50 protein-coding genes, 1 tRNA gene and 1 riboswitch (1 of these 52 running past the window's edge) are annotated in these 56,042 nt (G+C 63.0%); of the genes, 18 read left to right on the forward strand and 33 right to left on the reverse strand.

Annotated elements, in window-relative coordinates:
• Positions 1-145 precede the first annotated feature (145 nt).
• The 6 genes from cobF to cbiE are packed head-to-tail and all read right to left on the reverse strand — an operon-like array spanning position 146 to position 5,242.
• Positions 146-880, reverse strand: a complete 735-nt coding sequence (gene cobF / locus V7Q10_RS02415) for a precorrin-6A synthase (deacetylating) (protein ID WP_333867445.1) — start codon at positions 878-880, stop codon at positions 146-148.
• Positions 873-1,607, reverse strand: a complete 735-nt coding sequence (cobA, locus tag V7Q10_RS02420) for a uroporphyrinogen-III C-methyltransferase (protein ID WP_333867446.1) — start codon at positions 1,605-1,607, stop codon at positions 873-875. Before cobA ends, cobF begins: the two co-directional genes overlap by 8 nt.
• On the reverse strand, positions 1,604-2,926 hold the full coding sequence (locus V7Q10_RS02425; RefSeq protein WP_333867447.1) for a cobyrinate a,c-diamide synthase: 1,323 nt from the start codon (positions 2,924-2,926) through the stop codon (positions 1,604-1,606). The genes cobA and V7Q10_RS02425 overlap by 4 nt, the downstream gene beginning before the upstream one ends.
• Complete coding sequence (cobM, locus tag V7Q10_RS02430) at positions 2,923-3,705, reverse strand: precorrin-4 C(11)-methyltransferase (protein ID WP_333867448.1); 783 nt, start codon at positions 3,703-3,705, stop codon at positions 2,923-2,925. The genes V7Q10_RS02425 and cobM overlap by 4 nt, the downstream gene beginning before the upstream one ends.
• The gene (locus tag V7Q10_RS02435; RefSeq protein ID WP_333867449.1) at positions 3,702-4,067 is read right to left on the reverse strand and encodes a cobalamin biosynthesis protein; all 366 of its coding nucleotides are present in this window, start codon (positions 4,065-4,067) and stop codon (positions 3,702-3,704) included. The genes cobM and V7Q10_RS02435 overlap by 4 nt, the downstream gene beginning before the upstream one ends.
• On the reverse strand, positions 4,064-5,242 hold the full coding sequence (gene cbiE / locus V7Q10_RS02440; protein WP_333867450.1) for a precorrin-6y C5,15-methyltransferase (decarboxylating) subunit CbiE: 1,179 nt from the start codon (positions 5,240-5,242) through the stop codon (positions 4,064-4,066). The genes V7Q10_RS02435 and cbiE overlap by 4 nt, the downstream gene beginning before the upstream one ends.
• Here cbiE and V7Q10_RS02445 point away from each other — a divergent pair.
• The gene (locus V7Q10_RS02445) at positions 5,241-5,984 is read left to right on the forward strand and encodes a cobalt-precorrin-6A reductase (protein WP_333867451.1); all 744 of its coding nucleotides are present in this window, start codon (positions 5,241-5,243) and stop codon (positions 5,982-5,984) included. The genes cbiE and V7Q10_RS02445 overlap by 2 nt on opposite strands.
• On the opposite strand, the gene cobJ is transcribed toward V7Q10_RS02445, so the two are convergent.
• Genes cobJ through V7Q10_RS02480 form a run of 7 tightly spaced genes read right to left on the reverse strand, consistent with a single transcriptional unit; the run spans position 5,960 to position 13,833 of the window.
• Entirely contained in the window at positions 5,960-6,694 is a 735-nt protein-coding gene (gene cobJ / locus V7Q10_RS02450; protein ID WP_333867452.1) for a precorrin-3B C(17)-methyltransferase, read from the reverse strand. The two genes, V7Q10_RS02445 and cobJ, sit on opposite strands and share 25 nt — an antisense overlap.
• On the reverse strand, positions 6,691-7,428 hold the full coding sequence (locus V7Q10_RS02455) for a precorrin-2 C(20)-methyltransferase (RefSeq protein ID WP_333867543.1): 738 nt from the start codon (positions 7,426-7,428) through the stop codon (positions 6,691-6,693). Before V7Q10_RS02455 ends, cobJ begins: the two co-directional genes overlap by 4 nt.
• Positions 7,428-8,057 carry a precorrin-8X methylmutase gene (locus tag V7Q10_RS02460; protein ID WP_333867453.1) on the reverse strand — a complete coding sequence of 210 codons (630 nt, stop codon included), beginning with the start codon at positions 8,055-8,057 and terminating at the stop codon, positions 7,428-7,430. The genes V7Q10_RS02455 and V7Q10_RS02460 overlap by 1 nt, the downstream gene beginning before the upstream one ends.
• The gene (gene cobG / locus V7Q10_RS02465; RefSeq protein WP_333867454.1) at positions 8,057-9,205 is read right to left on the reverse strand and encodes a precorrin-3B synthase; all 1,149 of its coding nucleotides are present in this window, start codon (positions 9,203-9,205) and stop codon (positions 8,057-8,059) included. Before cobG ends, V7Q10_RS02460 begins: the two co-directional genes overlap by 1 nt.
• Positions 9,198-12,434 (reverse strand): cobaltochelatase subunit CobN, encoded by a 3,237-nt coding sequence (cobN, locus tag V7Q10_RS02470; RefSeq protein ID WP_333867455.1) that lies wholly within the window; start codon positions 12,432-12,434, stop codon positions 9,198-9,200. The genes cobG and cobN overlap by 8 nt, the downstream gene beginning before the upstream one ends.
• Before the next feature lie 6 nt (positions 12,435-12,440).
• Complete coding sequence (cobW, locus tag V7Q10_RS02475; protein ID WP_333867456.1) at positions 12,441-13,475, reverse strand: cobalamin biosynthesis protein CobW; 1,035 nt, start codon at positions 13,473-13,475, stop codon at positions 12,441-12,443.
• Position 13,476: 1 nt separating this feature from the next.
• Entirely contained in the window at positions 13,477-13,833 is a 357-nt protein-coding gene (locus V7Q10_RS02480; RefSeq protein ID WP_333867457.1) for a DUF1636 domain-containing protein, read from the reverse strand.
• A 91-nt stretch (positions 13,834-13,924) separates the two neighbouring features.
• Positions 13,925-14,137: riboswitch (cobalamin riboswitch) on the reverse strand.
• A 38-nt stretch (positions 14,138-14,175) separates the two neighbouring features.
• Between V7Q10_RS02480 and cobO the strand changes: the two genes are divergently transcribed.
• Positions 14,176-14,835 carry a cob(I)yrinic acid a,c-diamide adenosyltransferase gene (cobO, locus tag V7Q10_RS02485; protein WP_333867458.1) on the forward strand — a complete coding sequence of 220 codons (660 nt, stop codon included), beginning with the start codon at positions 14,176-14,178 and terminating at the stop codon, positions 14,833-14,835.
• 260 nt (positions 14,836-15,095) lie between these two features.
• Positions 15,096-16,541, forward strand: coding sequence for a cobyric acid synthase (locus tag V7Q10_RS02490; RefSeq protein WP_333867460.1), 1,446 nt, complete (start codon positions 15,096-15,098; stop codon positions 16,539-16,541).
• Here V7Q10_RS02490 and bluB read toward each other — a convergent pair.
• The 5 genes from bluB to V7Q10_RS02515 are packed head-to-tail and all read right to left on the reverse strand — an operon-like array spanning position 16,538 to position 20,457.
• The gene (gene bluB, locus V7Q10_RS02495) at positions 16,538-17,161 is read right to left on the reverse strand and encodes a 5,6-dimethylbenzimidazole synthase (protein WP_333867544.1); all 624 of its coding nucleotides are present in this window, start codon (positions 17,159-17,161) and stop codon (positions 16,538-16,540) included. The genes V7Q10_RS02490 and bluB overlap by 4 nt on opposite strands.
• Entirely contained in the window at positions 17,161-18,120 is a 960-nt protein-coding gene (gene cobD / locus V7Q10_RS02500) for a threonine-phosphate decarboxylase CobD (RefSeq protein WP_333867461.1), read from the reverse strand. The genes bluB and cobD overlap by 1 nt, the downstream gene beginning before the upstream one ends.
• Positions 18,117-19,070 carry an adenosylcobinamide-phosphate synthase CbiB gene (gene cbiB, locus V7Q10_RS02505; RefSeq protein ID WP_333867462.1) on the reverse strand — a complete coding sequence of 318 codons (954 nt, stop codon included), beginning with the start codon at positions 19,068-19,070 and terminating at the stop codon, positions 18,117-18,119. Before cbiB ends, cobD begins: the two co-directional genes overlap by 4 nt.
• Complete coding sequence (locus tag V7Q10_RS02510; RefSeq protein WP_333867463.1) at positions 19,067-19,879, reverse strand: propanediol utilization protein; 813 nt, start codon at positions 19,877-19,879, stop codon at positions 19,067-19,069. Before V7Q10_RS02510 ends, cbiB begins: the two co-directional genes overlap by 4 nt.
• Positions 19,876-20,457 carry a histidine phosphatase family protein gene (locus V7Q10_RS02515; protein ID WP_333867464.1) on the reverse strand — a complete coding sequence of 194 codons (582 nt, stop codon included), beginning with the start codon at positions 20,455-20,457 and terminating at the stop codon, positions 19,876-19,878. The genes V7Q10_RS02510 and V7Q10_RS02515 overlap by 4 nt, the downstream gene beginning before the upstream one ends.
• Positions 20,458-20,524: 67 nt before the next feature.
• Between V7Q10_RS02515 and cobU the strand changes: the two genes are divergently transcribed.
• Genes cobU through V7Q10_RS02530 form a run of 3 tightly spaced genes read left to right on the forward strand, consistent with a single transcriptional unit; the run spans position 20,525 to position 22,783 of the window.
• Positions 20,525-21,031 (forward strand): bifunctional adenosylcobinamide kinase/adenosylcobinamide-phosphate guanylyltransferase, encoded by a 507-nt coding sequence (gene cobU, locus V7Q10_RS02520; protein ID WP_333867465.1) that lies wholly within the window; start codon positions 20,525-20,527, stop codon positions 21,029-21,031.
• Position 21,032: 1 nt separating this feature from the next.
• On the forward strand, positions 21,033-22,037 hold the full coding sequence (gene cobT / locus V7Q10_RS02525; RefSeq protein WP_333867466.1) for a nicotinate-nucleotide--dimethylbenzimidazole phosphoribosyltransferase: 1,005 nt from the start codon (positions 21,033-21,035) through the stop codon (positions 22,035-22,037).
• Positions 22,034-22,783 (forward strand): adenosylcobinamide-GDP ribazoletransferase, encoded by a 750-nt coding sequence (locus V7Q10_RS02530; RefSeq protein ID WP_333867467.1) that lies wholly within the window; start codon positions 22,034-22,036, stop codon positions 22,781-22,783. The genes cobT and V7Q10_RS02530 overlap by 4 nt, the downstream gene beginning before the upstream one ends.
• A 64-nt stretch (positions 22,784-22,847) precedes the next feature.
• On the opposite strand, the gene gltX is transcribed toward V7Q10_RS02530, so the two are convergent.
• Positions 22,848-24,182 carry a glutamate--tRNA ligase gene (gene gltX, locus V7Q10_RS02535; protein WP_333867468.1) on the reverse strand — a complete coding sequence of 445 codons (1,335 nt, stop codon included), beginning with the start codon at positions 24,180-24,182 and terminating at the stop codon, positions 22,848-22,850.
• 105 nt (positions 24,183-24,287) lie between these two features.
• Between gltX and V7Q10_RS02540 the strand changes: the two genes are divergently transcribed.
• Positions 24,288-24,923: a hypothetical protein gene (locus V7Q10_RS02540; RefSeq protein ID WP_333867469.1), complete on the forward strand. Its 636-nt coding sequence runs from the start codon at positions 24,288-24,290 to the stop codon at positions 24,921-24,923.
• A 75-nt stretch (positions 24,924-24,998) separates the two neighbouring features.
• On the opposite strand, the gene V7Q10_RS02545 is transcribed toward V7Q10_RS02540, so the two are convergent.
• Complete coding sequence (locus V7Q10_RS02545) at positions 24,999-26,657, reverse strand: NAD+ synthase (protein WP_333867470.1); 1,659 nt, start codon at positions 26,655-26,657, stop codon at positions 24,999-25,001.
• A 162-nt stretch (positions 26,658-26,819) separates the two neighbouring features.
• Here V7Q10_RS02545 and V7Q10_RS02550 point away from each other — a divergent pair, with 162 nt between their 5' ends.
• On the forward strand, positions 26,820-28,397 hold the full coding sequence (locus tag V7Q10_RS02550) for a 2-isopropylmalate synthase (RefSeq protein ID WP_333867471.1): 1,578 nt from the start codon (positions 26,820-26,822) through the stop codon (positions 28,395-28,397).
• Between the two features lie 7 nt (positions 28,398-28,404).
• Here V7Q10_RS02550 and V7Q10_RS02555 read toward each other — a convergent pair whose 3' ends face one another.
• Positions 28,405-29,058: an SDR family NAD(P)-dependent oxidoreductase gene (locus V7Q10_RS02555; protein ID WP_333867473.1), complete on the reverse strand. Its 654-nt coding sequence runs from the start codon at positions 29,056-29,058 to the stop codon at positions 28,405-28,407.
• Positions 29,059-29,413: 355 nt separating this feature from the next.
• On the opposite strand from V7Q10_RS02555, the gene V7Q10_RS02560 reads away from it, so the two are divergent.
• Entirely contained in the window at positions 29,414-30,985 is a 1,572-nt protein-coding gene (locus tag V7Q10_RS02560) for a 2-isopropylmalate synthase (protein ID WP_333867474.1), read from the forward strand.
• A gap of 254 nt (positions 30,986-31,239) precedes the next feature.
• On the opposite strand, the gene V7Q10_RS02565 is transcribed toward V7Q10_RS02560, so the two are convergent.
• Positions 31,240-33,516 (reverse strand): adenosylcobalamin-dependent ribonucleoside-diphosphate reductase, encoded by a 2,277-nt coding sequence (locus V7Q10_RS02565; protein WP_333867475.1) that lies wholly within the window; start codon positions 33,514-33,516, stop codon positions 31,240-31,242.
• A gap of 156 nt (positions 33,517-33,672) precedes the next feature.
• On the opposite strand from V7Q10_RS02565, the gene V7Q10_RS02570 reads away from it, so the two are divergent.
• On the forward strand, positions 33,673-34,101 hold the full coding sequence (locus V7Q10_RS02570; RefSeq protein WP_333867476.1) for a DUF1489 family protein: 429 nt from the start codon (positions 33,673-33,675) through the stop codon (positions 34,099-34,101).
• Positions 34,102-34,163: 62 nt separating this feature from the next.
• Complete coding sequence (locus V7Q10_RS02575; protein WP_333867477.1) at positions 34,164-35,051, forward strand: DMT family transporter; 888 nt, start codon at positions 34,164-34,166, stop codon at positions 35,049-35,051.
• Here V7Q10_RS02575 and hisG read toward each other — a convergent pair.
• The 3 genes from hisG to hisS are packed head-to-tail and all read right to left on the reverse strand — an operon-like array spanning position 35,032 to position 38,311.
• Positions 35,032-35,736, reverse strand: coding sequence for an ATP phosphoribosyltransferase (gene hisG, locus V7Q10_RS02580; RefSeq protein ID WP_333867478.1), 705 nt, complete (start codon positions 35,734-35,736; stop codon positions 35,032-35,034). The two genes, V7Q10_RS02575 and hisG, sit on opposite strands and share 20 nt — an antisense overlap.
• On the reverse strand, positions 35,733-36,827 hold the full coding sequence (locus tag V7Q10_RS02585) for an ATP phosphoribosyltransferase regulatory subunit (protein ID WP_333867479.1): 1,095 nt from the start codon (positions 36,825-36,827) through the stop codon (positions 35,733-35,735). Before V7Q10_RS02585 ends, hisG begins: the two co-directional genes overlap by 4 nt.
• On the reverse strand, positions 36,824-38,311 hold the full coding sequence (hisS, locus tag V7Q10_RS02590) for a histidine--tRNA ligase (protein WP_333867480.1): 1,488 nt from the start codon (positions 38,309-38,311) through the stop codon (positions 36,824-36,826). Before hisS ends, V7Q10_RS02585 begins: the two co-directional genes overlap by 4 nt.
• A gap of 93 nt (positions 38,312-38,404) precedes the next feature.
• Here hisS and V7Q10_RS02595 point away from each other — a divergent pair, with 93 nt between their 5' ends.
• On the forward strand, positions 38,405-38,602 hold the full coding sequence (locus V7Q10_RS02595; RefSeq protein ID WP_333867481.1) for a SlyX family protein: 198 nt from the start codon (positions 38,405-38,407) through the stop codon (positions 38,600-38,602).
• Positions 38,603-38,704: 102 nt separating this feature from the next.
• Here V7Q10_RS02595 and dnaE read toward each other — a convergent pair whose 3' ends face one another.
• Both dnaE and V7Q10_RS02605 read right to left on the reverse strand, forming a co-directional pair.
• Positions 38,705-42,133, reverse strand: coding sequence for a DNA polymerase III subunit alpha (gene dnaE, locus V7Q10_RS02600; RefSeq protein ID WP_333867482.1), 3,429 nt, complete (start codon positions 42,131-42,133; stop codon positions 38,705-38,707).
• Positions 42,130-42,306 carry a hypothetical protein gene (locus tag V7Q10_RS02605; RefSeq protein ID WP_333867483.1) on the reverse strand — a complete coding sequence of 59 codons (177 nt, stop codon included), beginning with the start codon at positions 42,304-42,306 and terminating at the stop codon, positions 42,130-42,132. The genes dnaE and V7Q10_RS02605 overlap by 4 nt, the downstream gene beginning before the upstream one ends.
• On the opposite strand from V7Q10_RS02605, the gene xdhA reads away from it, so the two are divergent.
• From xdhA to V7Q10_RS02635, 6 genes are all read left to right on the forward strand, one after another.
• On the forward strand, positions 42,305-43,720 hold the full coding sequence (gene xdhA, locus V7Q10_RS02610; protein WP_333867484.1) for a xanthine dehydrogenase small subunit: 1,416 nt from the start codon (positions 42,305-42,307) through the stop codon (positions 43,718-43,720). The two genes, V7Q10_RS02605 and xdhA, sit on opposite strands and share 2 nt — an antisense overlap.
• Positions 43,717-46,044 carry a xanthine dehydrogenase molybdopterin binding subunit gene (xdhB, locus tag V7Q10_RS02615; RefSeq protein WP_333867485.1) on the forward strand — a complete coding sequence of 776 codons (2,328 nt, stop codon included), beginning with the start codon at positions 43,717-43,719 and terminating at the stop codon, positions 46,042-46,044. Before xdhA ends, xdhB begins: the two co-directional genes overlap by 4 nt.
• Positions 46,037-46,963, forward strand: coding sequence for a xanthine dehydrogenase accessory protein XdhC (gene xdhC / locus V7Q10_RS02620; protein WP_333867486.1), 927 nt, complete (start codon positions 46,037-46,039; stop codon positions 46,961-46,963). Before xdhB ends, xdhC begins: the two co-directional genes overlap by 8 nt.
• Complete coding sequence (locus tag V7Q10_RS02625; protein WP_333867487.1) at positions 46,951-48,237, forward strand: amidohydrolase family protein; 1,287 nt, start codon at positions 46,951-46,953, stop codon at positions 48,235-48,237. The genes xdhC and V7Q10_RS02625 overlap by 13 nt, the downstream gene beginning before the upstream one ends.
• A 445-nt stretch (positions 48,238-48,682) precedes the next feature.
• Complete coding sequence (locus tag V7Q10_RS02630; RefSeq protein ID WP_333867488.1) at positions 48,683-50,461, forward strand: ABC transporter ATP-binding protein; 1,779 nt, start codon at positions 48,683-48,685, stop codon at positions 50,459-50,461.
• A 312-nt stretch (positions 50,462-50,773) separates the two neighbouring features.
• Positions 50,774-51,115, forward strand: a complete 342-nt coding sequence (locus V7Q10_RS02635; protein WP_333867489.1) for an Hpt domain-containing protein — start codon at positions 50,774-50,776, stop codon at positions 51,113-51,115.
• Here the strand turns inward: V7Q10_RS02635 and tdh are convergent.
• The 6 genes from tdh to V7Q10_RS02665 all read right to left on the reverse strand — a co-directional run.
• A complete protein-coding gene (gene tdh / locus V7Q10_RS02640) occupies positions 51,112-52,137 on the reverse strand; it encodes an L-threonine 3-dehydrogenase (RefSeq protein WP_333867490.1) in 1,026 nt (341 codons plus the stop codon). The genes V7Q10_RS02635 and tdh overlap by 4 nt on opposite strands.
• Positions 52,134-53,327, reverse strand: a complete 1,194-nt coding sequence (locus V7Q10_RS02645; protein WP_333867491.1) for a glycine C-acetyltransferase — start codon at positions 53,325-53,327, stop codon at positions 52,134-52,136. The genes tdh and V7Q10_RS02645 overlap by 4 nt, the downstream gene beginning before the upstream one ends.
• A 136-nt stretch (positions 53,328-53,463) precedes the next feature.
• Positions 53,464-54,024 (reverse strand): helix-turn-helix domain-containing protein, encoded by a 561-nt coding sequence (locus tag V7Q10_RS02650; protein ID WP_333867492.1) that lies wholly within the window; start codon positions 54,022-54,024, stop codon positions 53,464-53,466.
• A 42-nt stretch (positions 54,025-54,066) separates the two neighbouring features.
• Positions 54,067-55,479, reverse strand: a complete 1,413-nt coding sequence (locus tag V7Q10_RS02655; RefSeq protein WP_333867545.1) for a protein adenylyltransferase SelO — start codon at positions 55,477-55,479, stop codon at positions 54,067-54,069.
• Between the two features lie 71 nt (positions 55,480-55,550).
• Positions 55,551-55,627: transfer RNA gene (locus V7Q10_RS02660), tRNA-Pro, on the reverse strand.
• A gap of 42 nt (positions 55,628-55,669) precedes the next feature.
• Positions 55,670-56,042, reverse strand: the 3' portion of a protein-coding gene (locus tag V7Q10_RS02665; protein ID WP_333867493.1) for a DUF192 domain-containing protein. The gene runs 110 nt beyond the window's last position; 373 of the gene's 483 nt are visible here — the last part of the coding sequence; its start codon lies beyond the right edge, outside the window; it ends in the stop codon at positions 55,670-55,672.

The raw sequence follows: 56,042 nt of genomic DNA on the forward strand, positions 1-56,042 counted from the left end.
CACCACTGCGTAGGGTGGGGTTCCACCCCACCACCCAAACCGCCCCCGTGTCACCGACCCAATCGCTAAAATAGGGCAATCCCGCGCAGCTAACCCCTTGATTTCACACAGACCAAAAAAGTCTCACAGTGCGACATTCAAAAAACTACCCCCGCCGCAGCAGGTAAATATCCATAATCCAGCCATGCGCTGCCCGCGCCGATGCCCGCATCTGCACAATCTGCGGCCCTACCTCGGCCAAGTCGCCCCCAAGGATAATCTGCTCGGCCATCCCCACATAGCCGCCCCACCAGATCGACACCCCCGCCGGATCAAGCGCCTGAAACGAACATTCGCCGTCCAGCATCACAACGGCCGTATCAACGCCCAAGGGAAAGCCCTCATCGCGCAGCCGTCGCCCGGTGGTCACCACAAAGGGCGCGCCGATCTCGTTCAGCGCGATGCCATGCGCCGCCGTCAGCGCCTGAACCGAGGTGATGCCGGCAATGACCTGCACCCGCTCTGGCGGCACCAGCCGTGCCGCAATCCGCAAGGTGCTGTCGTAAAGCGACGGATCGCCCCAGACCAGCAGCGCCACCTTGCCCGCCGCACCAATCGCCTTGGCCCAAACCGCGGCAATGCGGTCGTGCCAATCCTCGACCCGCGCCAGATAATCGGCAATCGCCTCGTCGCGCACAGGCAAGTCAAATTCGACGACTTTGGTGGCAGGATTGGTCAGAACCTCGGCCAAGATCGCGCGGCGCAGCTCTGCCAGATCGGCCTTGCCAGCCCCTTTGCGGGGAATCAGGATCACTTCGGCCGCATTGATCGCCTTGATCGCTTGCAAGGTCAGATGGTCGGGATTGCCGGTGCCAATGCCGATCAGGGTCAGATCAAACATCTGTGCCGCCAAACTCTGCCAAGGGGCCATAGAAGATCAGCGCCGGATGCGGGCTGCTGGCGGTTTGCAAAAGCTCGGCCAGACTGGCGACGCTGTGGCGGCTGATCTTTTGATGCGGGGTCGAGACCGCCTCGGCCAAAAGCGCAGGCGTCTCAGGCGGCAGGCCGTGCGCGATCAGCCGCGCCGCCAAATCGGCAAAGGTGCGTCGCCCCATATAGACCACGGTCGTCGCCATCGGGTCGGCAAGGGCTGGCATATTCACCGCCTCGGGCAGACCACCGGTGACATCGGCGCCGGTGATAAACTGCACCCGCCGTGCGGAAAGCCGGCGCGTCAGCGGAATACCCGCCGCCGCCGCCGCCGCCGAAGCCGAGGTCACACCCGGCACGATCTCATAGCCGATCCCCGCCGCTTGCAGCGCCACGATCTCTTCTTCCAAGCGGCCAAACATGCCGCAATCGCCCGATTTCAGCCGCACCACCCGCAGCCCTGTCGCCGCATGATCCACCAACAATTGGCTAACGTGATCTTGTTTGGGCGAGGGTCTGCCCGCGCGTTTGCCAACCGCAATCAGATCGGCCCCCTTGTCCGCAAGCGCCAAAATCGGGCCCGCAGACAGATCGTCAAACAGCACCACTTCGGCATTGGCCAAGCGCTGCACCGCCTTGACCGTCAACAGATCAGGGTCACCCGGCCCCGACGACACGAAAGAGACAAAACCGGTCATTGCGCCTCTGCGATCAAATGGAAAAAGGTTCCGGTGGCCAGCGCGCCGCTTGGCTGGCGGCGGTAGGATCCGGTCTCGGCCACCTCGGCCCCCGTGGCATCGGTGACACGCGCAAGCGCTGCGTCGGGTTGCGACAGGATGGTGGCATAGTGAAATTCATGGCCGCGCAGCGCAGCTTGCCCGCCGCCGCAATAGTCAACCAAGGGCGCTGCATGGCGGTAACCCAAATGCATCCGCCGCTTGGCAAACGAGGTTTCAAGCCCCAAAAGCCCCAACATCTGATGCCGCAGACCGCCCGCATCCACCAGCCCCGCGCCCATTGCCATATAGCCGCCGCATTCGCCATGCACCGGCTTTGTCGCGGCAAAGGCGCGCGTGCCCGCCAGAAACTGGCTGTTGGCCGCAAGTTTGCCCGCGTGCAACTCGGGGTAGCCACCGGGCAGCCAGCAGCAATCGGCACTGGGGTCGGGGGCCTCGTCTGCAAGCGGTGAAAACGGCAAGATCGTCGCCCCAGCCGCGCGCCAGCCTTGGATAAGATGCGGATATACAAAGGAAAACGCCTGATCGCGCGCCAAAGCAATGCGGTCTGCTGGCGGGCGCAAACCCAAGGGTTCCGCCGCAGGCAGCGCCCCACCCGCGGCGGCCGCCATCAGCGTGTCAAGATCCATATGCTGGGCAATAAAGCGCCCGGCTTCGGCCAAAAGTGCGGCTAGTTCAGGCTGCTCTTCGGCCTGCACCAAGCCCAGATGGCGTTCAGGCATCGCAATCGCGGGGTTGCGCGGCAGCGCCGCCAGCACCGGAATGCCCACCGCCGCCATGCCAACCCGCACCAAAGCCTCGTGACGCGGCGAGGCGACACGGTTCAGCACCACTCCGGCGATTTTCACATCGGGCCGCATCGTGGCAAAGCCAAGCGCCACCGCCGCCGCCGATTGCGCCTGCCCCGAGACATCAATCACCAGAACCACCGGCCAGCCCATCATCGCCGCGACATCGGCACTGGCCCCGGTGCCGGTCTCGCCTGCCAAGGCCACGCCATCAAACAGCCCCATCGAGCCTTCGGCCAAGATCAGATCGGCGCCCTCGGCTGCCGCGACCAGCCCGCGAAGGCGCTCAGGCCCCATCGCCCAGCTGTCCAGATTGACCGAGGCCCGCCCCGAGGCCGCCGCGTGAAAGGCGGGGTCGATGTAATCGGGCCCCGATTTGAACGGCTGCACCACCACGCCGCGCGCGCGCAGCGCCGCAAGCAGGCCCAGCATCAGCGTGGTCTTGCCAGTGCCCGAGGCCGGGGCCGAGATCAACAAGCCGCGGGGGGTCATTCTGCCTCCGGAAAGCGCGGCTCGGTGCCGACGGGGCGAAAGCGGCGGTCATAGTCGCCGGCGTAAAGCCGGCTTTCCTCAAAACCTTCGGCGGCCAAAGCAGGCCCCACAAGGATCAGCGCCGTGCGCTCCATCTCGGCGCCAATCGCGGTTTGCAAGGTCGACAGCGTGGCGCGCACGATACGCTCGTCAGGCCAAGTCACCCGCCAGACCACGGCCACAGGGCAATCGGGCCCATAATGCGGCAACAGATCGACCACGACCTTTTCCAGCACATGTACCGAAAGATGCAGCGCCAGTGTCGCCCCCGTGGCTGCAAAGGCGGCAAGGTTTTCGCGCGCAGGCATCGCTGTCGCCCGCCCCGAGGTGCGGGTCAAAACCACCGATTGCGTCAGACCGGGCAGCGTCAACTCGGCCCCCAAAGCGGCGGCAGCGGCGGCAAAAGATGGCACCCCCGGGGTGACATCATAGGCAATCCCCAGCGCACGCAGGCGGCGCAACTGCTCGCCCATCGCCGACCAGACCGACAGATCACCCGAATGCAGCCGCGCCACATCCTGCCCTGCGGCATCGGCGGCGGCAATTTCGTCCATGATCTCATCCAGCGACAAAGGCGCTGTGTTGACGACACGCGCCCCCGCTGGGCAATGCGCAAGCAGGGCTTGCGGCACCAAAGACCCCGCATAAAGGCAAACCGGACTTTCCGCGATAAGCCTCTGACCGCGCAGCGTAATCAGATCAGCAGCCCCCGGCCCTGCACCAATAAAGTGAACCGTCATCGCACGCTCCTTTCGGCAAGGGCCGCTGTGGCCATGCCGTCTTGTGATTGCACCCGAGCGCGCAAAAGCCGCGCGCCTGACCCCGCGGCGGCAAGCGCCGCAGCCTCTGCCAGCGATCCGGTGCCGTAAAGGGCTGCCACCCGCGCCGATTGGGTCGGTGTCGCCTGTGCGGCCAGATCGGTTGCGCTAATCGCATGGACCGGCAGGCCGCAAAGCGCTGCAAATTGCACGAAAACCGCCGCCTGCGCCTTATCTTCGGCAGTGGCAAGCGCCACGGCCCGCGCACCGCCTGCCGCCAGAAAGGCCGCCTGCAAGGCCGCCAGATCCGCGCCTTTGCGAAAGCCCATGCCTGCCACGATCATCGCAGAACGCTCCATTGCACCACAGGGCGCGAGGCCGCCCAGCCGCGCATCCGGCCCAAGGGTGCCGCCTGCGCCAGATCAATCCGCAGCAAATCACCGCCGCGCAGGGCCTGTTGCTGGGCAAGCAGGCTCTCGGTTTCCAAGGTCACCCCATTGGCCACCAGCCGCGTGCCCTGCGGCAGCATCGCCCACAGCTGATCAAACAGCGCAGCCGATCCGCCCCCCCCGACAAATACCGCATCGGGCAGCGGCTGATCGGCCAAGGCCGCCGCCGCAGGGCCTGTCACCACCGCCATGCGCTGCGCCATGCCAAAGCGCGCGGCATTGTCACCGATGTTGACCGCACGGTCTTCGCGCAGCTCAAAGCAGATCGCGCGCCCACCGGCCAAACACCACTCGACCGAAACCGAGCCCGAGCCCGAGCCAATATCCCAAAGCAGCTCGCCCCTGCGCGGGGCCAGCGCCGACAGCGTCAGCGCCCGCACCGGGCGTTTGGTGATCTGCCCGTCCGAGGCAAACAGGCTGTCCTCTAGCCCAGCGGCGCGCGACAGCCCCTTGCCCGCCGTCACCTCGATGGCCATCGCGACCAAGGGCGTGATGTCTTGCAGATCAAAGCCCGCAGCAGTGGTTTTGCGCAGGCGTTCCGAGGGTCCGCCCAAAGCCTCAAGCAGGGTCAGATCGGCGGCAAAGCCCTGCTGGGTCAGCCATGCAGCCAAGGCCGCAGGGGCCTCGGCGTCGCGCAGCAGACAAATCGCGCGCGCGCCTTTGCTCAGCACCGCGCGCAGCTGCGCGAAGGGGGCCGCGTGCAAGCCGTGGCAGGTGATCTCTTCGATCCGCCAGCCCAGCCGTGCAGCCGCCAGCGAAAAGGTCGAAGCGGCAGGATAGGCCACCCACTCGGCAGGCGCGAGATGCAGCGCAAGACTGCCCCCCGCGCCGTGCCAGAACGGATCGCCCGAGGCCAAAATCGCCACCTTTTGCCCGCGACACGCCAGCACAGGCGCCAGTGAAAACGGCACAGGCCAATCGCGCCCCCGCGCCCCCGCCGCCACAAGCGCCAAATGCCTTGGCCCGCCAAAGACGATTTCGGCGGCACCAAGCGCCTTGCGGCTTGCATCTGTCAGCCCCGCCAGTCCATCTTCGCCCAGACCGATGATTGCAACCCAAGGATCAGACATGACACGCAGCCTTATCCTTGGCGGCACCACCGAGGCCAGTACCTTGGCCCGCGCTTTGGCTGCCGCTGGTGCGGATGCGGTGTTTTCCTATGCCGGGCGCACCGAAGCCCCCGCAGCCCAGCCGCTGCCCACCCGCATTGGCGGCTTTGGCGGCGTTGACGGGCTGATATCCTATCTGCGCGCCGAAAAGATTGACGCGGTGGTCGATGCCACCCACCCCTTTGCCGCCCAAATGAGCCGCAACGCGATCGAGGCCTGCGCCCGCGCCGGCGTGCCGCTGATCGGGTTGCAGCGCCCAGCTTGGCGCGCGGGTGAAGGTGATCTGTGGACCCATGTCGACGATATAGACAGCGCCATCGCCGCCCTGCCCGATCAGCCCGCACGGGTGTTCTTGGCGATTGGCAAGCAAAACCTTGCAGGCTTTGCCGCCCGCCCGCATCACTATCTGCTGCGCTTGGTCGATGCGCCCAGCGCGCCGCCGCTGCCCGATTGCACGGTTGTGCTGGCGCGTGGCCCCTTTGACGCGGCCCAAGACCTTGCCCTGCTGCAAGCCCACCGCATCAGCCATATCGTTGCCAAAAACGCAGGCGGCGCGGGGGCCGAGGCCAAGCTGATCGCCGCGCGCAGCCTTGGCCTGCCGGTCATTCTGATCGACCGGCCAAAACTGCCCGCGCGGCGCGTGCTGGCAGAGGTGGCTGACGTGATGGCCTGGCTTGATCATCCCGCAGACCTTGGCGTGTAAACAAAGCGCCCAACACGGCGGGTGGCAGAATTGCCGACCAAAACAACGGTGCGCATATCGGCCATCTCGGGCGTGGCTTCGGCCAGGGTTACGGTGCTGATCCGCTCGTCAGGGGTCGAGACCGCGCGGGCAAAGATGATCAACCGATCCGGCCCGCATTCTTGGCGCAAAATCTCCAGCACGCGGGCAAATTGATGCGGGCGGCTGGCCGAGCGTGGGTTGTAAAACCCCATGGCGAAATCGGCCTGTGCCGCCAGCCGCAGCCGATGTTCCACCAGATCCCAAGGTTTCAGATTGTCGCTAAGGTTGATGGCGCAAAAATCATGGCCCAAGGGCGCACCAGCACTTGCCGCCGCCGCCAGCATCGCGGTGATGCCGGGCAGAATGCGTATATCAAGCCCGTGATGCGCGGGCTGCGCCTCTAGCGCTTCGAACAGCGCCGAAGCCATGGCAAAGACCCCCGGATCGCCAGATGAGACAATAACCACCCGCGCGCCCTGCGAGGCCAGCCGCAAAGCATGATCGGCGCGGTCAATCTCGACCCGATTGTCCGAACCGTGCAGCGTCAAGCCTTGCCGTGGTGCGACCCGCGCGACATAGGGGAAATAGCCGATCACATCCGTCGCCTCGGCCAGCACCGCGCGCACCTGCGGCGTCACCATATCCTCTTGCCCCGGCCCAAGGCCTACGACCGCCAGCCAGCCTGTCATTCGATGCCCCCCAATTCAGGACGCCGGCCCTGACCATGCACCAGCACGATCGCGAAATAGGGGCAGTCTTCGGGGTTCACATCGGCCAGCTTGGCGATGCGCTGGGTCGGCATGGTGCCGCGTTCGACCAGCCAAGCATCCTGCAACCGGCCAACCGCTTGCAAAGCCCGCCGCACCTTGGGCAGGTTGCGACCGGTTTTCATCACCACCATGGCGTCAGAGCGGCTCATATGCGCCACCAGATCGGCCTCGGGCAGCGTTGCCATCAGCACACACAGCACATCATCGCCCCAAGTAAAGGGCGCGCCAATCGCGTTCCAGCAGCCGGTCATGCCGGTGATGCCCGCAATCACCTCGACCTCGGCGCGGCCCTGCAGGCGGGTGTGCAGATGCATGAACGAGCCATAAAACAGCGGATCGCCCTCGCACAGCACGATCACCTCGACGCTTTGTGACAACAGTGCAAGCCGGTCAGCCCAGTCATCATAGAACTGCGCAAGCGCTTGATTATAGGCGGGGCTGTCAAAGGGCAGCTCGGTCGTGACCGGATATTCCATCGCATATTCGGTGACATCGGCGGCCAGCATGCCTTCGACGATGCGACGGGCTTGGCCTGCGCGACCTGCCTTGCGGAAATAGGCGACATGGCGCGCGCTGCGGATCAGACGATCTGATTTCACCGAAATCAGATCAGGGTCGCCGGGGCCAAGGCCGGTGCAAATGATCTTGCCCATCATTCAATCCGGCTTGCCAAAGCGTTGATCGCAGCCACCGTGATCGCAGAGCCACCCAAGCGCCCCTGCACCACCACCGAAGGCACCGGCAGATCCGCCATCAGTGCCGCCTTGGATTCCGCAGCCCCGATAAAGCCGACCGGGCAGCCGATGATCGCCGCAGGGCGCGGGCAGGTTGGATCTTCCAGCATATTCAGCAGATGAAACAGCGCGGTCGGCGCATTGCCAATCGCAACCACCGCCCCCGCCAGATGCGGACGCCACAGCTCGAGTGCGGCGGCCGAGCGGGTGTTGCCCATCGCCTTGGCCATGCCGATCACCGCAGGATCATGCAGCGTGCAGATCACTTGATTGCCAGCAGGCAGGCGGCCACGGGTAACCCCTTCAGACACCATGCGCGCATCACACAGGATCGGCGCGCCAGCTTCCAGTGCCGCCCGCGCCGCAATCGCCATGCCTGGCGAAAACTGCACATGCTGTTCCAGCCCCACCATGCCAGCGGCATGGATCATCCGCACCACCACGATCTCTTCCTCGGGGGTAAAGCGCGCCAGATCGGCCTCGGCGCGGATGGTGGCAAAGGACTGGCGGTAAATCTCGGCGCCATCGGTGATGTAGGTATGCGGCATCAGGGGGCCTTTGAGATAAGAGAGGGGTCGCAGATAAGCTCGGACGCGGATAGCGCGATGCGGTCGGGAATGCCAGATGCAGGACCGTCACAGATCAGGTCGAAACCGACAGGGGTCGCGGTTAGGGTGCGCGCGGGCCCCGGGTGCGCGCAGCCCTTGGCGCAGCCCGAGACATGCAAAAGCCCCGTCACATGCGGCGCAAGCGCGCGGGCAAGGCTGCGGGTGTCGCCAAGCGCCTGCGGGCAGGCGGGCGCGCCCGAACAGGCAACCACCCGCAGCATCGGATCCTCGGCGCGGGTGATCACGCCTTCCAGATCAGGCGCCTGCGCCAAGCCTTCGATCAACAGCATCCGCCAAGGTGTCAGCCGCAGCGCCCCCAGATCGGCCAAGGCGGCCAGCGTTTGCGCCTGCATCTGGCCAAAGTCAAAGCCCAGCAGCTGCCCCTGCGCCTGCGCGCCAAGCGTCGCGCGCAAGGGCTGCAAGCGCGGCGCCTCAAAGCCAGCAGGCAGGCCGATCCGCGCCAAAAGCTGCGCCATCCGGCCCCGCCCGCCTGTCACCCCGCCCGCATCCAAGAACCAGCGCGCCAAGGCCAAGGCCTGCGCCACCGCATCTTTGGCGCTGACCGCTTTCGCGCCGCCCTGCACGGCCAGCAACAGACCCTTGGGGCCGGTCTCGATCCAGATATCGGCGCTGACATCGCGCAACACCGGACGCGCGGCGGTATCCAGCACAAAGCCAAACTTTGCGGGCAATGCGGGGGCATCCGCTGCGGCCAAGGCTGCCGTCAGCTCTGCCGCAAGCTGCTGTGTCAGATCGGCGCTGTCCCAAAACGGCGTCACGATGATATTGCGCCGCGCCTCGGCCTCGGCGCTGTCGTCGATCAGCCCCAGCTGCCGCAGCCCCGCGATCAGCGCAGGATAGCTTGCCTCGGTGACGCCGCGCAGTTGCAGATTTGCGCGGTTCGATAGATCAATCAAGCCGTTGCCATGCAACCGCGCCAAATCCGCAATGCCGCGCGCTTGGGCTTGGGACAGTCGCCCGCCATGCGGGCGCACCCGCACCACCAGCCCGTCACCCGAGGCCATCGGCCGCAGCGCACCCGGGCACCAGCCTTGAATGATCGGACCCTGAATGACCACTTCAGCCATCCAAGCCCCCGATCTGCGCCGCAATCGAATTGCGCCGCGTCACCCATAGCCCTGCGTCAAACAAGGCCTGAAACCGCGCCTGCATCGCGGCCAAGGCTGCGGGGTTTTCGGCCTCAAGAAAGGCCACCAGATCCTCGCGGCCCAAGGTGGCTTCGTGATACAAATCGAACAATTGCGCCGGAACATTGCGGGTCAGATGCGCATAGGCGGCAAGGTTGTCCAAGGTTGCCGCAATCTCGGCGCCGCCGCGAAAGCCGTGGCGCATCATACCGCTGGCCCAATCGGGGTTGGCCGCACGCGCGCGCACCACTCGGCCCACCTCTTCCGAGACCGAGCGCGCACGCGGCGCGTCAGCCCGGCTGGCGTCGATGTGATAAAGTGCGGGTTCCGCCGCGCCAACCGCAGCCATGGCGGCGGCAAATCCGCCTTCATGGGCGGCGTAATCTGGCGCCATCAGGATGTCGGTTTCCACCAGATCTTGCACATGCGCATAGCCATCGGCGGCCTGCAACCGCTGGGCAAGGCCGGCGCGATCTTGCGAAATCTCGCCCTTGGCATCAATCGCCCATTCCGAACTGCTTAACCAAGCCTCACCCGCAGCCATGCGTCCCGCGTCGGAATAATCCTCCAGCGCAGGTTCCATCCCCATGCCATAAAGCCCGGGCTTGGGGCCAAAAACCCGTGCAGCCCGCGCAAGATAGGGGTTCATATCTGCCGCCTCGTCGCGCTGCGACAAGGCCGTGGCCCCGGCTTCGAACAATTGCGCCAGCCCGCCAAAGACATCGCGGAACAGACCCGAAACCCGCAGCGTGACATCAATGCGCGGCCGGTCCAGCAAGGCCAGCGGCAGGATTTCAAAGCCCGAAACCCGCTCTGACCCCTCGTCCCATTTCGGCGCAAGCCCTGCCAAATGCAGCGCCATCGCCAATTCTTCGCCCGCCGTGCGCATGGTGGCAGACCCCCAGAGGTCAATCACCAAGCCGCGCGGCCAATCGCCCTTGTCTTGCAAATGCCGCCGCAACAGCTCTTCGGCAAGCTTGACACCCTGGGCATAGGCCGCCCGCGATGGCACCGCGCGCGGATCGACCGTGTACAGATTGCGCCCCGTTGGCAGCACATCCGACCGCCCCCGCCACGGGCTGCCAGAAGGCCCCGCAGGCACCCGCGCGCCTGCAAGCGCGGTCATCAGCCCCTCGGCCTCGCCCGCAGCCGACCCGTAGATATGCAGCCCGTCGCCAAACTGGCTTTCCTTAATATCGCAAACAAAGCGGTCGATCCGCGTGATCGCCTCGGCAGCCGATGCCCCCGCAGGTAAGCCCAGATCGGCCTCGACGCCCGAGGCCTGCGCCTCGGCGCGGATGCTGCCGATCAACCGATCGCGGCGCGACGGGTCCAGCCCATCGGCGGTCGAGTATTCGTCCAGCAGCCGTTCCAGCCGCAACAGACCTTCGGGCACCGCCGATTGCGCCAAGGGCGGCGGCAAATGGCCCAAGGTCACAGCGCCAATCCGCCGCTTGGCCTGTGCAGCCTCGCCCGGATCATTGACGATAAAGGGATAGATCACCGGCAGATCGGCCAGCAAAACCTCGGGCCAGCAATCGGCCGACAGCGCCACCGATTTGCCCGGCAGCCATTCCAGCGTGCCATGCGCACCGATATGCAACAGCGCATGAAGCCCCTGCGCGCGCAGCCACAGATAAAACGCCACATAGCCGTGGCGCGGAACCCGCGACAGATCATGGTAATCGCCATCGCGGGCGGCGACATGGCCGCGCTCGGGTTGCAGCGCGATCAGGGCGCGGCCCGCCCGCAAGGCCGCAAAGTGAAACGCCCCCGCCGTGCAAGCCGCATCCTGCTCTGGCGCGCCCCAAGCCTGCGCCAACTGATCGCGCAAAGTCTGCGGCAGTTGCGACAGGGCGGCGTGATAGTCCTGCAGCGGCCAAGACAGCCGCTCGGCAATCAGGCGCGGCCCAAGCGCATCGGGGGCCGATACATCATGCCCCTGCGCCGCCATCTGCTGCAAAATGGCTCGGGTCGAGGCCAGAGCATCCAAGCCCACCGCATGCGCAATCTGGTCAGGCCGCCCGGGGTAGGTCGAAAGCACAATCGCCACAGATTTTTCGGCCACAGGCGCCGCAGCCAGCCGCAGCCAGCCCAGAACCCGCGCCACAACCTGATTGATCCGCCCCAGATCCGCGCGATGGGCAAACCGCGAGAATTGCAGATCAGGATCGCGCTTGCCGGGGGATTTAAAGCTGATCAGACCGGCAAAAATCCGGCCATCCACCTCGGGCAGCACCACATGCATTGCCAGATCTGCAGGGGCCAGCCCGCGCTCTGATCCGGCCCAATCGCGCCTGCGCGCGGTGGAAAGGGCGACCTGAAACACCGGACATTGCGGCGCATCAAGCGGGGTGGTGCCATCAGCCCCGCGCCCTGAAAACGCCGTTGCATTGATGATCGCCACCGGGGGCACCGCTGCAAAAGCGTCTGCCAGAAACGCCGCAGCACCACTGGCCTTCAGCGAGGGCACAAACACGCCATAAGCCGCCACACCCTTGGCGCGCAGCGCGGCAATCAGCGCATCAATCGGCGCGGTATCGGCCGCCGTCAGATAGCTGCGATAAAAGCTGACCAAAACCGCAGGCCCCTGCACCACGGGCGCTGCAATCACGCCCTGCGCGGGGTCGTACCAGCCGCAGCTTGGCACGGTTTTATCGCCCACAACCGGCCCGGCATAAAGCCCCGCCGCAAGCGCCAATTGCGCCAAAGCCGCCTGCGCTGCCACCGCACCACCCGCATCACAAAGCGCCGAAAGCCTGCGCAGCGTCGAGACCGGCAGGGTCGAATAGCCATCAAGCGCCGCATCTTCGCGCCCATCCGCCGGCAGCACCGCCAAGGCCACGCCATGCCTGCGCGCATAATCTTGCAGCTGCATCAGACCATAGGGCCAGTAATTTTCGCCGCCAATCACCCGCACTAAGATGCCTTTGACGCCCACCAAAGTGCGTTCGACATAGGCATCGACCGACATCGGATGCTTGAGCGCAATCAGATTGGCCAAACGCAGGCTGGGCAATTTCTCGCGCCCACGCTGCCAGCCCGCCGCGAAAGCCCCAAGATCACTGTCAGAAAACGACAGCACCACCAGATCCGCAGGCGTCTGCCCCAGATCAAACGGTGCCTCGGTATCCTCCAGCCCATGGCTTTCGCGAAAGACGACATGCATGGCGAATTAGGCCCCCAGCACGGCGCGAATGGCCGCCAGATCAATGTGATCATGCTCGGCAATCACCACCAATTGCCCCTTGCGCGGCAGAGCGCCCCAAGGCCGGTCAAACTGGTGCCGCACCCGCGCGCCCACCGCCTGCACCAGCAGACGCATCGGCTTGCCGGTCACCGCGACATAGCCCTTGACCCGCAAGATGTTCTGCTCGGCGGCCAGCCGCTGAATGGCTGCGACCAAAACCTCGATCTCGGCGATTTCGGGCAGATCAATCACCACGGTATCAAAATCATCATGCTCGTGGTCGTCGTGGCCATCGTGATGCGAGGGGCGCGCGGCCAGATCGTCTTCGGCCTTGGCGTTCAGCCCCAAGATCAGCGCCGGATCAATAATGCCTTCCGACATCGCCAAAATCGGCGTCGGGCGGGGCTGCTCGGCGATGATGATGGCGCGGGCTGCGGCCAAACCGGCCTCGCCAGCCAAATCAGCCTTGGACATCAGCACGATATCGGCGCAGGCGATCTGATCTTCAAACACCTCGGACAAGGGGGTTTCGTGGTCAATGCTGTCATCGGCCAAGCGCTGCGCATCTACCGCCGCCACATCCGGCGCAAAGCGCCCTGCCGCCACCGCTTCGGCATCGGCCAAAGCGATCACGCCATCGACCGTGATCTTTGAGCGGATCGCCGGCCAGTCAAAGGCCTTGAGCAAAGGCTTTGGCAAGGCCAACCCCGAGGTCTCGATGATGATATGATCCGGGCGCATCGGCAGCGCCATCAGCGCCTCGATGGTCGGGATGAAATCATCGGCAACCGTGCAGCAGATGCAGCCATTGGCCAGCTCGACGATATTCTCGACCGGGCAATTGTCATCGGCGCAAGATTTCAGAATGTCGCCATCGACGCCGACGGTGCCAAACTCATTAACCAAAATCGCCAAGCGCTTGCCCTGCGGGTTTTGCATCAAATGCCGGATCAAGGTGGTCTTGCCCGCGCCCAAAAAGCCGGTGATCACGGTTACAGGGATTTTTGCCAGATCGGTCATGTCAGCTCTCCAATGGGGGGATGCGCGCAAGGCTTTGCTTGCGAAAGATTACAGGACGGGCGCGCCAAGGCACAAGGCCATCGGCCGCCTCGGCATAGGCCGCAGCGCCCAAAAGGATATCGGGCGCATCGGCTTCGGTCAGACGACCGTAAACATAAGACCAACGCCCCGGCGCCGACAGGGCAATCGCCGCCCCCTGCGCGCAGGCCGACAGACATTCCACCCCAACAATGCGCACACCCTGCGGCGCCTCGCCCGCGATCAGCGCCGCGTGCAGCCGCGCACCCAAGGGCTGCTCGCCCTCGGCCAGTGGCAGGTTCGCTTTGCAGGTGGTGCAAACATGAAGTGTAACGCTCATCAACCCTCGCCCAATCTGGGGATGACGGGGAATGCCAGAGCGCTCGCCAAAAGGCGCAAGTGCCTGCTGGTCGCGGAACACCCCGTCCGCCCGTTCAGTCTCAGCGCTGGCAGGTCTCCCGGCTTGCGGATCCAAAGCGGCCAGATCAGGCCACTTAACGATCGCCCGCCTTCCCGAACCTTGCGGCCAGTGGCATGGGCGACCTCTCCGGTCACGGTCGCGGGGGCGGCAGCTTCGGGGGTCGCCCCCTTTTGCATTCCCTCTTCGCCTGTCATAGACAGGAACCAGCGCTGCCTCACCTGTGGCAGAATACACGCCCTTGTCAAGCAAAGCAGAGGTATCATGGCCCCGACACAGACGCCCCCCCAAGATGCAATCGCAAAAGCCGACACATCAGGCGATGAAAACGCCCGCCACGCCCGCAAGATGGCCAAGAAGAAAGCGGCGCGCGACAAGATCATGGCCGGCAAAGCGGGCGATAAGGGCCTGCTGATCGTGCATACCGGTGCAGGCAAAGGCAAATCCTCCAGCGGTTTTGGCATGATTCTGCGCTGCATCGCGCATGAGATGCCCTGCGCGGTGGTGCAATTCATCAAAGGCGCTTGGGATACGGGCGAGCGGCGGATCATCGAGGAAAACTTCGCCGACCTGTGCGAATTTCACGCCATGGGCGAAGGCTTTACTTGGGAAACCCAAGACCGCGCCCGCGATATCGCCATGGCCGCCAAAGGCTGGGAAAAAGCCAAAGAGCTGATCCGCGACCCCGACAATCGCCTTGTCTTGCTGGATGAGATCAATATCGCCCTGCGCTATGATTATCTTGATATCAATGAGGTTCTAACCTTTCTTGCAATCGAAAAGCCCCCGCTGACCCATGTGGTGATGACAGGCCGCAATGCAAAACCCGAATTGATCGAAGCCGCCGATCTGGTCACCGAAATGACCTTGATCAAACACCCCTTCCGTGCAGGCATAAAAGCGCAGGCAGGCGTCGAGTTTTAAGAGAGGGGCCAGCCCCTCGCGCCTGCGGCGCTCACCCCGGGATATTTAGGCCAAGATGAAAGCAACGAAATGTTAACCTTGATCGGGCAAACTGAAATGGCGGAACAGGGGGGGACCCCGATGGCCGCCCAAGGTGAAAGCGCCGCATCTCCCCCGCCCGCGCGGCCCGAGATGCGGTGCCGCCCTTCGGCTTTCATCTTGGCAAAAAATATCCCCGCCGGAGGCTTCCGAACGCGCCTGCATAACAGCGGGAGATTGTGATGAAATCCCTGATGATCCAAGGGGCGGGTTCTAACGTTGGCAAGTCGATGTTGGTGGCGGGTCTCTGCCGTGCGGCGCGGTTGCGCGGCTATTCGGTGGCGCCGTTCAAGCCGCAGAATATGTCAAACAACGCCGCCGTTAGTGCCGATGGCGGCGAGATCGGGCGGGCGCAGGCTTTGCAGGCCTTGGCCTGCGGGATCGAGCCGCACACCGATATGAACCCGGTTCTGCTCAAACCCGAAAGCGAGACAGGCTCGCAAGTTGTGGTGCAGGGCAAGCGGATTGCCACGGTTAAAGCGCGCGATTATGCGGCGCTCAAGCCGTCTTTGATGGCACCGGTGTTGCAAAGTTTTCAGCGTCTGAAAGCGCAGTATGATCTGGTGATCGTCGAGGGTGCGGGCTCGCCTGCCGAGGTGAATTTGCGCAGTGGTGATATTGCCAATATGGGCTTTGCGCGCGCCGCAGATTGCCCGGTGATCCTGACCGGCGATATTGATCGCGGCGGGGTGATTGCGCAGATTGTCGGCACGCAGGCGGTGCTTGAGGCCGGTGACAACGCCATGATTGCCGGCTTTATCATCAACAAGTTTCGCGGCGACCCGCGGCTGTTTGACGATGGCTATCGCCTGATCGAGGCGCGCACCGCTTGGCGCGGCTTTGGCGTGGTCCCGTTCTTTGCCGATGCGCATAAGTTGCCTGCCGAAGATGCTTTGGATTTGCCGAGCGCGCGGGGTCTGGGCGGGTTCAAGATTGCGGCTTTGGGCCTGTCGCGCATTGCCAATTTCGATGATCTTGATCCTTTGGCGCAAGAGCCGGGCGTGCATCTGACCATGGTGCGGGCGGGCGAGGTTATTCCTGCCGACACCGATTTGGTCATCATCCCGGGATCAAAATCGACGCGGGGGGATTTGGCCTTTTTGCGCGCGCAGGGCTGGGATGTGGATTTGGCCGCCCATCTGCGGCGTGGCGGTTGGGTTTTGGGGATTTGTGGCGGCTATCAGATGCTTGGCAGCCTTGTGCGCGACCCCTTGGGGCTTGAGGGGCCCGCGGGCGAGACCGCAGGTTTGGGGCATTTGGCGGTGCAGACCGAGATGACGCCCGACAAGCGGCTTACCCGCACCAAGGCCGTTCATGCCGCAAGCGGTTTGGCGATGCAGGGCTATGAGATTCACATCGGCCGCACCGATGGCCCTGATCGCGCGCGCCCCTTTGCCTTTATCGACGGCGCGCCAGAGGGCGCGGTTTCGGCCAATGGTCGGGTGATGGGCAGCTATTTGCACGGCATGTTTGCCGATGACGGCTTTCGCGCGGCGTTTTTGCGCCAGATCGGCGCGCAGGCCTCTGATCTGGCCTATGGCGCCGGGGTCGAGGTGGTTTTGGACGCTTTGGCGGCGCATTTGGAGCAATGTTTGGATGTCGAGGGTTTGCTGGCTTTGGCGCGTTAGCGGATCGGCCAATCTGTGGCAGCGTTTTCTTGCCAGCCCGCGCGGTGCAGCAGGGGGGTGTCATCCGTAAATTCGGGGTGGCCGATGCAGAGATAGGCCGAAAACTCCCAGCCTGCGGGCACGGCAAACAGCGCCTCGATCTCGGCGGGGTCTAGGATCGAGACCATGCCCAGCCCCAAATTCTGCGCGCGCGCCGCCAGCCACAGGGTAAAGATCGCCATGGCGGTGGATTGGCGCAGCGCCTCGGGCAGGGTTTGACGGCCAAGGCCGTGGCCTGCGGCGGGGTCCATCTCGGTGAAGACCGCAAGCTGCACGGGCGCCGCATCAAGGCCCGCCAGTTTCAGCGCAAGATATTCCGCATGTTTGTCGCCGGTATAAAGCTTGGCCGCCTGATCGTTGCAGCGTTGAAAATTAGCCCGCACCTCGGCGCGAAGGCTGGGCGATTGCACCCGCAGCACCCGCCATGGCCGCGCATTGCCGACCGAAGGCGCGCGGTCCATGGTGGCGCGCAGCTGCTCCAACAGCGCCTCGTCGACCGGATCGCGGCGAAAGTGGCGCACATCGCGGCGCCATTGCAGGATCGACAGCAGGGTTTCAGATTCGGCGGGGGTAAATTCCATCAGGCGGCCAAGGCTTGGGTCAGCCGCGCCCATTCAGCCACACCAGCGGGCAGGCCAAGGCGCAGCCAGCGCTGCGAATAGGGGAAGATCCGCGACCAGATCTGATGCCGTGCCAGACGGTCTTGGGCCGATTGCGCATCGGGGGTATCATAAAGGCGAAACAGCTCGGTGCCACCCAGCGGTTGCCAACCGGCGGCTTCGGCCAAGGCGTCGGCCTGCACGGCCTCGGCGCGCAACCGCGCGGTGGTGGCCTGCGCCCAAGCGGTATCGGCCAGCGCCAGCGCGCCTATATGCAGCGCAGCACCGCTGACAGGCCAAGGCCCTGCCATCGCGTCAAGCGCCTGAATTGCCGCCGTATCGCCCAGCACAAAGCCAAGCCGCAGCCCTGCAAGCCCATAGAATTTGCCAAATGACCGCAGCACCAGCAGATTGCCCCCCGCTTGGGCTGCAAGCGACAGCGGCGCTTGCGCATCGGCAAAGCTTTCATCCACCACCAACTGGCCCACCTGCGCGCCAAGCGCCAGCAGATCAGCGGGGCTATAGCTTGCGCCATCGGGGTTGTTGGGGTTGACCACCACCGCCAGATCCGCACCTGCCAGATGCGCCAGCCGGCTGACCTCTTGCACCTGCCAGCCCGCCGCGCGCAGACAGGCTGTGTGTTCGTTATAGGTGGGGCCAAGCACGCGGGCGGTTTTGGGCGCAAAAAGCCGCGGGATCATCTGGATCGCGGCCTGCGCACCGGCAAGCGCAAGGATGGGCGCCTGCGTTCCATAGGCGCTCTGCGCCGCCCGCAGCAGCGCTTGTTTCGCGCTTTGGGTGGGCAGCATGGTCCAGACCTCGGGTGGCAGATCGGGCAGCGGATAGGGCGCGCGGTTGATGCCGGTGGACAGATCAATCCAATCGGTGCCGCCAAAGCGGGCGATAGCGCTGTCGATATTGCCGCCGTGATCGCGGGTCATGTCAGGCTCCAGATCAGGGCAAGGCCGGTCAGGCCTGCCGCCAGAGTTGCCATGGCGCGGGCATAAAGCGCAAGGCCTAAGCGCAGATCGGCGGCGCTGGGATCGGGGGCTTCGGCGTTGACCCAAGGCTCCTGCGCGATGTGGTCGGCATAGACGCGCGGGCCCGACAGGCGCACGCCCAGACCTGCGGCCATAGCAGCCTCGGGCCAGCCTGCATTGGGCGAGCGGTGCAGCGAGGCATCGCGCCACATCACCCGCAGCCCCAAAACGGGGCGGCTGGAAACCAAGGCAAACAGCAGCCCCGTGGCGCGCGCGGGGATCATGTTCACCAGATCGTCAAACCGCGCCGAGGCCCAGCCAAAGCATTCAAAGCGCGGGCTGCGGTGGCCGATCATCGAATCAAGCGTGTTGACGGCCTTATAGGCGGCAATCCCCGGCAGCCCCAGCACGGCCCCCCAAAACAGCGGTGCGACAATGCCATCCGAGGTGTTTTCGGCCAGGGATTCCAGCGCAGCACGGGCAACACCCGCGGGATCAAGGCGGGTGGTGTCGCGCCCCACGATCATCGAGACCGCAAAGCGCGCGGCCGCCAGATCGCCCGCCGTCAGCGGCTTGGCCACAGCCGCCACATGCGCATGCATCGAGCGCAGCGCCACCAAGGGCCAAGCCAGCACGCCACCGATCAGAATGCCCAGCCAACCCTGCGGCAAAAGGCTTTGCAGCGCCCACATCGGCAGCGCGGCGGCGGCGACGGTCACGATCAGCGTCGCAACCCCTGCCAGCCTGCGGCGGGCATCGCTGGCATGGTCGTGGTTCAGCGCCAGATCCAGCGCACGGATCAGCGCGCCCAGCCATGTGACAGGATGACCGATGCGGCGATACAGCCAATCGGGCCAGCCAAAGCTTAGATCAATCGCCATCGCCGTCAGCATCATCAGCGCGTAACTCATAGGCCTCCTCCTGCGGGGAACTGCACGACCTGCCGTGCGCCTGCCCCGATCAGGGCGGCGCGGGCGTGGGCGGGGATTTGGCCGCGCGCAAAGATCAACCCCCGCGCCGCCCCCGTATGGGCAATGACATGGCCCAGCGCGCCCAGATCGGCCGCAAGCGACGCAAGCGCTGCAATTTGCGCCCCGCCCCGCAGCCCCCCATTGCGGTTGGCCGAAAGGCTCGCCAATGCGGCCAAGCGCGGCAGATCGCCTTGGGCTGCGGCAGCGGTCCAATCGGGGATCAGATCAGCGATATCGGCAAAGCGGCTGTCACGGGCATCGGTGCGCTGGCAGGGGCCAAAAAAGCCGCCGATCACCTCGAACCTTGGCAAGGGCGGCAAGCGGGCAAGAGTTTGCGCCGCGCGCGAGGCCCAAAGCCTTTGGCTGGGATCGGCAAACATCAAAGGATCGCTCGCGCCCTCGGCCGCAAGGCAGGCGCGCGCAAGCCTCTCGGGGGCGCCCTGCCAGCCTGCTTGCAGCGCCAGCGCCACCAATGCCGCCGTCGAGGCCCCTGCCCCGCCGCCCGCCGGCATCTGCGCGCGCAAGACATGGCGGTTGCGCACAGGCAGGCCAAGGCTGGCCAAAAACCCGCGCGCGCGGGCGGGGGACAGCAGGCGCTGGCCCGCGTTGTGCAGGCTGAACTGCGCGCAGGGGCTTTGCCGCGCTGTCACCCCAAGCGCGGGGCAAGGCAGCGTCACCAGCACCACCGGGCCAGAGCCGCCCAAGCGGCCCTGCAACAGCTCGCCAAAATGCCCCGCCACGCGGATCATTGTGCAGGCTCGTTGACACAAGCAATCGACCACGCCCCCGCCACCGCGATCAGACGCGTCTGCGACAGCGGGGCTATTTGAAAGGCAAGGCCCAGATGCGGCTGCCCCAAAGCCATGCCAAGCGCTGCGCGGATCAACCCGGCATGAGCGATAATGACCGTTTTGCGATAGCCGCGCGCCACCACCTCGGCCAAGGCTGGCTGGGCACGGGCATAAAGATCGGCAAAGCTTTCGCCCTGCGGGGGGCGGTGCGCGGCCAGATCGGGCAAATCAAGCGCGCCCAGATCGGGCAGCTGGTCAAACGGCATCCCCTCCCAAGCGCCAAAGTCCTGCTCCCACAGCCGCGCGTCGCTGTCGGGCGCGGGCAAATCGGGCCAAAGGCTGCTTGCGGTTTGGCGGCAGCGCAGCGCAGGGCTGATCAGCCGCGCGGCATCAGGCGCAAGCCGCGCCCGCAGGGCTGCAAAGGCGGCGCTATTGCTGCAATCGGCGTCAACATCGCGTTTGCCCGCCATCCGCCCCTCTGTCACAGCAGGAGCATGGCGGATCAGGATCAGCTCTGTCGGGGCAAAGACGGGCACAGTCGCATTTCTCCTTTCGCGCATCCGTTGTTTCTGCTTTGACAAGCGACAAGGAGCAAGGGCCGATATGCAGAAATTTCTTCTTGTCACTGGCGGTGCGCGCTCGGGCAAAAGCCTGATCGCCGAGACGCGGTGTTTGGACATGGGGCGGCCTGCGGGCTATATCGCCACGGCGCAGGCTTGGGATGACGAAATGCGCGCGCGCATTGCCGAACACCAAGCGCGGCGCGGGCCGGAATGGCTGACCTATACCGAGCCGATGGATCTTTTGGGCGCGCTGCGGGCCTCGGATGGCAAGGGGCCGCGGCTTGTGGATTGCCTGACGCTGTGGCTGACCAATATGATGCTGGCCGAAGCCGATTGGCGCAGTGCGGCACAAGCGATGCTGGCAGAGCTGCCGCAGCACAAAAGCCCGGTTGTGTTTGTAACAAATGAAGTCGGATTGGGCATCGTGCCCGACAATGCCTTGGCGCGCGCCTTTCGGGACGCCGCCGGAACCCTGAACCAATGGGTCGCAGCGGCGGCGGATGAGGTCATCCTTGCTGTCTCGGGCCTGCCGTTGAAAGTGAAGTAAGATGAAGTTTACCTCTTTGGCCGAAATCGCCGGACTTGCAGAAACCCTGCCCATGGTCAACGCCGAGGCCGTCGCCGCCGCAGCCGCGCGGCAAAACAGCCTGACCAAACCGCCGGGATCTTTGGGGCGGCTGGAAGAATTGGCAGGGTTTATGGCAGGCTGGCGCGGCACGGCGCGGCCAACGATTTCCCTTGCCCAAGCGGTGATCTTTGCCGGAAATCACGGCATTTGCGCGCAGGGCGTCAACCCGTTCCCACAAGAAGTCACCGCGCAGATGGTCGGCAATTTCATGGCAGGCGGGGCTGCGATCAATCAGCTGTGTCGCGCCAATGGTGCCCAGCTTTCGGTCATAGCCCTTGAGCTTGACCGCCCCACCGCCGATTTCACCACCGCCCCCGCGATGACCGAGGCAGACTGTCTGGCCGCGCTGCAAATCGGCTGGGATGCGGTAGACACGCGCGCCGATGTGCTGATCCTGGGCGAGATGGGGATCGGCAATTCGACGGTTGCAGCCGCGATGGCCGCCGCGCTGTTTGGTGGCGCGGTTGCGGCTTGGGTCGGCGCGGGCACGGGGTCGGATGCGGAGGGCATCAAGCGTAAGATCGCGGCGATTGAAGCAGGGCTTGCGCGGCATCAGGGGCTTTCGGCGATGGGCGTGCTGGCGGCCTTGGGCGGGCGCGAACAGGCGGCGATCTGCGGCGCGGTTCTGGCGGCACGGGCGGCACGGATTCCGGTGATTTTGGACGGGTTTATCTGCACTGCTGCGGCCTCGGCGCTTTACCGCGCCGATGCGCGGCTGCTGGATCACTGTTTGGTCGGCCATTGCTCGGCTGAACCCGGGCACCGCAAGCTGTTGGCCGAATTGAACAAACGCGCGGTCTTGGACTTTGACATGCGCTTGGGCGAAGGATCGGGGGCAGCCTTGGCCTTGGGGATTTTGCGCAGTGCGCTGGCGGTGCACAACGGCATGGCAACCTTTGACGAGGCCGGAGTGTCTGAGGCATGAGGCTTGCGCGCGCGCGTCTGAGCGAGGTGCAACTGGCGCTGATGATGCTGACGCGGCTGCCTGCGGGGCAGATCTCAGTACTGCCTGCGATGGGCGCTGCGGCTTGGGCCTTTCCGCTGGTCGGTGGCTTGGTGGGGGCGCTGTCGGCGGCGGTTTTGCTGGCAGGATTGGCGCTGGGCGTGGCCCCGACAATGGCCGCAGGGCTTGCGCTGCTGGCGGGGGTTTTGGCGACGGGGGGGCTGCATGAAGACGGGCTGGCCGATGTCGCCGATGGCTTTGGCGGCGGGCGCGACCGGGCGCGCAAGTTAGAGATCATGCGCGACAGCCGCATCGGCAGCTATGGCGCGCTGGCCTTGGTGTTAAGCCTTGGGCTGCGCTGGCAGGGTCTGACGATTTTGGCAGAGCAAAGCGGCGTGGCTGCCGCAATGGCGCTGCTGGCGCTTGGTGCGGCCAGCCGTGCCGGGGTGGTGCTGGCGCTGGCACTGATGCCAGCGGCGCGCAGTGATGGTTTGGGCAAGGCTGCGGCAGAGGTCGACGGGTTGCGCGCGGGCTTTGCCTTGGCGGTTGGGATTGGCGCATTGCTTGCGATTGGCGCACCGTTTGCGATTTTGGCGATGGCGGTGGCAGGTTTGGCGCTGGGACTGCTGGCGCTGCGCCAGATTGGTGGGCAGAGCGGTGATGTTTTGGGTGCGCTGCAACAGTTGAGCGAGATTGCGGGCTGGGTTGTGCTTTCAGCCTTGGTTTAGCCGCTGCGGCCGGGGGCTTTGCCCCCGGACCCCCAGGATATTTTTGCCAAGATGAAAGCCGGCCTTAGAGGCTTGGGCGTTTTTGCAACAGCGGCAGCACATCGGCCATTTCGGGGCCAGCATCAAGGCCGGTGACAGCAAGGCGAAGCGGGCGGAACAGGGTTTTGCCCTTACGGCCGGTGGCCTCTTTCACCGCTTGGGTCCATTCGGACCAAGTGGTTTGGGTGAAGCGGCCTTCGGGCAGCAGCGCGAAGGCTTCTTTGATGAAGTCGCGGTCTTCTTCGGCCACAACCGGGGTTGCACCATCGCGGAACAGCGCCCACCAGCCTTCAAGATCGGCGAGCACGGTGATGTTTGCTTTCGCGACACCCCAGAAGGCTTCGGCAAGATCGGCGGGCACACCCAGGGCTGCGATGCGGTCGGCGACAGCCGGCAGTGGCAGGCTTTGCACATGCGCACGGGTCAGCGGGAACAGGTCTTCGGCGTCGAATTTGGTGGGGGCAGACCCGAAAGCGCCGATGTCAAAGCCGTCGATCAGGTCTTGCATCGAGCTTGCCAGTTCGACCGGTTTCGAGGAGCCGAGCCGCGCCATCAGCGACAACAGCGCCATAGGTTCCACACCTTGGGCGCGCAGGTCGCGCAGGCTGAGGGTGCCCAGACGTTTGGACAGCTCTTCGCCCTTGGCACCGGTGAGCAGCGAGTGATGCGCGAAATTCGGCGGGGTGCCGCCCATCGCCTGCATGATCTGGATTTGCGTTGCGGTATTGGTGACATGGTCGGCACCGCGCACGATAAAGCTGACGCCCATGTCGATGTCATCGACCGAAGAGGCGAAGGTGTAAAGGATCTGACCATCGGCGCGGATCAGCACCGGATCCGAGACCGAGGCGGCGTCGATTGAAATCGGGCCGACAATGCCATCGGGCCATTCGATACGCTGCAGATCCAGCTGAAAGCGCCAATAGCCGGCACGGCCTTCGGCGCGGGCTTGGGCTTTTTCATCCTCGGTCAGGCGCAGCGAGGCGCGGTCATAGACCGGCGGCTTGTGCATGTTGAGTTGCTTTTTGCGCTTGAGGTCCAGCTCGACCGGGGTCTCGAAGCATTCATAGAACCGGCCTGCTGCGCGCAGCTGATCTGCGGCCTCGTAATAGCGGTCAAAGCGCAGCGATTGGCGTTCAACCCGATCCCATGTCAGGCCCAGCCATTCCAGATCTTGCATGATGCCATCGGAATATTCCTGCTTGGAGCGTTCCTGATCGGTATCATCCAGTCGCAGGATGAAGGTGCCGTTGTTTTTACGGGCGATCAGGTAGTTCATCAGCGCCGTTCGCAGATTGCCGACATGGATATATCCGGTCGGCGAGGGGGCGAAACGGGTGATGGTGGGTCTGGCGGTCATGAAATGGCTCTCCTGCAACGAGGGATCGATGTCACATGGGCAGGGATTTGTCCAGTTGGTGCGATGCGCTTTCAAACTTGGACAGTTGCAGCATTTGCCCCTAGTATGGCGTCGAAACCGGCGCGACTGGCGCTTTGGGAACGGATAGACGTAACAATGACCTTCTGTGCGGCGCGTGTTTTATCAGGGCTTTTGCTGGCTGTTGGCCTTGGCGGGGCGGCAGCGGCTGGGCCCTTGGGTGATCTTGCCGCGCGGGCCGAGCAGCGGCTGGCCCTAGGCGATACCGCAGGGGCCTTGGCGGTGGCGGCCGATTTGCAGGGCCAAATCTGGGATGCCAGCCCCGAGATCGGGTTGCACGACGCTTTGCTGGTGGCCGAGCCTGCGCCGGGCTTTGGGCTTTATAATCCGCGCGCGGACAATAAGTTCAAGTCGGGCGCGCCGGTCTATATCTATGCCGAGCCCTATGGCTTTGGCTATGGGTCGGGCGGAGACGGGCTTTATACGATTGATTTCGCAGTAGATTTACGCGTCACCACCCCGATGGGCGAGATGATCGCCGAAGTCGCCGATGTCGCCAATCTGGCGCTGACCTCGCGCTATAAGAACCGCGAGTTTCAGGCCAATCTGACCTATACGCTGACCGGCATTACCCCCGGCACCTATGTGTTGGAAACCACCCTGCGCGACAAAAATTCGGGCAAAACTGGCCGGTTTGAGACCGAGGTCGAATTTACCGAATAGCCGCGCACGACGCGGGTTTTTCGTATCATCGTACTATGCCAAGGGCTGGCTTTCCCGCCCTGCCTTTGCGCACGCCTAGCCCTGATCACGCCAGCGGTTAGCGATGGGATAGCGGCGATCCATCCAAAAGGCGCGGCGGGTCAGGCGGGTGCCGGGCGCAGATTGAAAGCGTTTGTATTCGCTGATGTAGAGCAGATGCTGCACTTGCATCACAGTCGCGTGATCAAAGCCATCGGCCACCAGATCCGCGACCGAGGCTTCGCGGTCAACCAGCCCGTCAAGGATGGCATCCAGCACCGGATAGGGCGGCAGCGAGTCTTCGTCTTTTTGATCGGGGCGCAACTCGGCGCTGGGGGGTTTGTCGATGATGCGCGTCGTGATCACCTCGCCCGCAGGGGCAAGCATCCAAGGCCGGTGTGCGGCATTGCGCCAGCGGCAGGTCTCGAAGACGCGGGTTTTATAAAGGTCTTTCAGCGGGTTATAACCGCCGTTCATATCGCCGTAGATGGTGCAATAGCCCACCGCCATTTCGGATTTATTGCCCGTGGTCAGCAGCATCTCGCCAAATTTGTTCGACATCGCCATCAGCAAAAGGCCGCGCAGCCGCGATTGCAGGTTTTCTTCGGTGACATCGGCGGGGCGGTCTTGGAACAGATGCGCCAGCGCCGCCGTGGCCGCGTCTTGCGGCGCCGAGATCTGCACGGTGTCAAGCTGACAGCCCAGCGCGCGGGCGCAAGCGGCGGCATCGTCAAGGCTGGACTGCGAGGTATAGCGCGACGGCAGCATCACGCAGCGCACATTCTGTGGGCCAATCGCATCGGCGGCAATCGCTGCGACAAGCGCGCTGTCGATGCCGCCAGACAGACCCAGCAGCACCTTTTTAAAGCCGGTTTTGCCCAGATAATCGCGCAAAGACAGCACCATCGCGTGATAGTCAGCCTCGTAAGTCTCTGGCAGCAGGGCCTTTTCGGCGGGCAGCGCGCGCCAGCCGTCATCGGTTTCAACAAAGTCGATATGAGCAATGGCGGGCAGAAACTGCGGCAGCTGTGCCATCAGCGCGCCGCCGGGGTTCAGCACAAAAGACCCGCCGTCAAAGACCTGATCGTCTTGGCCGCCAATCATGTTCAGATAGACCAGCGGCAGCCCAGTCTCGACCACCCGCGCCACCATCAGCGCCGATCGCACATCCGCCTTGTCGCGGTGATAGGGCGAGCCATTTGGCACCAGCAGAATCTGCGCCCCAGATTCGGCCAAAGTCTCGGCCACTTCGGGGTGCCAAGCGTCTTCACAGATCGGCGAGCCAATCCGCAGCGGGCCAATGCGGTAGGGGCCCTGCGGTGGCGAGGCTGCAAAGATGCGCTTTTCGTCGAAAACCCCCTCGTTGGGCAGATCGTGTTTCAGCACGGTGGCGGCAATTTTGCCTTCAGCCAGAATGTAATAGGCGTTGTAAAGCTGACCGCTTTGCAGACAAGGCCCCCCGATGCCCAGCGCGGGGCCATCGACAATGCGCAGCGCAAGCGCGCTGATCGCCGCCATTGCTGCGGTGTAAAACGCAGGCTTCATGACCATATCTTGGGTTTGATAGCCGGTGATAAACATCTCGGTCAGCGCAACCATCTGCGCCCCTGCCGCCTGACCCTTGGTCCAAGCGTCATAGGCAAGCGCTGCATTGGCCTCGATCGCACCGACAGAGGGGTTCAGCTGCGCCAAGGTCAGGCGAAAGGTGGCGGACATGGGCGGCTCCGTCAAAGGGTTCGCAAGGGTTCTAGCAGGTTCGCGCGTGAGGGAAAGGGTGACGGCGCGCCACAATCGGCTTGGGATGGCGCGTTTGGGTCTGCGCGCTTGTCAGCTGGCCTGCGCCGCGCATACTATGGCCACGACACGAAGGAATACAGAATGCGCAAGACCCTTGGATTTACCGTTGCCCTCTCGCTTGCCTGCGGCTCGGCGCTGTTTGCGCAAGACAGCGCAGCGCCGCTCGATGCGACTGCGCCGCGCTCGGCGCTTGACCCTGCCCGCGATTATGGGCCGGTGCAGACCAAGCAATATGACGACGGCTCGGTTTATGTCGGCACCTTCGTCGACGGGGTGCAAGAGGGCACTGGCACCTACACCCTACCCAGCGGCTATGAATACAGCGGCGAATGGGTCAAGGGCGAGATCAAGGGATTGGGGCGCGCGCGCTATCCAAACGGCTCGATCTATGTGGGCGCGTTTTCCGAAGGCAAGCCTCAGGGCCGCGGCAAGATCACCTTTGGCGATGGCGGCAGCTATGAGGGCATCTGGCAGAACGGCAAGATGACCGGCGAAGGCGAGGCACGCTATGCCAATGGTGCGGTCTATCGCGGCGGCTTCAAAGACGGCGTACATGATGGCAAAGGCGTGATGACAGATGCCTCGGGCTATCGCTTCGAGGGCGACTGGGTCTTGGGGGCCAAGCAGGGCTTGGGCAAGATCACCTATCCCGATGGCACCACCTATGACGGCACTTTGGTCGACAACGCGCGAGAAGGCAAAGGCAGTCTGACCATGCCCAATGGCCTGACCTATGTGGGGGCATGGAAAGCCGGCCAGATCAACGGCTTGGGCAAGTTGACCCAGCCCAATGGCGATGTCTACGAAGGTGATTTCATCGAAGGCCTCCGCGCGGGGAAGGGCACACTCAGCTATGCCAATGGCGATGTCTACAAGGGGGGCTTCAAGGCAGATAAGCGCGACGGTCAGGGCAAGTTTACCGCCAAAGATGGCACGACCTACGACGGCGCTTGGGTCGCGGGGCAGATGCAGGGTGAAGGTGTGATGCGCTACCCCGACGGCGCGATCTATGCTGGCGGTTTTCGGGCCGACCAACCCGATGGCATAGGCAAGATCACCTATGCCGATGGCAGCTTCTACGAAGGCACATGGCAAGGTGGGGCGATCACGGGCTCTGGTAAGGCCGCCTATCCCAATGGCACCGCCTATGAGGGCAGCTTTGTCTCGGCCAGACCCGAAGGCATTGGCACGATGACCTATCCCGACGGCTTTCGCTATGAAGGCGCATGGAAGGCGGGCCTGCGTGAGGGCCAGGGCCTAGGCATTTGGGCCGATGGCAGCCGCTATAGCGGCAGCTTTGTCGCCGGCAAGCGCGAGGGTAAGGGCCTGTTAGAACAGCCCGACGGCTTTCGCTACGAGGGTGATTGGCTTGGCGGAGAGATCTCGGGCCAAGGCCGTGCGGTCTATCCCAATGGCGATATTTATGAGGGCGGCTTTGTCAGCGGCAAGCGCGAGGGTCTAGGCAAGCTGACTTATAAGGCCAAGGGCGATGTCTCGGAAGGGATCTGGAAAGCGGGGGTTCTGGTCGGACCAGCCCCTACACCCGCGCCAGACCCTGCCCCTACGCCCGCGCCTGCGACAGTGCCAGCACCAGAGCCGCAAAGCCCTGACGCGCCCGCCGCTGAGGCTGGCACTGGCACTGGCACTGGCACGCCTTAGCCCAAACCTACCAAACGATCACCCGCCCGGCCCAATCGTAAAACCCGCCGCTTTGGCTCGGCGTCAGTCCTGCTAACACCCTCAGCAGTCGATCGGCGGCAACGGCAGGGGTGACTTTTTCAGCGGCATAATCGGCGGTGAAATTGGTGGCGACCGTGCCCGGATGCAGGCAGGCAACCACCGCCAGCGGATGGCTGCGCGCGATTTCAATCGAGGCGGTGTGGATCATCTGGTTCAACGCCGCCTTTGACGCGCGATAGGAATACCACCCCCCCAAAGCATTGTCGCCAATCGACCCCACTCGCGCTGACAACACCCCAAGCTGCGCAGGGCGGTCGCGCGGCAACAGCCGCAGCGCGTGTTTCACCACAAGAGCGGGCCCCATCGCATTCAGCGCAAACTGCGCCGCGATCTGCCCCGCATTCAACGCGCGCAGCGATTTCTCGGGCGCCTGCCCCGGCCCCGCCAGCGCGCCGGTGGCGATGACAATGCGCTCAAAACTCGGCTCCAGCGCACCCATCAGCCGGGCCACCGAGGCCTCATCGGTGATGTCCAAACCGTCAGCGCTGCGCGACAGCGCCACCACCTCGCCCTGAGCGGAGAGCGCCTGCACCAGCGCCGCCCCAATACCACCAGACGCCCCAATCACCAAAGACCGCATGCCTTACGCCTCCCCTATCCTTGCGCCTTACCTAGCCCGCCCACGCCCCCGTGCAAGGCTGTTGCGCGGCAGCAGCCGGACGCGGGGGCTCGATGCCCCCAAGTCCGGCCCTTGGTCGTTAGGTTTTTTACAAAACCCCCTTCCCTTGGCAGAAATCCTGCTTATAGTCGCCACCATGAACAGCAAAGCCATCAGCCTGACTGCCCCGAACGCCGCTTTGGCGCTTGGCGTTTTCATGCCTTTGGCGCTTGGGCTGCTGCTGCTTCTTACGCGCTTCTGAGCGTGCCTTGGGGCGCGACCGCTCGGAAGGGAACAGCGCCCAAACCCCAAGCAAAACTTTCCAAGGATTTCCCAGATGACCACTTCCTCGCAACCCCGCGTGATGATTTTTGACACCACCCTGCGCGACGGCGAACAATCGCCCGGCGCAACCATGACCCATGATGAAAAGCTTGAAATCGCGGGCCTGCTGGATGAAATGGGCGTCGATGTGATCGAAGCGGGCTTTCCGATTGCCTCGGAAGGCGATTTCGCCGCCGTGGCCGAGATTGCCAAGCGCGCCAAGAACTCGACGATCTGCGGCCTTGCCCGCGCCAATTACAAAGACATTGACCGCTGCTGGGAGGCCGTGAAACACGCGCCCTCGCCGCGCATCCATACCTTTATCGGCACCTCGCCGCTGCACCGCGCCATTCCCAATCTGGATATGGATCAAATGGCCCAGCGCATCCATGACACCGTGACCCATGCGCGCAATCTGTGTGACAACGTGCAATGGTCGCCAATGGATGCCACCCGCACCGAACACGATTATCTCTGCCGCGTTGTCGAAATCGCGATCAAGGCCGGCGCCACCACCATCAACATTCCCGACACCGTGGGCTATACCGCCCCGCGCGAAAGTGCGGCGCTGATCCGGATGTTGCTGGAACGGGTGCCGGGGGCCGATAAGATCATCTTTGCCACCCATTGCCACAACGATCTGGGCATGGCGACCGCCAACGCGCTTGCCGCAGTGGATGCAGGCGCGCGCCAAATCGAATGCACCATCAACGGCTTGGGCGAGCGTGCCGGCAACACCGCGCTGGAAGAGGTGGTGATGGCGATGAAGGTGCGCAATGACATCATGCCCTACCGCACCGGCATCGACACCACCAAGATCATGAACCTGTCGCGCCGCGTCGCCACCGTTTCGGGCTTTGCGGTGCAGTTCAACAAGGCCATCGTCGGCAAGAACGCGTTTTTGCACGAAAGCGGCATTCACCAAGACGGCGTGCTGAAGAATGTCGAAACCTTCGAGATCATGCGGCCAGAAGACATCGGCTTGCATCAGAAAAACATCGCGATGGGCAAGCATTCGGGCCGCGCGGCGCTGCGCTCCAAGCTGCACGAATTGGGCTACGAGCTGGCCGACAATCAGCTGAACGACGTCTTCGTGCGCTTTAAGGCTTTGGCCGACCGCAAGAAAGAGGTCTATGACGACGATCTGGTCGCGTTGATTGCCGATGAGGCCACGATGGAGGCACATGACACCCTACAGGTCAAACGACTGCGGGTGGTCTGCGGCACCGATGGCCCACAAGAGGCCGAGCTGACCTTGACCATCGACGGCGTCGATCATGCGATTGATGCCACCGGCGACGGCCCCGTGGATGCCGCCTTCAACTGCGTCAAGATGCTGTTCCCGCATGAGGCGCGCTTGCAGCTTTATCAGGTCAGCGCTGTCACCGAAGGCACCGACGCCCAAGCCACGGTTTCGGTGCGGATGGAAGAAGACGGCCGCATCGTCACCGGACAATCGGCCGATACCGACACCATCGTCGCCAGCGTCAAAGCCTATGTCAACGCGCTGAACAAGCTGATCGTGCGCCGCCAAAAAACCGCGCCCGACAGTGACAAAAAGTCGGTAAACTACAAAGACCAATAAATCATTGGGGGGCCTGAGGGCCCCCTATTTGTTGGCAAAACAGGGTTTGGGCCTGCCGAATTTTACATCACGGCAGAGGCCGAGTTCTGCTGAAACAGACCACCCTAAACGAAACAGAGCGGGCGTTCCTGAGAACGACCCGCTCTTTTTAATAAGCGCATAGGCACTTAGCCCGACATCCAAAAACCCGTCTTTTTTCGCAAAAACGGGCTTCTGATGTCAGACGTCACCCTGAAGCCGAAAGCTCTACCGCCTTAGCCGCATTTCGAATGGCCGCAAGAGCCGCAGGTCATGCAGCCTTCGACCATGCGCAACCCGAACTCGCCGCAGCTTGGGCAGGCTTTGCCGCGCGGCGCGCTGCCAAGCGCGATGACTTCGGCCTGTGGATCAGATTTCAGGCCCATGCCTTCGCCTTCGATAAAGCCAATCGCGACCAGATGCTGTTCGATCACGCCACCGATGGCGGCCAGAATCGAGGGGATGTATTTCCCGTTCATCCAAGCGCCGCCGCGTGGGTCGAACACGGCTTTCAGCTCTTCCACCACAAAGGAGATATCACCGCCGCGCCGGAATACCGCCGAGATCATCCGCGTCAGCGCCACGGTCCAAGCGAAATGCTCCATGTTCTTCGAGTTGATGAACACTTCAAACGGGCGGCGATGCCCCGAGATGATGATGTCGTTGATGGTGATGTAAAGCGCATGCTCGGAGCCTGGCCATTTCACCTTATAGGTATTGCCTTCAAGCGAGGCAGGGCGGTCCAAAGGTTCGGTCAGGTAAACGACTTCCCCGCCCTCCAACGACGCATGCGCCTCGGCAGGCGATTTGTCTTCGGCCTCTGACACGGTCAGAACCGACCCCGTCACTGCATTCGGGCGATAGGTGGTGCAGCCTTTGCAGCCCTGATCCCAAGCGGCCATATAGACCTCTTTGAACTCGTCAAAGCTGATGTCTTCCGGGCAGTTGATGGTTTTCGAGATCGAACTATCGATCCATTTTTGCGCGGCAGCCTGCATCCGCACATGGTCCAGCGGTGGCAGGGTCTGGGCGTTGACAAAGTAATCGGGCAATGCGGTATCGCCCTTCAGCTCGCGCCACAGCCGCACGGCGTAATCGACGACCTCTTCTTCGGTGCGCGAGCCGTCTTTTTGCAGAACCTTGCGCTTATAGGCATAGGCAAACACTGGCTCGATACCGCTCGAGACATTGCCCGCGTAAAGGCTGATGGTGCCGGTTGGCGCGATCGAGGTCAAAAGCGCGTTGCGAATGCCGTGGGTGCGGATTTCTGCGCGCACATCCTCGTCCATATTCATCATATTGCCCGCAGCCAGATAGGCATCTGCCTCGAACAGCGGGAAGGCGCCTTTTTCTTTCGCCAGATCAACCGAGGCCAGATACGAGGCGCGCGCGATGGCATGCATCCAGGCTTCGGTCTGTGCGGCAGCCTCGACCGAGCCATAGCGCTGGCCCAGCATCAGCAAGGCATCGGCAAGACCGGTGACCCCCAGACCAATGCGGCGCTTGGCGCGGGCTTCGGCCTGCTGTTCGGGCAGCGGGAAGCGGCTGGCATCGACGACGTTATCCATCATCCGCACCGCAACGCGCACCAGATCATCCAGCGCGTCAAGGTCAAGCTTGGCATCCGGCCCAAAGGCGCCCGTCACCAAGGTTGGCATATTGATCGAACCCAGCAAGCAAGCGCCATAGGGTGGCAATGGCTGCTCGCCGCAAGGGTTGGTCGCGGCGATGGTTTCGCAGTAGCTGAGGTTGTTGGCAGTGTTGATCCGGTCAATGAAGATCACGCCCGGTTCGGCAAAATCATAGGTGTTGCGCATGATCTTATTCCACAGATCGCGCGCTTGCAGGGTCTTGTAGACGCGGCCGCCAAACACCAGCTCCCATGGGCCATCAGCCTTGACCGCTGCCATGAAGGGGTCGGTGATCAGCACAGACAGGTTGAACATGCGCAGGCGGGCTGCGTCTTTCTTGGCCTCGATAAAGGCTTCAACATCGGGGTGATCGCAGCGCATCGTCGCCATCATCGCACCGCGGCGCGAGCCTGCCGACATGATGGTGCGGCACATCGCATCCCAAACATCCATGAACGACAAGGGGCCAGAGGCGTCTGCCGCCACGCCCTTCACCTCGGCGCCGCGCGGGCGGATGGTGCTGAAGTCATAGCCGATGCCGCCGCCTTGCTGCATGGTCAGCGCGGCCTCTTTCAGCCCGTCAAAGATCCCGCCCATATTGTCGGGAACCGTGCCCATCACAAAGCAGTTGAACAGCGTGACATTACGCCCGGTGCCAGCACCCGCTGCAATCCGACCTGCTGGCAGGTATTTAAAGCCTTCCAACGCTTTGTAAAACCGCTCTTCCCAAACCGCTGGCTCTTTTTCCACCACAGCCAAAGCCCGTGCCACGCGCCGCCAGCTGTCTTCAACACTGGCGTCAATCGCCGTCCCATCTTGTGCTTTCAGACGGTACTTCATATCCCAAATCTGTTCGGCGATGGGGGCGGAAAAGCGCGACATAGGACGTTCCTTCAGGTGTCAGGGCATGAAAAGACAGCGGCGAAAACAGCAGACTATCTCAGGAAGAGTGACTACATAGCCCCAACACCCTGCGTCGGCAAGTCTTGAGCCTACCAGATTTAGGCCTATTCTACCATTTCTAACCCGAGGGGAATCATGGGCGATCTGAATATACTAAAACTATGCGTTGGAGCAGATAGCGTCGAAGATCTGACCGATTGGCACCGCGCGCATGCCCATGTCTGGACGCCGGGCACCACCGAACATATCACGCGTATGTGGCCGAAACGAAGCGAAGAATTGCTGGACGGCGGCTCGCTTTACTGGGTGATCAAAGGCAGCATTCAGGCGCGGCAGCGCATTTTGGGGCTGGCCGAGCGGCGCGGCTCTGATGGGATTGCGCGCTGCGCTTTGGTGCTGGAGGCAGCCGTGATCCGCACGGAACCTGCCGCCCGCCGCCCGTTTCAGGGCTGGCGCTACCTTACGGCAGCCGAATCACCGCGCGATCTGCCCAAGACCCGCGCCCAAGACGACACCCTGCCCGCAGCCCTTGCCCAAGCCTTGGCCGAGATCGGGCTACACTAAAGCATGGCCGCGCGGGCATCTTGGCGCTTTCCTTTTGCAGCATGGCGAGCCACAACTCGGCGATGACAAAACGCCCGCTCTGGCTTGCCGCCGCCCCCGTGATCTTTCTGCTGCTGTGGTCGGCAGGCTTTGGCATTGCCAAGCTTGGCCTGCAACATGCCGAACCCTTAACTCTTTTGGCGCTGCGCTATGTCTGTGTGCTGGCGCTTTTGATCCCCTTGGCGCTGATCCTGCGCCCGCCGATGCCGAAAACCCTGCGCGGGGTGATCGACATCGCAGTGGTCGGATTTCTGATCCAAGTCGCCTATTTCGGCCTGTGCTACGTCGCCTTTAAATCTGGCGTCTCGGCGGGGACGGTATCGATCATCGTGTGTTTGCAGCCGATCCTTGTGGCGCTGTCGGCGCCAAAGCTGGTGGGCGAAAAGATCACGCGCACGGGCTGGATCGGCCTTGCGCTGGGGCTTGCGGGGGCGCTGACGGTGATCCTTGCGCGCTCGGGGCTAAGTGCGGAAAATCTGACCGGTATTCTCTGCACGGTGCTGGCGCTTTTTGGCATCACGGCGGGCACGCTTTATGAAAAACGCTTTGGCGTCACGCATCATCCGATCAGCGCCAATCTTATTCAATATGCGGTGGGCGCGGCCTTTACCCTGCCAGCGGCTTGGGCGACCGAGGGCATGGCGGTGGATTGGACCCCGACCTTTGTCGCCGTGCTGGCCTATCTGGTGATCGGCAATTCGCTGCTGGCGATGTCGCTGCTGCTGGCGATGATCCGCGCGGGGGCGGTGTCAAAGGTCTCGTCGCTGTTCTACCTTGTGCCAGCGCTTTCGGCGGTTTTTGCCTGGCCCCTGCTGGGCGAAGCTGTGCCGCCCTTGGCTTGGGCAGGCATGGCGCTGGCAGGTCTGGGCGTGGCCTTGGTCAGCCGCAAACCTAAAGTGCAGGCGGTGTAAGCCCCAGCTTTTCACACAGCGCCGCAAGCCCAGCCCCCGCCTGCGACCAATCCGCAGCCCGCGCCGCAAACAGCGTGGCTTGCGAGCGGTGGATCACCGAATCCGACAGTATTTTCAGATGGTTCGCCCGCAGGGTTTCGCCGGTCGAAGTGATGTCGGCCACGGCCTCGGCGGTCAGGTTTTTGACCGTGCCTTCGGTCGCGCCTTGGCTGTCGACCAGCTGATAATCGGCGACGCCGTTGGCGGTCAGAAACTCGCGCACCAAGCGGTGGTATTTGGTGGCAATGCGCAGCCGAAAGCCGTGACGCGCGCGAAAGGCCGCCGCCGCTGCGTCCAGATCATCCAGCGTATCGACATCAATCCAAACGCTGGGCACCGCCAGAATCAGATCGGCATGGCCAAAGCCCAGCTTTGCCAGCTCGGCCACCTGCATGTCCCAATCGGCCAGCTTGTCGCGCACCAGATCACTGCCGGTCACCCCCAGATGGATCCGCCCTGCGGCCAATTCGCGCGGAATCTCGCCGGCAGACAGCAGCACCAGCTCGACCCCTTCAACGCCGTCAACCGCGCCGGAATATTCCCGCTCGGCCCCGGTTTGGCGCATGGTCACACCGCGCGCGCCGAACCAGTCGAAGGTCTTTTCCATCAACCGCCCCTTCGAGGGCACACCGATTTTCAGCATCACATCGCCCCCCGCAAAGCCGCGACCAAATGCGGGCGAATGATCCCCCCCACCGCCGGAATAGAGCGCCCCTGCCCCAGCACCGCCGTCAGCGCGTCATAGCGCCCACCGCTGGCAATCGGTGGCTCGGCGTTAGGGCCATGAAAGGAAAACACAAAACCGTCGTAATATTCCATCGAGGTGCGGCCAAGGCTGGCTTCAAAGGCCAAGCCTTCAACCGCGATGCCACGCGCAGCCAGCGCCTCAAGTCGGGTTTCAAAGCGGTCCACCGCAGGCAGAATCGCGGGCAGCATCGGGGTGATGCCGCGCAGATGCGCAAGGGCTGCGCGCGCAGGCGCTTGCAGGCCCAAAAGATCATAAAGCAAGGCCGCCTCGGGGGCCTTGATCGGGGCGGCCTCGGCATCCTCGATCAGCGCTTGCGCGCGTGCGGCAATCTCATCCGCGCCGCGCAGGCCCACAAAGCCGCCGGCTTGGGCGATCAAATCCTCGGGCGAGCCTTGCGCCAGACGCGCAAGCAAGCCCGCCCGCGCCGCAGGCAAGGCCTCGCGGCCGGCAAAGCGGTCCAGCAGGGCGCGAAACCGCTTGGGCCGCCAGATGTGACGCAACAGCGCCGCCTTGCGCCGCGCGGTGGTGTCCAATCCGCGCACCGCCGCCATCAAAATGCCGATATCGCCGGTGACTGCGCGCAAGCCCAAACCGGCCAACATGCCAGAAAACAGCGCAAAAACTTCGGCATCCGCTGCCTCTGGCGCGCTGCGGTCAAAGACCTCGAAGCCAACCTGCAAATATTCACTGGCCCGATTGCCCAGATGCGCCTGCTTGCGAAACACCTCGCCCATATAGCAATAGCGCGCAGGATCCGCACCATGAGCCATATGCGCTTGCACCACCGGCACGGTGAAATCGGGGCGCAGCATCATCTCGCCCTGCAACGGGTCCGAGGTGACATAGGCGCGCGCGCGGATGTCTTCGCCGTAAAGGTCCAGCAAAGTCTCGGCGGGCAGCAGCAAATCGGCCTCGACCGCGACGGCCCCTGCGGCTTGAAAGGCCGCGAACAGCCGCTCGGCTTCGGCACGGATCGCGGGCTTGGTCATTGCGCCAGCATCCGCTGCACCGCAGCCACCAGATCGGCGCGCGCCACTTCCACCTGCGCGGGGCGGTCTTTCCATTCTTCCAGCGTCGCCGATTGCGCGATTTTGGCGCCAAGGATCAGGTCTTTCAAGATAACCACCCCGGCTTCGGCCTCGGTGCCGCCTTGGATCACCGCGATGGGCGCGCCGCGTTTGTCGGCGTATTTCAACTGGTTGCCAAAGTTTTTCGGGTTGCCCAGATACATCTCGGCGCGGATGCCTGCGGCGCGCAGCTCGCCCACCATCGCCATGTAATCGGCCATGCGGTCGCGGTCCATCACGGTGACAACCACCGGACCCGCAGCCTCGGCCCCCACCCGCCCCTTGGCGCGCAGCGCGGCCAGCAGGCGGTCAACGCCAATGGAAACCCCCGTGGCAGGCACGGCCTGACCGGTAAAACGCTTGACCAGATCGTCATAGCGCCCGCCGCCCGCGACCGAGCCAAACTGCCGCTTACGGCCCTTTTCATCCAAGATTTCAAAGGTCAACTCGGCCTCGTAGACGGGGCCGGTGTAATAGCCGAGCCCGCGCACCACGCCCGGATCGATCACAATGCGATCAGAACCGTAGCCCTGTGCCGCCAGCAAAGCTGCGATGGTTTCCAACTCGTCCACGCCCTCAAGCCCAATTGCCGAGGCCGCCACCAGCTCGCGCAGCCGCGCCACCGTTTGCGCGCCGCTGTCGCGCTTGGCAGAGACAAAGCCCATCACCACATCGGCCTGCGCCTCGGTCAGGCCTGCGCCTGCGGTGACATCGCCGCTTTCGTCGAGCCGCCCCTCGCCCAGCAGGGCGCGCACGCCGGCCTCGCCCAGACGGTCCATCTTATCAATCGCGCGCAACACGATGCCGCGTTCGTCTTCAAACTTGCTGAGGTCGGAGGGGTCAAGCACCCCCGCCACTTCCATCACGCCGTTCAGCACCTTGCGGTTGTTGATCTTGACCACATAATCGCCGCGCGGAATGCCAACGACTTCAAGGGCATCCGACAGCATGGCGCAGATCTCGGCGTCAGCGGCGACAGAGCTTGCGCCAACCGTATCAGCATCGCATTGATAAAACTGGCGAAACCGGCCAGGACCGGGCTTTTCATTGCGCCAGACCGGGCCCATGGCATAGCGCCGATAGGGGCTGGGCAGATCATTGCGATATTGCGCGGCCACCCGCGCCAAGGGCGCGGTCAGATCATAGCGCAGCGCCAGCCAATCGGCATCTTCCTCCTGCCAGCCAAAGACGCCAGCATTGGGGCGGTCGACATCGGGCAGAAATTTGCCCAAAGCCTCGACGGTTTCCACGGCCGAGGTTTCCAAAGGGTCAAAGCCATAGCGGTGATAGACGCCGGTGATGGCATCAAGCATCGCCTTGCGCTCGGTCACCTCGGCGCCGAAATAGTCGCGAAAGCCTTTTGGCGTCTCGGCGCGCGGGCGGCGGGCGGGTTTATCATTGGCCATGGTCTGGACCCCTTCGCTTTTGGTCGAGGTCCGTGTATCGGATGGGGGGCGGGGCAGCAAGCATTAGGCGCAGGCCCAAGCAGAAGAGGCAAGATGACTCAGCAGTTAGAAGAACGCATCGCGCATCTGACCCGTGCGGTGGAGGATTTGTCGGATGTGGTGGCGCGCCATGCCAGCGAAATTGACCGGCTGACCCGCGTCGCCCAAGTGCTGGCCCAGCGCGAGGCAGAGCGCGAGAGTGACGGCACAGGCTCGATCCCGCTGGCAGACCAGCGGCCGCCGCATTGGTGAGGCCGGCTTGAGGCAGAGGCAGGGGGCGCTCGCGCCCCCTCGCGCTGGCGCGCTCACCCCCTGAGGATATTTGCGCCAAGATGAAAGCGGTTTGGGGTGGGGTTAGACTTCTTCGACCATGACGACGCCTTGCATGGCTTTGAGAGCGCCTTTGATCTGGGCGGTGACGGGATAGGGGGTTGGCAGGGCAAGGTCGATCTCGCGGCCCTGATCGTCGGCGATGCACAGGGTGATTTGCGCGCGGTTGCGGCCTTGAACTGTGGCGAGCAGGCTTGCGATTGAGGTGGCGGCAGAGGCTTGGTTGAGGTGGATGCGCAGGGCCTGCGCACCTGCGGCATCGGCGACCTGGTCGATGGGTTGCACGGCATTGGCCAGCAGTTTCAGCGTATCGCCTTCGAGTTCGGCCTTGACGGTGAGCACGACATTCTTGCCCGGTTCCAGCAGATCGCGGGCGGCCTCAAGGGTGTCTGAGAACACCGTCACCTCGTAAAGCCCTGTTGGATCAGAGAGTTGCACGAAGGCAAAGCGGTTGCCCTTGGCCGATTTGCGTTCTTGTTTTGACGAGACGGCGCCGGCCAGTTTCGCAATCAGCGGGCCGCGTTCGGCCAGTTGGGTAAGTTCGGTCAGGGTTTTGACATCGCGGCGTTTCAGCGGGCCCATATAGTCGTCGAGCGGGTGGCCCGAGAGGTAAAAGCCGATGGCCAGATGTTCTTGGGTCAGCCGTTCGACGGGCTGCCAATCGTCGCGGAACGGCAGGCGGGGTTCGGGGATATCAGCGCCAGCCTCGCCAAAGAGGCTGACTTGGTTGGAGGATTTCGCCTCGTGGATGGCGGCGGAATAGGCAACCAGACTGTCGAGCGCCTCGAAGACCCGGGCGCGGTTGGGGTCGAGCTGATCGAAGGCACCGGCGCGCGCCAGCATTTCCAGCGGGCGTTTGCCGACGCGTTTCATATCAACGCGGCGGGCGAAATCGAACAGGGTGGCGAAGGCCTTGTCGCCGCGCGCCGAGACGATCAGCCCCATCGCCTCGACCCCGACGCCTTTGAGCGCGCCCAGCGCATAGACCACGGCGCCCTCGCGCACGGTAAAGCTGGCAAGGCTGGCATTGACGCAAGGTGCTATGGTCTTGATGCCAAGCTTGCCGATCTCGCGCTTATAGACCGCCAGTTTGTCGGTCAGATGCATATCGCAATTCATCACGCCGGCCATGAATTCGACCGGATAATTCGCCTTGAGATAGCCGGTTTGATAGCTGACCACGGCATAGGCGGCGGCGTGGGATTTGTTAAAGCCGTAGTTGGCGAATTTTTCCAGCAGATCGAAGACTTCGCCTGCCTTTTTCGCATCGACATTATGGGTGGCCTTGGCGCCTTCGACGAATTTCGGGCGTTCCTTGGCCATTTCCTCTGCGATCTTTTTGCCCATCGCGCGGCGCAAAAGATCGGCGCCGCCCAGGCTATAGCCCGCCATGACCTGGGCGATCTGCATCACCTGTTCTTGGTAAACGATAATGCCTTGGGTTTCGGCCAGGATATGGTCAATCGTCGGATGGATCGATTCCAGATCCTTCAGCCCGTTTTTCACCTCGCAATAGGTGGGGATATTCTCCATCGGGCCGGGACGATACAGGGCGACCAGCGCCACGATATCTTCGATACAGGTCGGCTTCATCCGCCGCAGCGCATCCATCATGCCGCTGGATTCCACCTGAAACACCGCCACGGTTTTTGCCGCCGCATAAAGCTCGTAGGTGGGTTTGTCGTCCAGCGGGATCAGGCTGATATCAAGATCAACGCCGCGCAGTTTCAACAGATCAATCGCGTTTTGAATGACCGTCAGCGTCTTCAGACCCAAAAAGTCGAACTTGACCAGACCGGCCTGTTCGACCCATTTCATATTGAACTGCGTCGCGGGCATATCCGAGCGCGGATCTTGATACAAAGGCACCAGCTCGTCCAGCGGGCGGTCGCCAATCACCACGCCCGCAGCATGGGTCGAGGCGTTGCGGTAAAGTCCTTCGATCTGCGCGCCATAGTCCAAAAGCCGGGCCACGACCTCTTCCTTGGCGGCCTCTCGCAGGCGCGGCTCATCGGCCAAGGCCTTGGTGATGCTGACAGGTTTCACACCTTCAACCGGAATCATCTTGGACAGACGATCGACCTGCCCATAAGACATTTGCAACACGCGGCCAACATCGCGCACCGCCGCCTTGGACAAAAGCGCGCCAAAGGTGATGATCTGGCCAACTTTGTCACGGCCGTATTTCTCTTGCACATAGCGGATCACCTCTTCGCGGCGGTCCATGCAAAAGTCGATGTCAAAGTCGGGCATCGATACCCGTTCGGGGTTCAAGAACCGCTCGAACAGCAGGGCATAGCGCAAGGGGTCAAGGTCGGTGATCGTCAGCGCATAGGCCACCAAACTGCCCGCCCCCGAGCCCCGCCCCGGCCCGACCGGAATGCCATGATCCTTGGCCCATTTGATAAAATCGGCCACGATCAGGAAATAGCCCGGAAAGCCCATCTTTTCGATGATCCCAAGCTCGAAATCCAGCCGCGCTTGGTAGTCTTCGGGTGTCACCGCATGCGGGATGATTTTAAGCCGGTTTTGCAGCCCCTCATTGGCCTGACGGCGTAGCTCGTTGACCTCGTCATCGGCAAATTTCGGCAAGATCGGCTTGCGCTTAAAGGCGGCAAAGGCGCAGCGCTGCGCGATTTCCACGGTGTTCTCAATCGCCTCGGGCAGATCGGCGAACAGCGTCACCATCTCGGCTTCGGTCTTGAAATAATGCTGCGGAGTCAAACGCCTGCGCGGTTGTTGTTGGTCAACATAGGCGCCTTCGGCAATGCAGATCAGCGCGTCATGGGCCTGATACATCTTGGGGTCAGGGAAATAGACGTCATTGGTGGCAACCAAAGGCAGACCCAGCGCATAGGCCTGCTCGACAAACCAGCGCTCGGTGCCTGCCTCGCCATCGGTCAGCCGGCCGCCCTCGCCGGGGTGGCGCTGCAATTCGACGTAAAGCCGGTCGCCGTAACAGGCGGCCAACCGCTCTAACAGCGCCTGCGCCTTTGGCACCTGCCCGCCTTGGATCAGCCGCCCCAAAGGCCCCTCGGCCCCGCCGGTCAAACAGATAAGACCGCCCGCATATTGCTCTAACTCAGCCAGCGTCACCTGCGGCAAAGCCCCGCCCTTGTCGATGTAAAGACAAGAGTTCAGCTTCATCAGGTTCATATAGCCCGCCTCGCTCTGCGCCAGCAGCACGATGGGCGCAGGCGCGCGCGGCTTCTCGCCGGGGGCAGGCGGATCATAGGCAACCGAGACCTGACAGCCGACAATCGGCTGCACGCCCGCGTCTTTGGCATAGACCGAAAACTCCAGGGCCGCGAACATGTTGTTGGTGTCGGTCACCGCCACCGCAGGCATCGCATGCTTGCCACAAAGCTTGATCAGCGCCTTTACAGGCACGGCCCCCTCCAACAAGGAATGCTCGGTATGGGTGCGCAAATGGATGAATCGGGTCTGGGTCATCCCGCCAACCTATCGAAGCCGCGCGGCAGGGGAAAGGCCTTGCCAAAGCCCCAGACCTCGGCTTTGATACCTTGCAAGGGCAGATCTGCCCGAAAGGCCGCGCGACCCGCTTTACGCCGCATCGGGCGGGCGCGCAAAAGGCCACCCGAAAAGACCGCGGCAGGATATACCATGACCGAAGTCGCGTTTCTCCTGAATGGAACGCCGCTCCGCCTTGAGGGTCAGCCCCCAACGCGGACGCTTCTTGATTTCCTGCGCGAAACCAAGGCTCTCAACGGCACCAAAGAGGGCTGCAATGAAGGCGATTGCGGTGCCTGCACCGTCATGGTCACCGACGAAAACGGCCCCCGCGCGCTCAACGCCTGCATCTTGTTCCTGCCACAACTGCAGGGCAAAGCCGTGCGCACCGTCGAAGGCCTCGCCGCCCCCGACGGCACCCCGCATCCGGTGCAATCGGCCATGGTCGACCACCACGGCAGCCAATGCGGCTTTTGCACCCCCGGCTTCATCGTCTCAATGGCCGTGGCCCATGCCACAGGGCGCACAGATCACGACACCGTGCTTGCAGGCAACCTCTGCCGCTGCACCGGCTACGCCCCGATCATCCGCGCCGCCCAAGCCGCCGAAACCAGCCCAATCCCCGCCCAAATGACCCAAGACGCTTTCATCTTGGCACAAATATCCTCGGAGGGGTCCGGGGAGGCAGACAGCCTCCCCGCGCCACAGGTCGCGGGCGCCTATTGCCCCGATAACAGCGATGACTTCGCCACTTGGTATCTGCAAAACCCCGATGCCACCCTGATTGCCGGCGCCACCGATGTCGGGCTCTGGGTCACCAAAGGCCTGCGCGATCTGCCAAAGCCGGTGTTTCTGGGCCAGATGCGCGATCTGCAACAGATCGAACGCGGCGGCGGCCAAATCCACATCGGCGCGGGCGTCACCATCGCGACCTTGCGCAGCACCTTACAACACAGCCACCCCAGCTTTGCCGAATTGCTGCGCCGCTATGCCAGCGAACAGGTGCGCAATGCTGCCACCATTGGCGGCAATATCGCCAATGGCTCGCCGATTGGCGACGCGCCGCCCGCGCTGATCGCGATGGGTGCGACCTTGCATCTGCGCTGCGGCGACGATCTGCGCAGCCTGCCACTCGAGGATTTCTTCCTCGCCTACCGCAAACAAGACCGCAAAGCTTCGGAATTCGTCGCAGGGATTTCGATCCCAGAGGCCGCGCCTGCGCTGCGCTGCTACAAACTCAGCAAACGCTTTGACCAAGATATCTCGGCGGTGCTGGGGGCGTTCAATCTGACCTGCGCCGACGGTCAGATCACCGCTGCCCGCGTGGCCTTTGGTGGCATGGCAGGCACGCCCAAACGCGCCAGCGGCTTTGAGGCCGCCCTGATCGGCCACAGCTGGAGCCTTGCGAGCATCTCTGCCGCCCTGCCCGCGCTTGCCGACGATTTCCAGCCGCTTTCAGACATGCGCGCCTCGGCCGGCTACCGGCTGCAAGCGGCGCAAAATCTGGCGCTGCGCTATTTCCACGACCTAAACGGCACCCCCGTTTCGGTTTTGGAGGTGGCACCATGAGCCTTGGCAAATCGCTTCCCCATGATTCCGCCCCCCTGCATGTGACAGGGGCTGCGCGCTATCTGGATGACATCCCCTTGCCCGCAGGGGCGCTGCATCTGGCTTTTGGTCTGTCAAGCTGCGCCCATGGCCGCATCACCGCGCTGGATCTGGCGGCCGTGCGCGCGGCCCCTGGTGTGGTTGCGGTGTTCAGCGCCGAAGACTGGCCCGATATGCCCGATTGCAGCCCGGCCTCGCAGGACGAACCGCTTTTGGCGGTGGAAACCGTGCATTACAGCGGCCAGCCGGTGTTTTTGGTGGTGGCCGAAACCCATCTGCAGGCCCGCCGCGCCGCGCGTCTGGGCAAGATCAGCTATGCCGAACTGCCCGCGCTTTTGACGATAGACCAAGCATTGGCGGCCAATTCCCGCTTTGAATCCGGCCCGGTGATCTGGGCCAAGGGCGACGCCGTCCGTGCGATCGAGGCAGCCCCCCATCAGATTGAGGGCAGCTTTGAGGTTGGCGGCCAAGAGCATTTTTATCTTGAAGGCCAGATTGCGGCGGCGATCCCGCTGGAAGACGGCATGCATGTGCTGTCTTCAACCCAGCATCCAACCGAAATTCAGCACAAGGTCGCGCATGCTTTGCATCTGAACATGGCCGATGTCCGCGTCGAGACCCGCCGCATGGGCGGCGGCTTTGGCGGCAAGGAAAGCCAAGGCAATGCGCTGGCCATCGCTTGCGCCATGGCGGCCAAGGCCACCGGACGGGCCTGCAAAATGCGCTATGACCGCGATGATGATATGATCATCACCGGCAAGCGCCACGATTTGCGCATAAGCTATCGCGCCGGGGTTGATGCCTCGGGTCGGATTTTGGGGGTTGCCTTCACCCATCTGATCCGCTGCGGCTGGGCGCAGGATCTAAGCCTTGCGGTGGCGGACCGTGCGATGCTGCATGCCGACAATTGCTATCATCTGCCCGATATCCGCATTGAAAGCCACCGGCTGAAAACCAATACCCAAAGCGCCACCGCCTATCGCGGTTTTGGCGGCCCGCAGGGGCTGATCGGGATTGAGCGGGTGATGGATCACGCGGCCTTTGTGCTGGGGATCGAACCCTTGGCACTGCGGCGACAGAATTTTTACCGCGAGAGGGAGGCGGCGTCTGAAGCCTCCGGCGGGGATATTTTGGCCAAGATGAAAGCCCAGACCACGCCCTATTTCATGGAGGTGGAGGATTTTATCGGCCATGATCTGACGGCAAAGCTGGAGGCCCTGTCGGGGTATCAGGCGCGGCGGCAGGCGGTGGCGGATTGGAATGCGGCAAGCCCGATTTTGAAGCGCGGTTTGGCCTTGGTGCCGGTGAAGTTTGGGATTTCCTTTACCCTCACTTGGCTGAACCAGGCCGGGGCTTTGGTGCATGTTTATCAAGACGGCTCGATCCATCTGAACCATGGCGGCACCGAGATGGGTCAGGGTTTGAACCAAAAGATCGCGCAGGTGGCGGCTTCGGTTTTTGGGGTGGGAATGGAGGCGGTGAAGATCACGGCCACAGATACCGGCAAAGTGCCCAATACCTCGGCCACGGCGGCCTCTTCTGGGTCGGATATGAACGGGATGGCGGCGCAGCAGGCTTGTGAGATCATTCGCGACCGCATGGCGGCGTTTCTGGCCGGCAAGCATGGGGTGGAGCCTGCGAGCGTGCGCTTTGCGGATGGCGAGGTGCGGGTGGCGGGTGAGGTCTTTGGCTTTGCGCAAGTAGCGGCTTGGGCCTATCAGGCGCGGATTTCGCTGTCATCGACCGGGTTTTACGCCACGCCCAAGATCACTTGGGACCGTTTGCGCGGGCGGGGGCGGCCGTTTTTGTATTTCGCCTATGGTGCGGCGGTGGCCGAGGTGGTGATCGACACGCTGACCGGCGAGAACCGGATTTTGCGGGCGGATATTTTGCATGACACCGGCAGTTCGATGAACCCTGCGCTGGATATTGGCCAGATCGAGGGGGCTTTCGTGCAGGGGGCGGGCTGGCTGACCACTGAGGAATTGGTCTGGGATGCCAAGGGCGGGCTTTTGACCCATGCGCCCAGCACCTATAAGATCCCCGCCTGTTCGGACCGGCCTGCGGTGTTCAATGTGAGCCTTTACGATCAGCCCAACCGCGAGGATACCGTCGGCAAATCAAAAGCCGTGGGCGAGCCGCCCTTTAACCTTGGCATCGCGGTGTTTTATGCGCTGTCGGATGCGATTGCCGCCTCTGGCGACGCCAGCCGCTATCCCGATCTGGATGCCCCCGCCACGCCCGAGCGCATTTTAGCCGCCGTGCAAAAGCAGCGCCATGTTTGATCTGGCGGCCCTGCGTGCGGCCACCGCGCGTGGCCCTGTGGCGCGGATTGTGATCGCAGGGTTTAAGGGCTCGTCGCCGCGCGAGCTTGGGGCTGCGATGCTGGTCTGGGCCGATGGGCAATCGGGCAGCATCGGCGGCGGCGCGCTGGAATGGCAGGCGATGCAGCGCGCGCGGGCGATGCTGGCCAAGGGAGGCGGGCGGCATTTTGAAACCACGGCGCTTGGGCCCAATATTGGCCAGTGCTGCGGCGGCGCGGTCTCGCTTTTGACCGAAGTTTACAGCGCAGACAGCCTGCCACAGGGCCCACTTGTCGCCCGCGCTCTGGCGGGCGCGCCGATGCCGCTTGGCGTCAAGCGCTTGCTGGCAAGGGCCCGCAACAGCGGCAGCCTGCCCGCCACACAGGTGCTGCAAGGCTGGCTGATCGAGCCGATCAGCACACCACAGCGCCAGATCTGGATCTGGGGGGCCGGCCATGTTGGCCGCGCACTGGCCGAGGTTTTGTCCCCGCTGCCGCAGCTTGCGCTGACATGGGTTGATGTTGCGGCCGAGCGCTTTCCGGATGCGCCGCCGCCAAGCCGCATCCTGCCCGTACCCGCGCCTGAATGCGCGGTGACGCTTGCGCCGCAAACGGCCGAGCATCTGATCGTCACCTATTCGCACGCGCTGGATCTAGAGCTTTGCCACCGCCTGCTGCATCACGGCTTTGGCTTTTGCGGCCTGATCGGATCGGCAAGCAAAGCCGCGCGCTTTCGCAGCCGCTTGGCAGCGCTTGGCCACAGCCCGCAGGCGGTATCCCGCATCCTCTGCCCCATAGGCGACCCCGCCTTGGGCAAAGCCCCCCAAGCCATCGCCATCGGCGTTGCAGCACAAATGCTGCGCAGCAATTTTCTCAGCCAGAGGTGCCAATGTTCGATCTAATCCTGCGCAACGCCAACCTGCCCGATGGTCGCCAAGGCCAAGATATCGCAGTGAAATCCGGCAAAATTGCTGCGGTCGCGCCAAAAATTGCTGCGCAGGCCGGGCAAGAGATCGACGCCGCAGGCTATCTTGTCACCCCGCCCTTTGTGGACCCGCATTTTCACATGGATGCGACGCTCTCGCTGGGCCTGCCACGGATGAACCGCTCGGGCACCCTGCTTGAAGGCATCGCGCTCTGGGGCGAGCTGCGCCCGACCCTAACCATCGACGCGCTGGTCGAGCGTGCGCTGCGCTATTGCGATCTGGCGGTCAGCCAAGGCCTGCTCGCGATCCGCACCCATGTCGACACATCAGATCCGCGCCTTGTCACCGTCGAAGCCATGCTCGAGGTCAAACGCCGCGTCGCGCCCTATCTCACGCTGCAACTCGTGGCCTTCCCGCAAGACGGCTATACCCGCGCCGAACACGGCGTGCAAAGCCTTGCCCGCGCGCTGGATATGGGCGTCGATATCGTCGGCGGCATCCCACATTTCGAACGCACGATGGAGGAAGGCACGGCTTCGGTGCGCGCGCTCTGCCGCCTTGCCGCCGAGCGCGGCCTGCCCGTCGACATGCATTGCGACGAAACCGATGATCCGCTGTCGCGCCATATCGAAACCTTGGCCGCCGAGACCATCCGCCACGGGCTGCAAACCCGCGTCGCAGGCTCGCATCTCACCTCGATGCATTCGATGGACAATTACTATGTCTCAAAGCTGATCCCACTGATCGCCGAGGCACAGATGCATGTGATCCCCAATCCGCTGATCAACATCATGCTGCAAGGCCGCCACGACAGCTATCCCAAACGCCGCGGCATGACGCGGGTGCGCGAGCTGATGGCGGCTGGCATCAATGTGGCTTTCGGCCATGATTGCGTAATGGACCCTTGGTATTCGATGGGCTCTGGCGATATGCTCGAGGTCGGCCATATGGCGATCCATGTCGCGCAAATGGCCGGTCTTGATGACAAAACTGCGATCTTCAACGCGCTGACCATCAACTCCGCGCGCGCCATGGGGCTTGAAAACTACGGGCTTGATGTCGGCTGCGCCGCCGATCTGGTGCTCTTGCAAGCCAGATCTCCCGCCGAGGCCCTGCGGCTCAAACCCGCGCGCCTTGCCGTGATCAAATCCGGCACAATCATCGCGCAAACCGCCCCCCGCATCAGCGCCCTGATGCTGGACAGCCGCCCCCAAACCGTAAACCCCGCCGATTATGCGCCCAAACTCTGACGCTTTCATCTTGGCATAAATATCCAGACTTATGCAGCAACCACGCTTAGAAATCTGAACCCTTATCACAGCGGACCAAGCCGTTGCAGAGATCATGCAGGGTTGCGATTGGGTGGCCGGCAGCCTTGACATGGCCAACGGCCCAAAGCGCTCGAGCAGCCGCGTTCCAAAGCCGCTTATAGACATGACTGAAGGTCTCAGCACAGGGATTTGGCGGTCTTGGCACAGCCTGCCGATTGACTGAGGCCCGAGTAGAGTTTTGGGGCGCCAAGGCATCGCCACGCCTCTGCGCCGACTTGGGCGGAAACCCCGCGTCTTGGCGCTGCGGCATGGCTGTCACATTGACAAACCCGCGCGTGGATGCGAAGACGCGGCTCTGTATTTGCGACCTTTGTCGCGCCACATCGGCGGCGATATTCGGTCGGGGTGGCGAAAAGGAAGTACTTTGATCCCTTCAAGATTGGCCAAGTGGAGCGCCGCTTTCGCCAAGCGCAGCCTGTTGTGGCGTTTGCTTTCAGAAAGCCTGCTGGAGAACGGCGGCCGCTACTTTGCCGCTATCACAGCGATGGTGCTGGTGGCGGTTTCGACGGCGCTCTCGGCTTGGATCATGGGCGAAATCGTGCAAGCGATGACGCATCCCGAGGACCGTTTGCGGGTGTTTTTGGTCGCGGGTGCTGTGGTGGCGATCTTCATGATCAAGGGCTTGTCGTCATTTGCACAAACCGTTCTGATGGCGCGTGCAGGCAATCGCATCGTGGCCGAGAAACAAAGCGAGCTGTTTCGCCGCCTGCTGAAGCAAAGCATCGGTTTTTTCAACAACACCGAATCCTCGATGGTCTTGATGCAGGTGACGCAGAGCGCGCAGATGGCGCGCGGTGTGATTGATATTATCGTTACCGGCTTTGTCCGCGATCTGCTGACGTTGTTCGGCCTGATCTTTGTGATGTTCTACCAGCAGCCGGTGCTGTCGCTGATTTGTTTGGTGATTGGGCCTGCTGCGCTGTTTGGGGTGCGGCTTATTCTGGTGCAAGTGCGCGCAATCATGGCGCAAGAGATGATGGGCATGGCCGAGATCATCCGCGTGGTGCAAGAAGCTTCGGTTGGGGCGCGGGTGATCAAGGCCTTTGCGCTGGATCGCGTGATGGCCGACCGCATGGATGTCGCCGTGCGTCAGGTCGAATCGCGCGCCAACAAGATGATCCGCCTGGAAAGCGCCACCTCGCCCTTGATGGACACGCTGACAGGGGTGGCCATCGGAGCGGTGGTGGTTCTGAGCAGCAGCAATCTGTTTGGCCAAGAGGCAGGCACGCCTGGCCAGCTGATGTCTTTTGTCACAGCCTTCATCATGGCCTATGAGCCTGCCAAGCGCTTGTCGCGGATGCGGGTTTCGATCGAAAGCGGCATGGTCGGGGTGCAGATGATGTACACCCTGCTGGACGCGCCGCAAACCATGGTCGAAGCCGATGATGCCGTCGCTATCCCCGAGGGCAAGGGCCATCTGCGGCTGGACAAGGTGTCGTTTTCATATACGGGTGCCACCTCAGTGGTGAATGAGATCACCATCGACTGTCCTGCTGGCAAGACCACAGCGCTGGTTGGCCCCTCGGGCGGCGGCAAATCCACCCTGTTGAACCTGATGCTGCGGCTTTATGACCCCAGCAGCGGCTCTGTCAGCATCGACGGGCTGGATCTTCAAAAGGCCAGCTTTGACTCGCTGCGCCGCACGGTCGCCTATGTCGGGCAAGACACCTTCTTGTTTTCGGCCAATGTCATCGAAAACCTGCGAGTGGCGCGCCAAGACGCAACCGACGCCGAGGTGATCGAAGCGGCAAAGGTCGCCCATGCCGATGAATTCATTTGCCAATTGCCCAATGGCTACCAAACCCAAATCGGCGAGAATGGCGCGTTTTTGTCCGGTGGTCAGCGTCAACGCCTTGCGATTGCCCGCGCCGTGCTGCGCCGCGCGCCGATCTTGTTGCTGGATGAGGCCACAAGCGCGCTGGACAGCCATTCGGAAACCTTGGTCCGCGATGCGCTCGAACGCGTGACGACAGGGGTGACGACCATCGTGGTCGCGCATCGGCTTTCGACTGTGCTGCGCGCCGACCAGATCTGCTACATCGAGGCCGGTCGTGTCGAGGAATCGGGCAGTCTGGATGCGCTTTTGGCCAAAGGCGGCAAGTTCCGCGCGCTTTACGATCAACAATTTCAAGAGCGCAGCTAGCAGCAATGCCGGCGCGCGGGGCCCATGACGCTGCGTCAAATATCTCAAAGCATAGCAAGGATATGCCGCTGCATGGCACGCGCAGCCGGCTTTTCTGCTAGGCTTGTCGCAGTCGGCAGAAGCCGATCTTTGCCCGCATGGGGTGGCAGCTTGCTGCGCCCCGCCTAAGCTGAAAGCTTGAAGGCATGCGTTGACCCCCCGCTTTTCTTGCCGCAGAAGTAGGCTTTACTGCGTCAGGGTCACACCTCCTTAAAAGAAAGACGCTAGGATGCCAGTTTCAAATCAAACGGTTTTTGCAAAGGTCCTTGGATAATGCAGATTGATCATAATCTTATCGCCGAGCTTGAAGACCTCTTGGGGGTCGACCGTCTGACGGTGCAATACCAACGCCTGCTTGCCGATCTTGACGAGGCGATTGCCCAGATCACCACGCTTCTGCCGCAGGGCCCCAGCGCCGAAATCGGGCAAAAGGCGCATAAGGTTGCAGGCGGGGCCGCGATCTTGGGGCTTGTCGATCTTGCGGCCAAGCTGCGCGCCTGCCAAGACGCTGTTCACGCCCAAGACGCGGGCAGTCTTGCGGCGCATGTCGCGGCCCTGACGCCGCTGCGCGCGGGCCTGACGGGTTTGCTGCGCCAGCGGCAGGCGGCAGCCTAGCTCCAGTCCAGCACCACCTTGCCCGAGGCTCCAGCCCGCATCACCTCGAACCCCTTCTGGTATTCGTCGACACCAAAGCGGTGCGTGATCACCCCGCGCAGATCCAAGCCGTTTTCCAGCATCGCGATCATCTTATACCAGGTCTCGAAAATCTCGCGGCCGTAAACACCTTTGATGGTCAGCGCCTTAAAGACGATCCGGCTCCAATCCACCGCCGATTTGCCCGGGCCGATCCCCAGCATGGCAATGCGCCCGCCCATAACCAGCGCCTCGACCATCTGATCAAGTGCTGCCTGATTGCCTGACATCTCTAGGCCCACATCAAAGCCCTGCACAATCTTCAGCCGCGCCATCACATCGCGCAGATCCTCTTGTGCCACATTCACCGCCGTCACATCCGCGACCTTGACCGCCAAGGCCAGCCGCGCGGGGTTGATATCGGTGATCACCACATGGCGCGCGCCGACATGCCGCGCCACCGCAGCCGCCATGATCCCGATCGGCCCAGCGCCCGTGATCAGCACATCCTCGCCCACCAGATCAAACGACAGCGCCGTATGCACCGCATTGCCCAACGGGTCCAAAATCGCGCCAATATCGTCATCGATGCTGTCGGGCAAAGCCACGACGTTAAAGGCCGGCAGGCGCAGATATTCGGCAAAAGCGCCGGGCTCATTGACACCAATACCGCGAGTGGCAGGGTCCAAATGAAACTTGCCCGCCCGCGATTGCCGACTTTGCTTGCCAATCAAATGCCCCTCGCCCGAACAGCGCTGCCCAATGGCAAGCCCGGTCACCTGCGCGCCGATCTCGACAATCTCGCCGGCAAACTCATGGCCGGTGATAAGCCCCAGTGGCACCGTGCGCGCCGCCCATTCATCCCAATTCCAGATGTGAATATCGGTGCCACAGATGCCGGTTTTCTTGATGCGGATCAGCACATCCTCGGCGCCGATCTCGGGAATGCTGCGCTCTTGCATCCATAAGCCTTGTTGGGGCCGCGCCTTGACCAAGGCTTTCATGCCAAAACCCCCAGTTCTTTGCCTGCCGCCGCAAAGGCTGCCAAGGCAAAATCCAGATCGGCACGGCTCAAACCCGCACTCATCTGCGTTCTGATCCGCGCCGCGCCCCGCGGCACCACCGGAAAGAAAAAGGCCGAGACCATAATCCCGCGCCGGTCCAGCGCCTGCGCAAACGCTTGCGCCAAAACGGCATCGCCAATCATAATCGGCACAATCGGATGGCTGCCCGGCAGCAGATCAAACCCCAAAGCCGTCAGCCCCGCCCGCCAATAGGCGGCATTCTCCGCCAGCTTGGCGCGCAGATCATCAGCGCCCTCCACAATATCGAAAGCCGCCAGCGCCGCCCCCACCACCGCAGGCGGCAGCGCATTGGAAAACAGATAGGGCCGCGCGCGCTGGCGCAAAAGATCAATTACCGGCTGCGGCCCAGCGATATAGCCGCCCAAGGCCCCACCCAGCGCTTTGCCAAAGGTGCCGGTCAAAATATCCACCCGCACGCCCGCCGCCGCCGCAGTACCCCGCCCCTGCGGCCCGACAAACCCCGTCGCATGACAATCATCCACCAATGTCACCGCGCCATAGCGCCCGGCCAGCTGGGTGATCCCCGCCAGATCGGCCGCTGTGCCATCCATCGAGAACACGCCATCCGTCGCAATCAAGATAAACCGCGCCCCCGCCTGCCGCGCCGCCTGCAATTGCGCCTCCAGATCGGCCATATTGTTATTGGCAAAGCGGTAGCGTGCCGCCTTGCACAAACGCACCCCGTCAATGATCGACGCATGGTTCAGACTATCGGACACAACCGCATCGGCTTCGGTCAACAAGGCCTCGAACACGCCGCCATTGGCGTCAAAGCACGCCGCAAACAGAATCGCATCCTGCATCCCCAAAAACCCGGCAATCCGCGCTTCCAAACTGCGGTGAATATCCTGCGTCCCGCAGATGAACCGTACCGAGGCCATGCCAAACCCATGGCTTTGCATCGCCGCCCCAGCCGCCGCGACCAGCCGCGGATCATTCGCAAGGCCAAGGTAATTATTGGCACAAAGGTTCAGCATCTCGCGCCCGCCAATCCGCAGCCGCGCGCCTTGCGCCCCTTCAATCAGCCGCTCGCGCTTTGTAAGCCCCTCGGCCTCAAGCGCCGCCAACCGCCCGCCCACATCAGCCAGAAATCCCGCAACATCTGTCATAGCAGAAAACCCTCCAGTTTAGCGGAGCCTACGCCTGCCTGAAAAATGTCAATATAGCGGAATAAATTCCAATATTACGGATTTCATCTTGGTAAAAATATCCTGGGGGCGCGGGGGCCAGCCCCCGCCCTACGCCTCAGCTGTCCTGAACAATCAGCAAAGCCCGCGCAGCGCCGCCCTCGGCGGCAATCAAATGGCTACGATCGGCGCGGTAGCGCGCGGTATCGCCCACCGCCAAGACCTGCGTCTCCTCGCCCGAGACCACCCTTACCTGCCCCTCGATCACCGTCAGATGCTCGCGACAGCCAGCGGTATGGGGCTCACTGTCCAAGACCCCTTCGGCAGCAAAGCGCAGATCATAAACCTCGTAATCGCCCACCGCCTCGGCCGGCGATAAGATCCGAATGCTTACGCCCTTGCCACGCCCGCCAATCACCGGGGCAGCCCCTGCGCGCACCACCTCAATGCCGACATCGCCGCGCCCTTCCAAAAGCCCTGCGAAATCCACCTGCAAGGCCTGTGTCAGGTTCCAAAGTGTCGCCACCGTCGGCGAACTTTCCGCCCGCTCAATCTGGCTGACCATCGAGCGACTAACCCCCGAAAGTTTGGCCACAGCATCAAGACTCAGCCCGCGGGCTTTACGGGCCTCGCGCAGTGAAGCGGCGAGTCGGTCATGGATTTCGGAACGTGCATTCATTGCAGCAGTAAAGCCGCTCTGACCGGTCGCCGTCAATCTTAATCAAGTGCCGCAATAGGTTACATAGTCAGCAGCGCCCTTGGGGCTGGGCAGAACAAATCCCTCCCGCCCCGCCTCGGGCCCAAAGGGGTTGCGCACGGCGGCCAAAAGCGCGTTGAAATCGCTCAAATCACCCGCCTCTGCCGCCTGTAAGGCCGCCTCGACCAGATGATTGCGCGCAATCACCGCCGGATTGACCGCAAGCAGTGCCTCTGCCGCATCCGCGCGCAGCCGCGCGCGCCAACGCGGCAGCCAAGCCGTGATAGCAGCCCTATTATCAAACAGCGCCAGATACCCCGCCTCATCCGTCACAGCCGCCGCCAAACGCCGATGCGCCAGCGTCCAGTCCACGCCCTCGATTGCAGTCAGAAAATCGTCGATCAAACTGCCATCGCCCGCGGCCTCGCCCGCAAGGCCCAGCTTTTCGCGCATCACCGCCAGAAACGCGACGCGGTAAGTGCCTGCAATGCCCTCAAGCGCGGCATTCGCCAGATCCAGCGCGCGTTCGGGGTCGGCATCAATAAAGGGCAGCAGCGTTTCCAGCAGCCGCGCCAGATTCCATCCCAGAATCAGCGGCTGATTGGCATAGGCATAGCGCCCCTGCCGATCAATCGAGGAAAACACTGTGCCCGGCGCATAGGCCTCCATAAAGGCGCAGGGGCCGTAATCTATCGTCTCGCCCGAAAGCGCCATATTGTCGGTGTTCATCACCCCATGCACAAAGCCAACACCCATCCACTGCGCGATCAGCCGCGCTTGCGCTTGGGCTACGGCGGCGAAAAACGCCAAAGGATCTTCGGCCTGCGGATAATGCCGCGCCATTGTATAGTGCATCAAAGCCCGCAGCTTTTCGACCTCGCCGCGCGCCGAGAAGAACTGAAAGCTGCCAACGCGGATATGGCTTGCCGCAACCCGCGCCAGCACCGCCCCTGTCACCAGCCCCTGATCGCGCAAAATCCGCTCGCCCGTCGTCACCACCGCCAAACTGCGGGTGGTGGGAATGCGCAAAGCCGCCATCGCTTCCGAAATCAGATATTCGCGCAGCATCGGCCCCAAAGCCGCCTTGCCATCGCCACCGCGCGAAAACGGCGTGCGGCCCGAGCCTTTCAATTGCAGATCCCAGCGCCGCGCATCAGGCCCCAGAAATTCGCCCAAAAGATGCGCGCGCCCATCCCCCAACTGCGGCGAAAACCCGCCAAACTGATGCCCCGCATAGGCCAAAGCCGCAGGATCCGCGCCCTCGGGCAGGCGTGCCCCCGAAAACCACCCCGCCGCATCGCTGACCGAAAGCCCCAGCTCTGCTGCCAAATCCGCGTTCAGCACCAAGACTTTAGGATCAGGCGCCACATCCGGCGCCAGCCGAAGATAGCTGCCCGGAAGTTCGCGCAGATAGCTGTTGTCAAACGTGATCATAATGCTGCCCCCATAACGCAAATATGACCCGCCCCCCGGAGGGTGCAAGGTCATCATCACGATTTTTGAGATTTTGGTCGGGGCGGAGGGATTCGAACTCTCGACCTACTGCTCCCAAAGCAGCCGCGCTACCAGACTGCGCTACGCCCCGACTGCGGCTCTGATACTGCGTCATTTCGGAAATGAAAAGGGGCTACTCGACAGAACATGACCAAATTGCAGAAGTTTTTTCAATTTGATCTGACCGCATCTGTGCGCCTGCCGAAATTCCCAGCCGTTTCGCCAATCCAGCATTGATTTCCAACACAAATTTAACATCCCGACCACCATCAATCGGCGTCTCGTCTTCGACGATTGCATCCGAATGCACATGCGTGACCAGCCCCGAGGCATCAGCAAAGATCATATCAAGGGGAATCAGGGTGTTTTTCATCCAGAACACCGCATGTGTCGGATCGGGATAAACGAACAACATTCCGGATGAACTGGGCATGTGCTTGCGCAGCATCAAACCCTTAGAGCGTGTGGCCGCCGTGTCGGCGACCTCTACACTAAAGCGCTGCACA

The sequence above is a fragment of the Cypionkella sp. genome (genome assembly GCF_036782355.1).
Classification (GTDB): domain Bacteria; phylum Pseudomonadota; class Alphaproteobacteria; order Rhodobacterales; family Rhodobacteraceae; genus Cypionkella.

Excerpts from the sequence above, each read along its gene's own strand:
- cobF (WP_333867445.1), bottom strand. The coding sequence starts at position 880 with ATGTTTGATCTGACCCTGATCGGCATTGGCACCGGCAATCCCGACCAT.
- cobA (WP_333867446.1), bottom strand. The coding sequence starts at position 1,607 with ATGACCGGTTTTGTCTCTTTCGTGTCGTCGGGGCCGGGTGACCCTGAT.
- V7Q10_RS02425 (WP_333867447.1), bottom strand. The coding sequence starts at position 2,926 with ATGACCCCCCGCGGCTTGTTGATCTCGGCCCCGGCCTCGGGCACTGGC.
- cobM (WP_333867448.1), bottom strand. The coding sequence starts at position 3,705 with ATGACGGTTCACTTTATTGGTGCAGGGCCGGGGGCTGCTGATCTGATT.
- V7Q10_RS02435 (WP_333867449.1), bottom strand. The coding sequence starts at position 4,067 with ATGATCGTGGCAGGCATGGGCTTTCGCAAAGGCGCGGATCTGGCGGCC.
- V7Q10_RS02445 (WP_333867451.1), top strand. The coding sequence starts at position 5,241 with ATGACACGCAGCCTTATCCTTGGCGGCACCACCGAGGCCAGTACCTTG.
- cbiE (WP_333867450.1), bottom strand. The coding sequence starts at position 5,242 with ATGTCTGATCCTTGGGTTGCAATCATCGGTCTGGGCGAAGATGGACTG.
- cobJ (WP_333867452.1), bottom strand. The coding sequence starts at position 6,694 with ATGACAGGCTGGCTGGCGGTCGTAGGCCTTGGGCCGGGGCAAGAGGAT.
- V7Q10_RS02455 (WP_333867543.1), bottom strand. The coding sequence starts at position 7,428 with ATGGGCAAGATCATTTGCACCGGCCTTGGCCCCGGCGACCCTGATCTG.
- V7Q10_RS02460 (WP_333867453.1), bottom strand. The coding sequence starts at position 8,057 with ATGCCGCATACCTACATCACCGATGGCGCCGAGATTTACCGCCAGTCC.
- cobG (WP_333867454.1), bottom strand. The coding sequence starts at position 9,205 with ATGGCTGAAGTGGTCATTCAGGGTCCGATCATTCAAGGCTGGTGCCCG.
- cobN (WP_333867455.1), bottom strand. The coding sequence starts at position 12,434 with ATGCATGTCGTCTTTCGCGAAAGCCATGGGCTGGAGGATACCGAGGCA.
- cobW (WP_333867456.1), bottom strand. The coding sequence starts at position 13,475 with ATGACCGATCTGGCAAAAATCCCTGTAACCGTGATCACCGGCTTTTTG.
- V7Q10_RS02480 (WP_333867457.1), bottom strand. The coding sequence starts at position 13,833 with ATGAGCGTTACACTTCATGTTTGCACCACCTGCAAAGCGAACCTGCCA.
- cobO (WP_333867458.1), top strand. The coding sequence starts at position 14,176 with ATGGCCCCGACACAGACGCCCCCCCAAGATGCAATCGCAAAAGCCGAC.
- V7Q10_RS02490 (WP_333867460.1), top strand. The coding sequence starts at position 15,096 with ATGAAATCCCTGATGATCCAAGGGGCGGGTTCTAACGTTGGCAAGTCG.
- bluB (WP_333867544.1), bottom strand. The coding sequence starts at position 17,161 with ATGGAATTTACCCCCGCCGAATCTGAAACCCTGCTGTCGATCCTGCAA.
- cobD (WP_333867461.1), bottom strand. The coding sequence starts at position 18,120 with ATGACCCGCGATCACGGCGGCAATATCGACAGCGCTATCGCCCGCTTT.
- cbiB (WP_333867462.1), bottom strand. The coding sequence starts at position 19,070 with ATGAGTTACGCGCTGATGATGCTGACGGCGATGGCGATTGATCTAAGC.
- V7Q10_RS02510 (WP_333867463.1), bottom strand. The coding sequence starts at position 19,879 with ATGATCCGCGTGGCGGGGCATTTTGGCGAGCTGTTGCAGGGCCGCTTG.
- cobU (WP_333867465.1), top strand. The coding sequence starts at position 20,525 with ATGCAGAAATTTCTTCTTGTCACTGGCGGTGCGCGCTCGGGCAAAAGC.
- cobT (WP_333867466.1), top strand. The coding sequence starts at position 21,033 with ATGAAGTTTACCTCTTTGGCCGAAATCGCCGGACTTGCAGAAACCCTG.
- V7Q10_RS02530 (WP_333867467.1), top strand. The coding sequence starts at position 22,034 with ATGAGGCTTGCGCGCGCGCGTCTGAGCGAGGTGCAACTGGCGCTGATG.
- gltX (WP_333867468.1), bottom strand. The coding sequence starts at position 24,182 with ATGACCGCCAGACCCACCATCACCCGTTTCGCCCCCTCGCCGACCGGA.
- V7Q10_RS02540 (WP_333867469.1), top strand. The coding sequence starts at position 24,288 with ATGGCGTCGAAACCGGCGCGACTGGCGCTTTGGGAACGGATAGACGTA.
- V7Q10_RS02545 (WP_333867470.1), bottom strand. The coding sequence starts at position 26,657 with ATGTCCGCCACCTTTCGCCTGACCTTGGCGCAGCTGAACCCCTCTGTC.
- V7Q10_RS02550 (WP_333867471.1), top strand. The coding sequence starts at position 26,820 with ATGCGCAAGACCCTTGGATTTACCGTTGCCCTCTCGCTTGCCTGCGGC.
- V7Q10_RS02555 (WP_333867473.1), bottom strand. The coding sequence starts at position 29,058 with ATGCGGTCTTTGGTGATTGGGGCGTCTGGTGGTATTGGGGCGGCGCTG.
- V7Q10_RS02560 (WP_333867474.1), top strand. The coding sequence starts at position 29,414 with ATGACCACTTCCTCGCAACCCCGCGTGATGATTTTTGACACCACCCTG.
- V7Q10_RS02565 (WP_333867475.1), bottom strand. The coding sequence starts at position 33,516 with ATGTCGCGCTTTTCCGCCCCCATCGCCGAACAGATTTGGGATATGAAG.
- V7Q10_RS02570 (WP_333867476.1), top strand. The coding sequence starts at position 33,673 with ATGGGCGATCTGAATATACTAAAACTATGCGTTGGAGCAGATAGCGTC.
- V7Q10_RS02575 (WP_333867477.1), top strand. The coding sequence starts at position 34,164 with ATGACAAAACGCCCGCTCTGGCTTGCCGCCGCCCCCGTGATCTTTCTG.
- V7Q10_RS02585 (WP_333867479.1), bottom strand. The coding sequence starts at position 36,827 with ATGACCAAGCCCGCGATCCGTGCCGAAGCCGAGCGGCTGTTCGCGGCC.
- hisS (WP_333867480.1), bottom strand. The coding sequence starts at position 38,311 with ATGGCCAATGATAAACCCGCCCGCCGCCCGCGCGCCGAGACGCCAAAA.
- V7Q10_RS02595 (WP_333867481.1), top strand. The coding sequence starts at position 38,405 with ATGACTCAGCAGTTAGAAGAACGCATCGCGCATCTGACCCGTGCGGTG.
- dnaE (WP_333867482.1), bottom strand. The coding sequence starts at position 42,133 with ATGACCCAGACCCGATTCATCCATTTGCGCACCCATACCGAGCATTCC.
- xdhA (WP_333867484.1), top strand. The coding sequence starts at position 42,305 with ATGACCGAAGTCGCGTTTCTCCTGAATGGAACGCCGCTCCGCCTTGAG.
- V7Q10_RS02605 (WP_333867483.1), bottom strand. The coding sequence starts at position 42,306 with ATGGTATATCCTGCCGCGGTCTTTTCGGGTGGCCTTTTGCGCGCCCGC.
- xdhB (WP_333867485.1), top strand. The coding sequence starts at position 43,717 with ATGAGCCTTGGCAAATCGCTTCCCCATGATTCCGCCCCCCTGCATGTG.
- xdhC (WP_333867486.1), top strand. The coding sequence starts at position 46,037 with ATGTTTGATCTGGCGGCCCTGCGTGCGGCCACCGCGCGTGGCCCTGTG.
- V7Q10_RS02625 (WP_333867487.1), top strand. The coding sequence starts at position 46,951 with ATGTTCGATCTAATCCTGCGCAACGCCAACCTGCCCGATGGTCGCCAA.
- V7Q10_RS02635 (WP_333867489.1), top strand. The coding sequence starts at position 50,774 with ATGCAGATTGATCATAATCTTATCGCCGAGCTTGAAGACCTCTTGGGG.
- tdh (WP_333867490.1), bottom strand. The coding sequence starts at position 52,137 with ATGAAAGCCTTGGTCAAGGCGCGGCCCCAACAAGGCTTATGGATGCAA.
- V7Q10_RS02645 (WP_333867491.1), bottom strand. The coding sequence starts at position 53,327 with ATGACAGATGTTGCGGGATTTCTGGCTGATGTGGGCGGGCGGTTGGCG.
- V7Q10_RS02650 (WP_333867492.1), bottom strand. The coding sequence starts at position 54,024 with ATGAATGCACGTTCCGAAATCCATGACCGACTCGCCGCTTCACTGCGC.